At 41.1% G+C, this 55,947-nt stretch carries 65 protein-coding genes and 1 riboswitch; of the genes, 43 read left to right on the forward strand and 22 right to left on the reverse strand.

Annotation, left to right across the window (positions count from 1 at the left end):
• Positions 1 to 309: 309 nt before the first annotated feature.
• Positions 310 to 1,797 (forward strand): Na+/H+ antiporter NhaC family protein, encoded by a 1,488-nt coding sequence (locus tag LC036_RS15535; RefSeq protein ID WP_226584780.1) that lies wholly within the window; start codon positions 310 to 312, stop codon positions 1,795 to 1,797.
• A gap of 92 nt (positions 1,798 to 1,889) precedes the next feature.
• Here the strand turns inward: LC036_RS15535 and LC036_RS15540 are convergent, their stop codons facing one another.
• Positions 1,890 to 2,378, reverse strand: a complete 489-nt coding sequence (locus LC036_RS15540; RefSeq protein ID WP_226584788.1) for a DinB family protein — start codon at positions 2,376 to 2,378, stop codon at positions 1,890 to 1,892.
• Between the two features lie 336 nt (positions 2,379 to 2,714).
• On the opposite strand from LC036_RS15540, the gene LC036_RS15545 reads away from it, so the two are divergent.
• From LC036_RS15545 to LC036_RS15560, 4 genes are all read left to right on the forward strand, one after another.
• Positions 2,715 to 3,413, forward strand: a complete 699-nt coding sequence (locus tag LC036_RS15545; protein ID WP_226584790.1) for an AIM24 family protein — start codon at positions 2,715 to 2,717, stop codon at positions 3,411 to 3,413.
• Between the two features lie 156 nt (positions 3,414 to 3,569).
• Positions 3,570 to 3,689, forward strand: a riboswitch (SAM riboswitch).
• 120 nt (positions 3,690 to 3,809) lie between these two features.
• Entirely contained in the window at positions 3,810 to 4,283 is a 474-nt protein-coding gene (msrA, locus tag LC036_RS15550; protein WP_226584812.1) for a peptide-methionine (S)-S-oxide reductase MsrA, read from the forward strand.
• A 189-nt stretch (positions 4,284 to 4,472) separates the two neighbouring features.
• A complete protein-coding gene (gene eutH / locus LC036_RS15555; protein WP_226584814.1) occupies positions 4,473 to 5,591 on the forward strand; it encodes an ethanolamine utilization protein EutH in 1,119 nt (372 codons plus the stop codon).
• Positions 5,592 to 5,615: 24 nt separating this feature from the next.
• Positions 5,616 to 6,269 (forward strand): peroxiredoxin-like family protein, encoded by a 654-nt coding sequence (locus tag LC036_RS15560; RefSeq protein ID WP_226584816.1) that lies wholly within the window; start codon positions 5,616 to 5,618, stop codon positions 6,267 to 6,269.
• Between the two features lie 85 nt (positions 6,270 to 6,354).
• Here the strand turns inward: LC036_RS15560 and LC036_RS15565 are convergent, their stop codons facing one another.
• Together LC036_RS15565 and LC036_RS15570 are read right to left on the reverse strand one after the other, a co-directional pair.
• Positions 6,355 to 6,603: a DUF4190 domain-containing protein gene (locus LC036_RS15565; protein WP_226584818.1), complete on the reverse strand. Its 249-nt coding sequence runs from the start codon at positions 6,601 to 6,603 to the stop codon at positions 6,355 to 6,357.
• Positions 6,604 to 6,628: 25 nt separating this feature from the next.
• Complete coding sequence (locus LC036_RS15570) at positions 6,629 to 7,111, reverse strand: ribonuclease H-like YkuK family protein (protein ID WP_226585225.1); 483 nt, start codon at positions 7,109 to 7,111, stop codon at positions 6,629 to 6,631.
• A gap of 500 nt (positions 7,112 to 7,611) precedes the next feature.
• On the opposite strand from LC036_RS15570, the gene LC036_RS15575 reads away from it, so the two are divergent.
• Positions 7,612 to 8,214, forward strand: a complete 603-nt coding sequence (locus LC036_RS15575) for a kinase (RefSeq protein ID WP_226584820.1) — start codon at positions 7,612 to 7,614, stop codon at positions 8,212 to 8,214.
• Between the two features lie 101 nt (positions 8,215 to 8,315).
• Here the strand turns inward: LC036_RS15575 and LC036_RS15580 are convergent, their stop codons facing one another.
• Complete coding sequence (locus LC036_RS15580) at positions 8,316 to 8,588, reverse strand: hypothetical protein (RefSeq protein ID WP_226584822.1); 273 nt, start codon at positions 8,586 to 8,588, stop codon at positions 8,316 to 8,318.
• A 179-nt stretch (positions 8,589 to 8,767) separates the two neighbouring features.
• Between LC036_RS15580 and LC036_RS15585 the strand changes: the two genes are divergently transcribed.
• The 6 genes from LC036_RS15585 to LC036_RS15610 all read left to right on the forward strand — a co-directional run bounded on the left by LC036_RS15585 (position 8,768) and on the right by LC036_RS15610 (position 14,494).
• Positions 8,768 to 9,385, forward strand: coding sequence for a DUF421 domain-containing protein (locus LC036_RS15585; protein ID WP_226585227.1), 618 nt, complete (start codon positions 8,768 to 8,770; stop codon positions 9,383 to 9,385).
• 59 nt (positions 9,386 to 9,444) lie between these two features.
• Positions 9,445 to 9,771 (forward strand): thioredoxin family protein, encoded by a 327-nt coding sequence (locus LC036_RS15590; RefSeq protein ID WP_226584823.1) that lies wholly within the window; start codon positions 9,445 to 9,447, stop codon positions 9,769 to 9,771.
• A 455-nt stretch (positions 9,772 to 10,226) separates the two neighbouring features.
• A complete protein-coding gene (gene proC, locus LC036_RS15595) occupies positions 10,227 to 11,069 on the forward strand; it encodes a pyrroline-5-carboxylate reductase (RefSeq protein ID WP_226584827.1) in 843 nt (280 codons plus the stop codon).
• A 38-nt stretch (positions 11,070 to 11,107) separates the two neighbouring features.
• Positions 11,108 to 12,238, forward strand: a complete 1,131-nt coding sequence (gene proB / locus LC036_RS15600) for a glutamate 5-kinase (RefSeq protein WP_226584836.1) — start codon at positions 11,108 to 11,110, stop codon at positions 12,236 to 12,238.
• A 20-nt stretch (positions 12,239 to 12,258) separates the two neighbouring features.
• Positions 12,259 to 13,521, forward strand: a complete 1,263-nt coding sequence (locus tag LC036_RS15605) for a glutamate-5-semialdehyde dehydrogenase (protein ID WP_226584838.1) — start codon at positions 12,259 to 12,261, stop codon at positions 13,519 to 13,521.
• Between the two features lie 196 nt (positions 13,522 to 13,717).
• Positions 13,718 to 14,494, forward strand: coding sequence for a nucleotidyltransferase domain-containing protein (locus tag LC036_RS15610; RefSeq protein ID WP_226584840.1), 777 nt, complete (start codon positions 13,718 to 13,720; stop codon positions 14,492 to 14,494).
• A gap of 18 nt (positions 14,495 to 14,512) precedes the next feature.
• Here the strand turns inward: LC036_RS15610 and LC036_RS15615 are convergent, their stop codons facing one another.
• Positions 14,513 to 15,349 (reverse strand): STAS domain-containing protein, encoded by an 837-nt coding sequence (locus LC036_RS15615; protein ID WP_226584842.1) that lies wholly within the window; start codon positions 15,347 to 15,349, stop codon positions 14,513 to 14,515.
• Between the two features lie 176 nt (positions 15,350 to 15,525).
• Positions 15,526 to 16,029, reverse strand: coding sequence for a CotY/CotZ family spore coat protein (locus LC036_RS15620; protein WP_226584844.1), 504 nt, complete (start codon positions 16,027 to 16,029; stop codon positions 15,526 to 15,528).
• Between the two features lie 763 nt (positions 16,030 to 16,792).
• On the opposite strand from LC036_RS15620, the gene LC036_RS15625 reads away from it, so the two are divergent.
• The 11 genes from LC036_RS15625 (at position 16,793) to LC036_RS15675 (ending at position 25,822) form a co-directional block, all read left to right on the forward strand.
• Entirely contained in the window at positions 16,793 to 17,572 is a 780-nt protein-coding gene (locus LC036_RS15625; protein ID WP_226584846.1) for an SDR family oxidoreductase, read from the forward strand.
• A gap of 60 nt (positions 17,573 to 17,632) precedes the next feature.
• Positions 17,633 to 18,505: a 3-hydroxyacyl-CoA dehydrogenase family protein gene (locus LC036_RS15630; protein ID WP_226584848.1), complete on the forward strand. Its 873-nt coding sequence runs from the start codon at positions 17,633 to 17,635 to the stop codon at positions 18,503 to 18,505.
• Between the two features lie 13 nt (positions 18,506 to 18,518).
• Positions 18,519 to 18,917: an acyl-CoA thioesterase gene (locus tag LC036_RS15635; RefSeq protein ID WP_226584850.1), complete on the forward strand. Its 399-nt coding sequence runs from the start codon at positions 18,519 to 18,521 to the stop codon at positions 18,915 to 18,917.
• A gap of 9 nt (positions 18,918 to 18,926) precedes the next feature.
• Entirely contained in the window at positions 18,927 to 19,988 is a 1,062-nt protein-coding gene (locus LC036_RS15640; RefSeq protein WP_226584852.1) for a phosphotransferase family protein, read from the forward strand.
• Positions 19,985 to 20,728, forward strand: a complete 744-nt coding sequence (locus tag LC036_RS15645; RefSeq protein ID WP_226584854.1) for a 2-phosphosulfolactate phosphatase — start codon at positions 19,985 to 19,987, stop codon at positions 20,726 to 20,728. Before LC036_RS15640 ends, LC036_RS15645 begins: the two co-directional genes overlap by 4 nt.
• Complete coding sequence (locus LC036_RS15650) at positions 20,715 to 22,487, forward strand: acyl-CoA dehydrogenase family protein (protein WP_226584862.1); 1,773 nt, start codon at positions 20,715 to 20,717, stop codon at positions 22,485 to 22,487. Before LC036_RS15645 ends, LC036_RS15650 begins: the two co-directional genes overlap by 14 nt.
• A gap of 15 nt (positions 22,488 to 22,502) precedes the next feature.
• Positions 22,503 to 23,288, forward strand: coding sequence for an enoyl-CoA hydratase/isomerase family protein (locus tag LC036_RS15655; protein WP_226584864.1), 786 nt, complete (start codon positions 22,503 to 22,505; stop codon positions 23,286 to 23,288).
• Positions 23,289 to 23,299: 11 nt separating this feature from the next.
• Complete coding sequence (locus LC036_RS15660) at positions 23,300 to 24,274, forward strand: quinone oxidoreductase family protein (RefSeq protein WP_226584866.1); 975 nt, start codon at positions 23,300 to 23,302, stop codon at positions 24,272 to 24,274.
• 175 nt (positions 24,275 to 24,449) lie between these two features.
• On the forward strand, positions 24,450 to 25,007 hold the full coding sequence (locus tag LC036_RS15665) for a GNAT family N-acetyltransferase (RefSeq protein ID WP_226584868.1): 558 nt from the start codon (positions 24,450 to 24,452) through the stop codon (positions 25,005 to 25,007).
• On the forward strand, positions 25,004 to 25,309 hold the full coding sequence (locus LC036_RS15670; RefSeq protein ID WP_226584870.1) for a hypothetical protein: 306 nt from the start codon (positions 25,004 to 25,006) through the stop codon (positions 25,307 to 25,309). Before LC036_RS15665 ends, LC036_RS15670 begins: the two co-directional genes overlap by 4 nt.
• Positions 25,310 to 25,414: 105 nt before the next feature.
• Positions 25,415 to 25,822, forward strand: coding sequence for a hypothetical protein (locus tag LC036_RS15675; protein WP_226584872.1), 408 nt, complete (start codon positions 25,415 to 25,417; stop codon positions 25,820 to 25,822).
• A gap of 40 nt (positions 25,823 to 25,862) precedes the next feature.
• On the opposite strand, the gene LC036_RS15680 is transcribed toward LC036_RS15675, so the two are convergent.
• From LC036_RS15680 to pxpB, 5 genes are all read right to left on the reverse strand, one after another.
• Positions 25,863 to 26,525, reverse strand: a complete 663-nt coding sequence (locus LC036_RS15680; protein WP_226584874.1) for an O-methyltransferase — start codon at positions 26,523 to 26,525, stop codon at positions 25,863 to 25,865.
• Between the two features lie 255 nt (positions 26,526 to 26,780).
• Positions 26,781 to 27,968: an NRAMP family divalent metal transporter gene (locus LC036_RS15685; protein WP_226584876.1), complete on the reverse strand. Its 1,188-nt coding sequence runs from the start codon at positions 27,966 to 27,968 to the stop codon at positions 26,781 to 26,783.
• Positions 27,969 to 27,981: 13 nt separating this feature from the next.
• Positions 27,982 to 28,764, reverse strand: a complete 783-nt coding sequence (locus LC036_RS15690; RefSeq protein ID WP_226584878.1) for a LamB/YcsF family protein — start codon at positions 28,762 to 28,764, stop codon at positions 27,982 to 27,984.
• 12 nt (positions 28,765 to 28,776) lie between these two features.
• Entirely contained in the window at positions 28,777 to 29,778 is a 1,002-nt protein-coding gene (locus LC036_RS15695) for a biotin-dependent carboxyltransferase family protein (RefSeq protein WP_226584880.1), read from the reverse strand.
• Positions 29,775 to 30,497, reverse strand: coding sequence for a 5-oxoprolinase subunit PxpB (gene pxpB, locus LC036_RS15700; RefSeq protein ID WP_226584882.1), 723 nt, complete (start codon positions 30,495 to 30,497; stop codon positions 29,775 to 29,777). The genes LC036_RS15695 and pxpB overlap by 4 nt, the downstream gene beginning before the upstream one ends.
• Positions 30,498 to 30,700: 203 nt before the next feature.
• Here pxpB and LC036_RS15705 point away from each other — a divergent pair, with 203 nt between their 5' ends.
• From LC036_RS15705 to LC036_RS15715, 3 genes are all read left to right on the forward strand, one after another.
• Positions 30,701 to 31,156 (forward strand): DUF2188 domain-containing protein, encoded by a 456-nt coding sequence (locus tag LC036_RS15705; RefSeq protein ID WP_226584885.1) that lies wholly within the window; start codon positions 30,701 to 30,703, stop codon positions 31,154 to 31,156.
• 74 nt (positions 31,157 to 31,230) lie between these two features.
• Positions 31,231 to 31,443: a DUF2188 domain-containing protein gene (locus tag LC036_RS15710; protein ID WP_226584887.1), complete on the forward strand. Its 213-nt coding sequence runs from the start codon at positions 31,231 to 31,233 to the stop codon at positions 31,441 to 31,443.
• A 101-nt stretch (positions 31,444 to 31,544) separates the two neighbouring features.
• On the forward strand, positions 31,545 to 31,739 hold the full coding sequence (locus tag LC036_RS15715) for a YwbE family protein (protein WP_226584889.1): 195 nt from the start codon (positions 31,545 to 31,547) through the stop codon (positions 31,737 to 31,739).
• 41 nt (positions 31,740 to 31,780) lie between these two features.
• Here LC036_RS15715 and LC036_RS15720 read toward each other — a convergent pair whose 3' ends face one another.
• The 3 genes from LC036_RS15720 to LC036_RS15730 all read right to left on the reverse strand — a co-directional run bounded on the left by LC036_RS15720 (position 31,781) and on the right by LC036_RS15730 (position 33,782).
• Complete coding sequence (locus LC036_RS15720) at positions 31,781 to 32,182, reverse strand: hypothetical protein (protein ID WP_226584891.1); 402 nt, start codon at positions 32,180 to 32,182, stop codon at positions 31,781 to 31,783.
• Between the two features lie 658 nt (positions 32,183 to 32,840).
• The gene (locus tag LC036_RS15725) at positions 32,841 to 33,032 is read right to left on the reverse strand and encodes a hypothetical protein (protein ID WP_226584893.1); all 192 of its coding nucleotides are present in this window, start codon (positions 33,030 to 33,032) and stop codon (positions 32,841 to 32,843) included.
• A 117-nt stretch (positions 33,033 to 33,149) separates the two neighbouring features.
• The gene (locus LC036_RS15730; RefSeq protein WP_226584895.1) at positions 33,150 to 33,782 is read right to left on the reverse strand and encodes a hypothetical protein; all 633 of its coding nucleotides are present in this window, start codon (positions 33,780 to 33,782) and stop codon (positions 33,150 to 33,152) included.
• 470 nt (positions 33,783 to 34,252) lie between these two features.
• On the opposite strand from LC036_RS15730, the gene LC036_RS15735 reads away from it, so the two are divergent.
• Positions 34,253 to 34,831: a M15 family metallopeptidase gene (locus LC036_RS15735; RefSeq protein WP_319004488.1), complete on the forward strand. Its 579-nt coding sequence runs from the start codon at positions 34,253 to 34,255 to the stop codon at positions 34,829 to 34,831.
• Between the two features lie 44 nt (positions 34,832 to 34,875).
• Here the strand turns inward: LC036_RS15735 and LC036_RS15740 are convergent, their stop codons facing one another.
• The 4 genes from LC036_RS15740 to mreBH form a co-directional block, all read right to left on the reverse strand.
• Positions 34,876 to 35,796 (reverse strand): ketopantoate reductase family protein, encoded by a 921-nt coding sequence (locus LC036_RS15740; RefSeq protein WP_226584904.1) that lies wholly within the window; start codon positions 35,794 to 35,796, stop codon positions 34,876 to 34,878.
• A gap of 23 nt (positions 35,797 to 35,819) precedes the next feature.
• Positions 35,820 to 36,185, reverse strand: a complete 366-nt coding sequence (locus tag LC036_RS15745; RefSeq protein WP_226584907.1) for a DUF1428 family protein — start codon at positions 36,183 to 36,185, stop codon at positions 35,820 to 35,822.
• A gap of 19 nt (positions 36,186 to 36,204) precedes the next feature.
• Positions 36,205 to 36,510, reverse strand: a complete 306-nt coding sequence (locus tag LC036_RS15750; protein WP_226584908.1) for a hypothetical protein — start codon at positions 36,508 to 36,510, stop codon at positions 36,205 to 36,207.
• 230 nt (positions 36,511 to 36,740) lie between these two features.
• On the reverse strand, positions 36,741 to 37,748 hold the full coding sequence (gene mreBH, locus LC036_RS15755) for a rod-share determining protein MreBH (protein WP_226584910.1): 1,008 nt from the start codon (positions 37,746 to 37,748) through the stop codon (positions 36,741 to 36,743).
• Between the two features lie 164 nt (positions 37,749 to 37,912).
• Between mreBH and LC036_RS15760 the strand changes: the two genes are divergently transcribed.
• From LC036_RS15760 to LC036_RS15775, 4 genes are all read left to right on the forward strand, one after another.
• Positions 37,913 to 38,656, forward strand: a complete 744-nt coding sequence (locus LC036_RS15760) for a YkgJ family cysteine cluster protein (protein WP_226584912.1) — start codon at positions 37,913 to 37,915, stop codon at positions 38,654 to 38,656.
• The gene (locus LC036_RS15765; protein WP_226584914.1) at positions 38,646 to 39,281 is read left to right on the forward strand and encodes an MOSC domain-containing protein; all 636 of its coding nucleotides are present in this window, start codon (positions 38,646 to 38,648) and stop codon (positions 39,279 to 39,281) included. The genes LC036_RS15760 and LC036_RS15765 overlap by 11 nt, the downstream gene beginning before the upstream one ends.
• Positions 39,282 to 39,402: 121 nt before the next feature.
• Complete coding sequence (locus tag LC036_RS15770) at positions 39,403 to 39,879, forward strand: DUF1992 domain-containing protein (protein ID WP_226584916.1); 477 nt, start codon at positions 39,403 to 39,405, stop codon at positions 39,877 to 39,879.
• A 320-nt stretch (positions 39,880 to 40,199) separates the two neighbouring features.
• Positions 40,200 to 40,865: an SOS response-associated peptidase gene (locus LC036_RS15775; RefSeq protein WP_226584918.1), complete on the forward strand. Its 666-nt coding sequence runs from the start codon at positions 40,200 to 40,202 to the stop codon at positions 40,863 to 40,865.
• 60 nt (positions 40,866 to 40,925) lie between these two features.
• Here the strand turns inward: LC036_RS15775 and LC036_RS15780 are convergent, their stop codons facing one another.
• Positions 40,926 to 42,314, reverse strand: coding sequence for an alanine/glycine:cation symporter family protein (locus LC036_RS15780; protein ID WP_226584919.1), 1,389 nt, complete (start codon positions 42,312 to 42,314; stop codon positions 40,926 to 40,928).
• Between the two features lie 218 nt (positions 42,315 to 42,532).
• On the opposite strand from LC036_RS15780, the gene LC036_RS15785 reads away from it, so the two are divergent.
• From LC036_RS15785 to LC036_RS15795, 3 genes are read left to right on the forward strand one after another with little or no spacing between them, the layout of a single operon-like run.
• Complete coding sequence (locus LC036_RS15785; protein WP_226584921.1) at positions 42,533 to 43,000, forward strand: low molecular weight protein-tyrosine-phosphatase; 468 nt, start codon at positions 42,533 to 42,535, stop codon at positions 42,998 to 43,000.
• Between the two features lie 11 nt (positions 43,001 to 43,011).
• On the forward strand, positions 43,012 to 43,341 hold the full coding sequence (locus LC036_RS15790) for a YtxH domain-containing protein (protein WP_226584923.1): 330 nt from the start codon (positions 43,012 to 43,014) through the stop codon (positions 43,339 to 43,341).
• A gap of 23 nt (positions 43,342 to 43,364) precedes the next feature.
• The gene (locus tag LC036_RS15795; protein ID WP_226584925.1) at positions 43,365 to 44,195 is read left to right on the forward strand and encodes a YihY/virulence factor BrkB family protein; all 831 of its coding nucleotides are present in this window, start codon (positions 43,365 to 43,367) and stop codon (positions 44,193 to 44,195) included.
• Positions 44,196 to 44,420: 225 nt separating this feature from the next.
• Here LC036_RS15795 and LC036_RS15800 read toward each other — a convergent pair whose 3' ends face one another.
• Positions 44,421 to 46,334, reverse strand: a complete 1,914-nt coding sequence (locus LC036_RS15800) for a heavy metal translocating P-type ATPase (RefSeq protein ID WP_226584927.1) — start codon at positions 46,332 to 46,334, stop codon at positions 44,421 to 44,423.
• A gap of 252 nt (positions 46,335 to 46,586) precedes the next feature.
• Here LC036_RS15800 and LC036_RS15805 point away from each other — a divergent pair, with 252 nt between their 5' ends.
• The 6 genes from LC036_RS15805 (at position 46,587) to LC036_RS15830 (ending at position 51,667) form a co-directional block, all read left to right on the forward strand.
• Complete coding sequence (locus LC036_RS15805; RefSeq protein WP_319004489.1) at positions 46,587 to 47,444, forward strand: transporter substrate-binding domain-containing protein; 858 nt, start codon at positions 46,587 to 46,589, stop codon at positions 47,442 to 47,444.
• Between the two features lie 10 nt (positions 47,445 to 47,454).
• Positions 47,455 to 48,147 carry an amino acid ABC transporter permease gene (locus LC036_RS15810; protein ID WP_226584931.1) on the forward strand — a complete coding sequence of 231 codons (693 nt, stop codon included), beginning with the start codon at positions 47,455 to 47,457 and terminating at the stop codon, positions 48,145 to 48,147.
• 333 nt (positions 48,148 to 48,480) lie between these two features.
• Entirely contained in the window at positions 48,481 to 49,260 is a 780-nt protein-coding gene (locus tag LC036_RS15815; RefSeq protein WP_226584933.1) for a metal ABC transporter ATP-binding protein, read from the forward strand.
• The gene (locus LC036_RS15820; protein WP_226584939.1) at positions 49,257 to 50,111 is read left to right on the forward strand and encodes a metal ABC transporter permease; all 855 of its coding nucleotides are present in this window, start codon (positions 49,257 to 49,259) and stop codon (positions 50,109 to 50,111) included. Before LC036_RS15815 ends, LC036_RS15820 begins: the two co-directional genes overlap by 4 nt.
• Complete coding sequence (locus LC036_RS15825; RefSeq protein WP_226584941.1) at positions 50,111 to 50,521, forward strand: Fur family transcriptional regulator; 411 nt, start codon at positions 50,111 to 50,113, stop codon at positions 50,519 to 50,521. The genes LC036_RS15820 and LC036_RS15825 overlap by 1 nt, the downstream gene beginning before the upstream one ends.
• A gap of 123 nt (positions 50,522 to 50,644) precedes the next feature.
• Positions 50,645 to 51,667 carry a metal ABC transporter solute-binding protein, Zn/Mn family gene (locus LC036_RS15830; RefSeq protein WP_226584943.1) on the forward strand — a complete coding sequence of 341 codons (1,023 nt, stop codon included), beginning with the start codon at positions 50,645 to 50,647 and terminating at the stop codon, positions 51,665 to 51,667.
• 42 nt (positions 51,668 to 51,709) lie between these two features.
• Here LC036_RS15830 and LC036_RS15835 read toward each other — a convergent pair whose 3' ends face one another.
• Positions 51,710 to 52,873: an MFS transporter gene (locus LC036_RS15835; RefSeq protein ID WP_226584945.1), complete on the reverse strand. Its 1,164-nt coding sequence runs from the start codon at positions 52,871 to 52,873 to the stop codon at positions 51,710 to 51,712.
• Positions 52,874 to 53,027: 154 nt separating this feature from the next.
• On the opposite strand from LC036_RS15835, the gene LC036_RS15840 reads away from it, so the two are divergent.
• The 3 genes from LC036_RS15840 to LC036_RS15850 all read left to right on the forward strand — a co-directional run bounded on the left by LC036_RS15840 (position 53,028) and on the right by LC036_RS15850 (position 54,979).
• Entirely contained in the window at positions 53,028 to 53,420 is a 393-nt protein-coding gene (locus LC036_RS15840) for an OsmC family protein (protein ID WP_226585231.1), read from the forward strand.
• A gap of 94 nt (positions 53,421 to 53,514) precedes the next feature.
• Positions 53,515 to 54,126, forward strand: a complete 612-nt coding sequence (locus LC036_RS15845) for a YczE/YyaS/YitT family protein (protein ID WP_226584947.1) — start codon at positions 53,515 to 53,517, stop codon at positions 54,124 to 54,126.
• Positions 54,127 to 54,187: 61 nt separating this feature from the next.
• Positions 54,188 to 54,979, forward strand: coding sequence for a YfkD family protein (locus LC036_RS15850; protein WP_226584948.1), 792 nt, complete (start codon positions 54,188 to 54,190; stop codon positions 54,977 to 54,979).
• On the opposite strand, the gene LC036_RS15855 is transcribed toward LC036_RS15850, so the two are convergent.
• On the reverse strand, positions 54,949 to 55,833 hold the full coding sequence (locus LC036_RS15855; RefSeq protein WP_226584950.1) for a mechanosensitive ion channel family protein: 885 nt from the start codon (positions 55,831 to 55,833) through the stop codon (positions 54,949 to 54,951). The two genes, LC036_RS15850 and LC036_RS15855, sit on opposite strands and share 31 nt — an antisense overlap.
• Positions 55,834 to 55,947: the final 114 nt, after the last annotated feature.

A 55,947-nucleotide genomic window follows, 5' to 3' on the forward strand; every position in this document is an offset into this window, starting at 1 on the left:
AGAACGTTCATTATATATTCTCACGCCGGGTTTATTCTACCCAAACTTAGGTGAACGTACTGTTCTTTCCTATACATATAGTACGATAATACTCATGTTCCCTGTTCTGCCTTTCAATTACCGGGAATTTGTTAATCATTCCTCATGCATTGTAATATACAGGGAGGGGTACACTACACTATCTATTTACCTGATTATGGTATTACCACTTATTTGCTTTAAAGTGGTAATAAAAAACCTATTTATATATAAGCGTAACAGGTGATAAACTAGGGTATGACATCAAAGATTGTAAAGGAGGGGAATGACGTGGCAGATAATGAAGGAAAAGATCAAGTCATCGATGATGCCATAGGAGAAAGAGATATAAAGCGTTTAGAATTTCGTGGAGGTGTTTTCGCTGCTACGATTCCTTTAGTGTTTTTCATAATATGGGCCATTGTTTTAAGTGTAACAGGGCTCGTGACTGAACAAGCTCTGGTACTTGGAATGGTCATAGGAATTGGACTCGGACTATTCTTTTGTAAATCGAAGTGGTCAGATTACGCACAAAGCCTTATATCCGGTATGGCTCAGCCAGTTGGGATTGTAGCCATCATTGCCTGGTTTTGGGCAGGGATGTTTGCGAACATGTTATCTGCAGGAGGGCTCGTGGACGGATTAATCTGGTTCGGTTTTCAATCAGGTTTGGAAGGCGGCGCATTTGTAGGAATCACCTTTTTATTGGCTGGGCTATTTTCCACAGCTGTTGGAACAGGATATGGTACGGTCGCTACATTTGGTGTACTGATGTACCCGGCCGGGGTCATCCTGGGAGCCGATCCTGTCATTCTGCTTGCCGCTATTTTAAGTGGAGCTGTATTTGGAGATAATCTAGCTCCTGTATCTGATACAACTATTGTTTCTGCAACGACACAGAATGCAGATGTTCCGGGAGTAGTTCGATCAAGATTTAAATACTCTCTTACCGCTGCTATTCCAGCCCTTGTATTATTTATTATTTTCGGCGGTGGTGGAGAGACAGGCAGCCAGCAGGTTGTAAATCAGCTGCAGAATGAAGTATCCCCGGACGGGCTGTTTATGCTTATACCTTTTGCTCTTGTTTTATATTTAGCTTTAAGTGGACAGCATTTATTAACATCGCTTTCCTGGGGTATATTGGCATCGGCTGTATTTATTCTGCTGACAGGTTTATCTTGGAAAGAAGTGTTATACATTCATACGAATGCTCAAGGAGACGCTGTAATAGAAGGTGCCTTGATTGAGGGAATCAGTGGATACTTTAATATGGCAATCCTCATCCTCTTTATTCTTGCAGCCGCTTATCTCCTGGAGGTTGGAGGCACAATGGATGTAATCAAACAATTCTTCCTGCGTATCATTAATAACGTGGTCCGTCGAGCGGAATTTGCGATTTTTGGAATTGTGGCTTTTCTGAATGTGTTTATTACCATTAATACAGCAGCAGAAATAGCAGCAGCTCCTTTCGTTCGGAAATTAGGAGAAGAAATGAACATTCATGCATACCGTCGAGCAAACTTTTTAGATACCGTTACATCTTCCCTTGGGTATATCTTCCCTTGGAGTGGCGGGGTTTTACTTGCGTGGGCAACTGTGCAGGGAGCAGCCGAGAAGTATGACTTTCTTCCTGTTGTCGGCCCAACAGAAGTTTTCCCATTCGTTTTTCAAGGATGGCTGCTTCTGATCGTTATGTTCATTGCCGCTTGGACAGGCTGGGGACTTCGTTTTACAGGAAAAAATGGTGAAGAAGTAAAGCCGGCAGATTACCGTAAATAAACTGAAAGCGTCATTTCGATATCGAAATGACGCTTCTTTTATGTCCTGCTTCGTTTAATATACAAGGTGTTTTAGGTAATGCAGTATTTTACTCAGACGTTAAGCGCCGCTTTTGTTGCTTTTATTTGATCAAGATGACGAAGTTCGTGCCAGCCAATAAATTCAATCCACTGCATCAGGTTCATTTCACCAAAAGCAGGATGAGGGAAAGTACGGTTTTTTAAAGTTTCTTCATCCTTGTTATGGATGAGGAAAAGAGTAGCCTCACGTGTTTTCTCCAGTCCCTGTTTGGCACCTTCAATACTCTGGAACTCTCCTTTAGGACGAACAACTTCAGGTGCTTCGACTTTATAATCACGGTTGGTTGAACGGTGAATCGGTTTTTCTGTTGTCTGCTGAACATCCCCTTGCTTAATTGCCTGGTTAATTTGATAAACAATGAGCTGCTCCATTAAGTATAGGTGTTCAAGTACCTCCAAAATGGACCACTGATCCTTTTGTGGCTTTCGTGCAGCTTCTTCTTCAGGTACTTCATTAACAAAATCAAGCAGCTGTTTTCTTTTTTCTTCTAAGCCATACATAGAAATCTCCCTTTCCTTGTTAGTTATTTCGAGTCTATCATATCCATTGGACTAAAGGTGTTTCTAAAGACTTCAATTAATCTGAAACGTTTTTCTTTTATCTTCGTATAAAAATAGTAGTAAAGCCGTACACAATAGAGTGTCTCTGTTAAACGATGGTATATCCAATGATTCAGGAATAAGACTGCGGTAGATTTGAGCGCTTTTTATGGTATGTGATGCTCTGGAAGTAATAACGGACTTTTATACAATATAAAGGGCTGACTTTTACCTTTGGGTGGTATAGAAGGGTAGGGAGCATAAGATAAGAGGTACATAAAAAGGAGGACGAAGTGGATGAGTGATTACTCAATAGAAGAATTTATTAAGCAGACGAAGCAGGATGACTCAGAGAATGATTATTTTGAACTGGAGACACCAAGGATTTTAGAGGTGAATCTGCTGGACCAAGTGTGGGCAAAGGCGGGAGCTATGATTTCTTATAATGGTCAAATTAAGTTTGAGCGTGAGGGAATATTTGAACATGGAGTAGGCCGTCTTTTCAAAAAAGCCATGACAGGGGAAGGCAGTTCTCTGATGAAAGCCACCGGCCGCGGCCGCTTGTATCTGGCTGACCAAGGAAAGAAGATTACAATTTTCGACTTGGATAATGAAACGATTACAGTGAATGGGAATGATCTGCTGGCTTTTGAACCAAGTATCGACTGGGATATTAAGATGATGAAAAAAGTTGCGGGAATGGTTTCAGGTGGATTATTTAATGTTACGCTCAGCGGCAGCGGCCGTGTAGCCATCACTTCTCATTATGAACCGTTAACCTTACTTGTCCGTCCGGGAGAGCCTGTTATTACCGATCCCCATGCCACAGTTGCCTGGTCAGGTCATCTGGAACCAAACTTTAAGACGGATATCAGTTTAAAAACGCTGTTTGGTCGTGGAAGTGGTGAGTCTATTCAAATGGAATTCCAAGGAGAAGGATTTGTAATTGTCCAGCCGTTTGAGGAAGTTTATACGACTGGCAGTCAGGGATCCTGATATTTGCAAAAGACAGGCATGAATGTGTTACGATTTGAATAGAATGACAGCAAGAGAACTCAATGTGCTGTTCTTTCAATTTTTTCAACGGTTATCCTTTACTTCGTTATCAAAACGTTGTACCATGGAAACTAACATAAAATAAATAACGGAAACTTCTTATCCAGAGAGGCGGAGGGACTGGCCCTTTGATGCCCGGCAACCATCGAATCAATCTAAGGATTGACAAGAACGGTGCCAATTCCTGTAGGATGAAAACATCCTAAGAGATGAGAGGATCGTGCGGATTTTAGCGACCCCTTTTCTTACTGGATAAGAAAAGGGGTCTTTTCGTGTATAACCATTACCGTCAAGGCTCTCGATAGAAGTTGCGTTAAGGGAAAGGAAAGATGTTATATGGCAACCGCTATTTTCGGTGCAGGATGTTTTTGGGGAGTAGAAGCGTTTTTCGAAAAGTTTGAGGGAGTAACAGAAACGAAGGTTGGTTACATCGGGGGTCACCTTGAAAATCCTTCTTATGAGGATGTGAAAGCAGGCAATACTGGTCACGCAGAATCTGTAAGAGTTGAATATGACCCAACTGTCATTACGTATGCAGAGCTTGTGAATATCTTTTTCGAGGCACATGATCCTACATCACGTAATCGTCAAGGTGGCGATGTGGGTCATCAATACCGTTCTGTTATTTTCTATTCTGATGCAAGCCAGAAATATATTGCAGATGAGAAGATTAAGGAATGGGAAGGAAAAGGCATCTTTAAACGACCAATCGTGACAGATGTAGAAGCTGCCACAACGTTTTTTGAAGCGGAAGAATATCATCAGAAGTATCTACAGAAACATGGATCTGCTGCTTGTTCCATCGGATAAAAAACTCAAGAGGGTTTTTAGGCTGTCGAGAAAGTTTTCGACAGCCTTATTTTTTTGAGTATGCTCTAAATATCCGGCCTGGGGTTCTATACAAAACTGAAAACTCTTACTTAAGGGGTTTTTAGTGGAGGAGGAATATAGTGGGTCAGCACGAATGGAGAATAAAAGCAGGGAATAAGGAGGGGGACTATGGGGATAAATGATGTCTTATTAATGGTGATGTGTCTATTTCTCATTATTGGCGCGTTAGACTACTATGTCTTGAACCATCGCTTATCTTTAGGATGGCGTTTTCATGAAGCCTTTATGATGATGGGACCGCTTGCACTTTCAATGGTAGGGATTATCTCGCTGGCACCGGTCTTGTCTGCCTGGCTTGCTCCCGTGGTTGTTCCCGTTTTCCAGTGGTTCGGGGCAGATCCCTCTATGTTTGCATCCATGATGCTGGCTATTGATATGGGAGCTTACCCTCTAGCTGAATCTCTTGCCGTAGAAAAAGAGGCGGCTGTGTTTTCGTGGGCGCTTTTAGGAACGATGATGGGACCGACTCTCGTATTTACCATTCCAGTTGCTTTGACAATTGTTCAGAAAAAAGATCGTCCATTTTTCGCTAAAGGGATTCTTTCCGGTCTTGTTACCATACCTGTTGGCTGCCTGATTGGTGGATGGACAGCTGGTTATGAATGGATTTGGATGCTTCGTAACCTAATCCCTGCAATTCTTTTGTCTGTGTTCATTGGTTTAGGGCTTTGGCTTTTTACAAACCTGACCATCCGTTTATTTTCTTTTTTTGGAAAAACTATTGAAATCGTAATTATCACGGGTCTTATTCTAATTATTATTGAGACACTCACAGGGTTCGTTATTTTACCTGATCTTGATCCTTTATCCGAAGGAATGATCATCGTCGGTAGAATTACGGTCACCTTAGCGGGTGCTTATCCTCTTGTGGCTTTTATCAATCAAAGAGGGGAAAAGATATTTTCAAGCATCGGCAGAAGATATGGCTTGAATGCAGCCTCGATGACAGGGATCATTGCCTCCCTGGCTCACCATTTACCCATGCTTGCATCTATGAAAGATATGAACGAGAGAGGAAAAACGGTTAATGCTGCCTTTGCTGTAAGTGGAGCATTCGTTTTTGGAAGTCATTTTGCTTTTGTAGCCGGAATAGAGAAGGATATGATTTTTCCTGTAGTTCTAGGCAAACTAACGGCAGGAGGCCTCGCTATTGTTTTAGCCCTTTGGCTGACGAGGCCGAACAAATCAGTTCCCCAAACGGATGATCCGCGATATAATGCTGGGTAAGTGAGAGAGGAAGGAGTTTTTAAGATGAAGACAGACATGCGACAGCAGTTTGATAAGTATATCCAAAAGTTTAAGGAAGCTACTCCTGAAGAAATACAAACAAAAATGAAAAATGCGATTGACGAATTGGAGGCCTCTGATAACGGTGAAGGATTGAAAAAAGGTGAAAAGGCTCCTAATTTTAACCTGCCGGATGCTAAAGGGGATACGGTTGAACTTTACGAACAGTTAAAGCAGGGTCCGGTTATATTGACCTTTTATCGCGGGGGCTGGTGCCCATATTGCAACATGGAGCTTCGCTCGTACCAGCAGATTATCGGAGATATTAAGGAAGAGGGGGCACAATTGATTGCCATCAGCCCGCAGACACCGGATGAATCAATGACGACTCAGGAGAAGAATGACCTTGAGTATCATGTCCTCAGTGATGAGGGGAATGAGGTTGCTAATCAGTTCAACCTTGTTTATCAACTGCCAGACTATTTAGTTGATGTTTATAAGGATAAAGGTTTGCGTGTAGACAATCACAATGGAGATGAGACGTGGACACTTCCTGTATCTGCTACCTATATTATTGACACAGATGGAACGATTGTTTATGAATATACTAAATCGGATTATAAAGATCGTGCAGAGCCGTCCGAGGTTCTTGAAGAGTTAAAAAAAGTGAATGAATAAGAAGGAAAGAGCGCTCTATCGCATAGGGAGGGCGCTCTTTTTTTGTATTCGCTGATACTTAAATAATTGAAGGTACTACCTCACTTTAAAGGAATTGTTGGAATAACCAAAATCCACACACAAGGAGGGACACCCCTGTAGTTTGGAGGGAGATTCCTACAATGCTGCAAACTCTTCCTCCAAGTGCAACATTTAAATCTTTTGAGTCATTCGTTTTATCTTTCAAGACATCGTTGGAATAAGTAAGACCGAAGATTCCCAGGATTAAACCAGCTATAGGAATAAAGATGGACATAATTCCGAGAACCAGTGATGTCACGGCTTTTTGATTCATCCCCAGCCTCCCTGGTCACAAAACATCATTTAGTATAGCGATTAGCATAACTGCTTGCGACTATTGAATCGGGTTTAATTTTTGGCTCCATGCCGAGCGATTCGATACGGGCAACCATTTCATTTACATAGACCCTTGTCCGATTTCTTTCTCCCGAACCAATATCAATATGACCTTCGATGGTAAATGTGGCTCCCTTGTAAATATAGGGGAGGACAACTTCTATCAAGTCGTTTTTCCTTTCTTCTGTAAAAAGGGAAGCTACCTGCTCAGTCAAAGAGGTTTCATAGGATATTCGCTCGTGAAGGGTGGTCATTTGTCTATGAACGACTTCTTTACGATAGCAAGCCCAGGCACCTTTTCCTACTCGCTGAATAACCACTCCCGTAATAAAGAGGGTGTGGGACGGATGGACTTGAGAATCGGTTCCTACCATCAAACGATAATTCCCGACGGGTTCTCTTTTCATAAATGTAAGAATATGAGAAAAAACTTCAGCAAAGCTCATTCTTTTATGAGTGAGATTTTGAAATATATCGGATGGGTTCACATTAGCCAACTCCTTTATTATTGTAAAAAGGGACTGTCCTGTCGTGTGCCTGTGACCATTCTGTTATTAGGATATTCATAGACCTACATGAAAGATAACATCATTTTAAAAAGAGTATGTGTTATTTTCCATTTAAATATGTATAGACAAGCGTATGACGTGATTAAACAAATAGGAATAACACTCAAAATTTATTGAAATAATGAACTGTGTAATCTGCAAAAGGGTCACCATTTCTTTTCGGCGCCGAATCATTTTTATTGGAATCAATCTGCAGCCATCCTTACATCTTTTATTTACAAGAACTTTTGTGAAGAAGAAGGATTTATAGTCAAGAATGAGAATGGATATACAGGAACCGAGTGAAAGCACGCCCAGGCCTGTAAGGAAGACCTGGCTGTTTAGATAGACAAGACCAGCGTATACTAAATATGAGTGAGCACGGAGGGGGAAGGCATTTGAAAGACCGCAAATGGCTGCAAGGCATTCTTAAAGCAAGTAAGGGGCAGAGGCTTGTGGTTGGAATAGATGGTCTCAGTCGGTCGGGGAAAACGTCGTTTGTCGGGCAGCTGATGAAAGACTTCCATCTTGATTCTATAGTTGTGTTTCACATGGATGACCTTATTGTTGAACGATCAAAGCGGTATGGAACGGGGCACGCGGAATGGTATGAGTATTACAGCCTGCAGTGGGATGTACAATGGGTGAGAGATGAGTTCCTCCATTCATTAAAAAGAGATCCAAAAATAACAGTGCCCGTTTATAAACACGAACTGGACATACATAAAAGAAAAACTTATCAGCTTCCTGATAACGGCCTGATTATTGTTGAAGGAGTATTCCTTCAAAGGAAGGAATGGAGAGACCTGTTTGATTTTATTGTCTTTTTAGACTGTCCAAGACAAACAAGATTTTCCCGTGAGAAAGAAAGCGTCCAAAAAATGCACCAAAAGTTTGAACAAAGGTATTGGAAAGCGGAGGAACATTACCTACAGGTTGAACGTCCAAGAAGGCATGCGGATGTTGTTATTGATAATGGAGAAGCGAAAAGGCACTCTTAAATGAGTGCCTTTTCCGTCTTTTATACAAGAAGTGAATCTTATCCCTGAAGAATATCTGGTATCACTCACTAAGACAGTTGTTTAAAAATCCCGATTCTTTATCAAAAAATAAATACCCAGACAAGGACTATCGTTACTCCGAAAGTAACGGCATAGATGGTCGAAAGTAAAGGGATACTATTGATGTTACTTTTTTCACCTTTCAACTTTTCGGCATCATCTTTTGGAGACTGCTGGTTTTCCTCTTTGTTCATGTTCTTTGCAATAACAATCGTACCAATAAGAGCAGCAATAGATAGGAGAATAGCAGCTCCGTAATAAACAGGGTACATAGAATCCGCTCCCGGGTTAGTATTACCTTCATTATAAGTCAAAGAAGAGAAGGAAGCTAAGCTTTGAACTCTCTAATGCGCTCCTTTTTTTGTCATACTAACCCCAAAACAGTCGGGAAGTCCAATTGCGTTGGATGTAATATGTGGAGCGGATGAGACCATTTTGTAACGAAAACAAGAGAATAGCAGCTCTTTGTTTTGGTGACGATACAATAGAGGTGATGAAGATGGACTGGGTTTGGAAAGCAGTCTTAATTATATTTGTTGGAACGATTATTTTGAGAGTTGCCGGTCGAAAATCAATCTCTCAAATGACACTATCCCAAACGGTAATTATGATTGCAATTGGATCATTACTTATTCAACCGGTAGCGGGTAAGAATATCTGGGTAACATTCGGAGTAGGCGCAATCCTTGTCGTAACCCTGATGCTTATGGAATATTTCCAAGTGAAATTTGATTTTATAGAACAGTTTTTAACAGGTAAATCCGTATCAATCATCGAGAATGGCCAACTAGACGAAAAGAACATGAAAAAAATTCGTTTCACAGTGGATCAGTTGGAAATGAAACTGAGACAGGCAAATGTATCATCCTTGGAGGATTTGAAATCAGCGACATTAGAACCGAACGGCCAGGTCGGTTTTGAATGGAAGGATGATAAAAAACCGGCAACGAAAAAAGATATTGCAGATCTAAAACAGCAAATTGAGACGCTGAATCAACTATTAAATCCTAATATAAGTACTCAATCAGCACCGATTGAGGCAAGTGAAAACATCTTCAAAGAAGTAGAAACGAAAAAACATCAGCAGATACATCCTGACCGTCTGCAGTAAAATCTCTATCCGGGCATTTTGATCTATTTCTTGATATACTGTAAAGGGAGGTGAGGCAGATGGAAACGATCCACTCCATTGAAAATTTAAATGCCTTCGTGAATGAAGAGATGCTGTCCATTGTGTATGTTTCGCGGCCAGGTTGTTCCGTTTGTCACGGACTTCTACCCCAAGTCGAAAATCTATTAGACGACTACCCGAAAATAAAAGCAAGACAGGTCAATGCAGATGAAGTACCGGAAGTTGCTGGTCAATTCTCAGTAATGACAGTTCCAGCAGTTCTCCTATACTCAGAAGGAAAAGAACTATTCCGGAAAGCTCGCTTTGTTCCGATTGGTGAATTAAATCAGCAATTAGCAAAATTGAATCATTTCATTAATGAATAAAAAAACATCTGTTGAATCATTCAACAGATGTTTTTTTAATGGTCTTTTATCCATAGACACAAACAGTACCACTCATTTATGAACGTGCACTAAACTTCAAAAAGGTGGCTTCCAGGTAACTCAGGTTTATGATTCCAATTCAGAACGAGAGTACAACCAACTGCTTTAAAGGATAACAGGATTCCTAAAACAAAAATATCTAAAAATTTACTCAATTCAGCTTAATCCGGCATTTCTTAAAAATTTAACCCTCAAATATTTTCCTGAGACGAGATTATTTGCGATGAGACGTGCTGATAGGTAAATATCTCGTCATGAAACCGTTTACACGGACTATTTGGCTTATATAGACCCGACTTGCATAAAAACCCTTGAATAAGATTTGCCCAATGTTATGATGAAAAACGTCTTAAACAAAAGCGAACAAAAAATGCGAACGGGAGAGATTAACCCAAATGATTAAACAGACGATTGCTTTTCTAGGTGCAGGCTCTATGGCTGAAGCGATGATTTCAGGCATGGTGGAATCCGGAAATATTCCAGCTGAGAACATCATCGTGACCAATCGAAGTAATCAAGATCGTTTAAATAAAATTGAAGAAAAATATGGGGTGCGTACAGTATTGAAAGATGAGTTGAACTTCGCTGAAGTGGATCAATTCATTCTAGCTATGAAACCAAAAGATATTGATGCTGTACTCGCAGATCTTAAAGATAAACTTACTGCAAACCAAGTGTTGGTTTCTGTTCTAGCAGGTATCTCCACTTCTTATATGGAAGAACGCCTTAACGATAGGCAGCAGGTCATTCGCGTTATGCCGAATACGTCAAGCATGCTTCGTGAATCCGCTACTGCTGTTACACCAGGGCAGCACACGGACATGGACAATGTACTCGTATCCAAAGAGCTGCTTCAATCTATTGGAGAAGTATTTATTATTGAAGAAGATAAAATGGACGTATTTACAGGAATTGCCGGGAGCGGACCTGCGTATTTCTACTATTTAATGGAGCACATTGAAGAGACAGGACGTGCGGAAGGTATGGACAGTGAAACGCTGCGGGAAATTGGAGCACAAACTTTACTTGGAGCTGCTAAGATGATGCTTGAACGTGAAGAAAGCCCTACAGAGCTTCGGGAAAATGTAACATCTCCAAATGGTACAACAGCAGCTGGACTTGATGCTTTAGATAGAAATGGCGGAGGTCATGCAATATCTGCAGCCATTAAAGGTGCAGCAGGTCGTTCTAAGGAACTGAGCAAAGAACTGGAAGGACTACTTGTAGGCAGTAAATAAATACAGCAATCGATGCGAAAAAGTTAAACAGGAGTGATATGTTGAGTCAGAATAAAAAAAGAGTAGTAATTAAAATAGGGAGCAGCTCCCTGACAAGCATGCACGGAGAAATCAGTCGTCGTAAGTTAGAAAAATTAGTAGATGAAGTTGTTCAGTTAAAAGATGACGGCCACGAAGTTTTACTTGTATCTTCGGGAGCTGTTGCGGCAGGATACCGTAAGCTGGGATGTCTTGAGCGTCCAAGCACTCTTCCTGAAAAGCAAGCCGCAGCATCCATTGGTCAAGGATTGTTAATGGAATCCTATTCTGACCTATTCTTATCTCATGGTTACATGGGATCCCAGATTCTCATTACCCGCAGTGACTTTTCAGATGAAGACCGCTACAACAATGCACGCAATACGATTAATGTCCTGCTTGAACGAGGAATTATTCCAATTGTGAACGAAAATGACACCATTACAATTGATCGTTTGAAATTCGGTGATAACGATACACTTTCTGCAAAAGTAGCCGGTCTTGTCGATGCAGATCAATTGATTATTCTCTCTGATATTGATGGTCTTTATGATGCGGATCCAAGGAAAGATGAGAATGCTAAGCTACTCGATAAAGTCCACGAAATTACTCCAGAAATTGAAGCCGCCGCTGGTGATCCAGGAAGTGCAGTCGGCACGGGCGGAATGAAATCAAAAATTGATGCGTTCAAGATTTCCATGGCATCTGGTATTTCTTCTTTCCTAGGGAAAGCCAATACGCCGAATATTGTGTATGATGCTGTTTATGGCAATGCCGTTGGAACGTACTTTGAAATAACAACAGACTCTGAGAACCTTGATCAGAAGAAACAATGGATCGCTTTTAACTCCGGTCCAGAAGGCGAAGTCATTATTGATCACCGTGCGAAAGAGTCTATTGTCGATATGAAAAACAGCCTGATGCCAATGAATGTCCATCATGTAAAAGGGCGTTTTGAGGAAGGTGCTGTTGTTCGTATTCATGACCTTTATGGCGAAGAAGTTGGTCTTGGAGTTGTGAATTATTCCTCTGAAAAGATGAAGGAAATGATCAGCCTGACAGAACCTGAATTAGAATCGTATGAGAAAGCAGCTATTGAACGTAAAGACTTTGTCTGCCACTTAGAAGTTTCCATGCCCGTAGGTGTTTAAAATACTCAAGGAGGTCTTTGATGACACTAACAACAAGTAATGTAAACGTTGAAGCACAAGCAATTGAAGCGAAAAAAGCATCCAAGAAGCTGATGATTCTATCCAAAGAAGAAAAAAACCAGGCGTTGATGCATTTAGCTGACGTACTTGAACGTGATTATGAAACGATTTTAGCAGCGAACGAAAAAGACTTGGCTAATGGTCGCGAGAAAGGTTTCACAGAAGCTTTTATGGATCGTCTTTCACTTTCTCAGGAACGAATTGCTGACTTTGCTCAAGGTCTGCGTGAAGTAGCAGAATTAGAAGACCCGACAGGACAAGTGTTAAGTGACTGGACATTGGATAATGGTCTGCAAGTGGAAAAAGTGACAGTTCCACTCGGAGTCATTGGTATGATTTATGAAGCAAGACCAAATGTAACGGTTGATGCGACCGGACTTGCTCTGAAATCAGGGAATGCTATAGTACTCAAAGGTGGATCTTCTGCGATTAACTCAAACCAGGCGATTGTTGAAGTGATGCACCGCGGATTAGAAGAGACAAAAATTCCTAAAGAATCTGTGCAGTTCATCGCATCTACAGATCGTGCAGCAACGAATGAACTCTTTACAATGAAAGAGCATATTGATGTGCTCATTCCACGCGGAGGAGGCAAGCTTATTCAGGCTGTAGTTGAAAATGCTACTGTTCCAGTTTTGGAAACAGGCGTAGGAAACTGCCACATTTATGTTGATAAAGAAGCGGATGTGCAAAAAGCCATTAATATTCTTGTCAATGCAAAAACTGATCGTCCAGCGGTTTGTAACGCAGCAGAAACGCTTGTTGTCCACAAAGAATGGTTGAATCAGCATAAGGATGCCCTTATTGCTGCATTGGAGGAAAATCAGATTTCTGTGCATGGAGATGAGTATGTTCTAGAAATCATCCCGGGCTCTGTTCCTGCAAAAGAAGAAGACTGGGCTAATGAATACTTGAGCACAGATATTGCTGTAAAAGCTGTAGATGATATTACAGATGCGATTGCTCATATTGAAACTTATGGGACAAAGCATTCCGAAGCCATTGTTACAGAAGACAAACAAGCTGCTGAGCAATTCTTTGCTCTTGTAGATGCAGCTGCTCTGTATCACAATGCATCCACAAGATTTACAGACGGAAGCGCGCTTGGATTCGGAGCGGAAATCGGAATTTCCACCCAGAAACTGCATGCGCGTGGACCAATGGGGCTTCCAGCTCTGACAACTGTAAAGTTTCTTATGAAAGGTACCGGTCAAATCCGGTAAAAAGGCATAGATAGGAAAAAGGGAAACCCACAGATGACGGGTTTCCCTTTTTTGTTAGAAAGGTTCTTTAACTGTCGGCAGACGGCCGACAATAGCGGGGAACCAACAGACATAGCACTGTTCGAATACATTTATCTTTTACAAAATATTCAAATTGGTATACGATGATCTAATATTTATCTTTAGGAGGGAATGTATGAGACAGAATGAGGCGGTAGAAACAATTACCAACAGTTTGAAGAATGACCGATTTGTTAAAGCTGTTTTTCTAAAGGGATCTATGGGGCGTGGGGAAGAGGATGAACACTCTGATGTAGATTTGTATGTGCTGGTCGAGGAGCAGGATAAACAAGAGTTCCTACAAAACAGACAAAGACACCTGGAAAGTTACCAATCTCTTATCTTTTACGATGACATTTATATTATAGCTCCCCAGATTATTGCGGTGTTTGAGAATTTGCTGCATGTCGACCTTTTCACGGTCACGGAGGAAGCTCTTATACATAAAGATTATATGAAAGTTTTGTATGATCCCGATCATTTGATGGAAAAGCATAAAGAGTTTCAAAACCTGAGTTTGTCTCAGGACGACTTCCTCTATGCCGTGGATGATGTCGCATTCTTTTTTCTGCAATACAAAAAGGCAGCGGATCGAGGGAATGATTTATGGGCAGTAAAAGTTGCGAATGACATTGGAGTGAATCTTGCAAAAGTACTGTTACAGATACATTGCCCGGAAAGAGCACAACTAGGGCTCAAAACAGTAGATCGTTCTCTGCCAGAGGAGGTGGCAGCTTCACTAAAAGAAGCGTATGCCTATCTCACTATATATGAACATAAAAAAGGAATAAGGGTAATGGCTGAACTTGTGCAATTTCATTTGAACTGGCTGGAGGATGAGTGGGGAGACAACGATTACACAATTCCCTTTCTTAAGAGAATGCTTGGAGAAATAAAAACCTGGAACACCTAAAAAAGGTATTCCAGGTTTTTAAAAGGTTTGTCCAGACATGGCTTGTGAGAGAGTTGCTGTTGTACTAACGTGACTAAAATCCACACCCAGGGATACAGCGGTGTGAGCAATTTCAGGTCTTATGCCGACAACAGTGGCCGAAACTCCAATTAATCGCAAACTGTCTATCAATTGGAAGATTTGCTGGGCGACCATGGTATCTACTAAATAGACACCGGACAAATCTATGTAAATAGAGTCGACATCCTGTTCTGTACATTTCTTTAGTGTGTTTTCCAAAATAGAAGTTGCGCGTTCAGTATCAATGTTTCCAACCAGAGGAAGTAAAGCCTGGTCATTCGATAGTTGAATGAGCGGCGAACTTAATTCGTTAATGGTAGATCGCTGTTCTTCAATTTGTTTATTGATTTGACTGCTTTTTTCTTTCCCCACTTTATACATGATTTGATCAAAAGCCTCTATTAACAGACGGGTCCATTTTTCTTCTCTTTCCCGTGATATATCGATGTCTTCTTTATCGATAAACTCTTTTAGGTAATCCAAATATTGACCACGGACACGCATGAACTCCCGCATAATTTCATGGGTGGGGGTTTCTAAATGGTGCGGATCACTGCTGATTTCCATTATCCAATCATTCATATGTGAAATAAAATCTTCATTATCGAGGATGAAGATTTGTGATAGGTGCTCATGAAAAGCATAGTTTTGAGACTTCAAATTAATAATTGTGTCTAGATCCTTTGAGGCATAAACTCCGGAAACGGTGTTTTGGTTTAGAGAGTTGTACCATTCTTCAGTGAGGACGGAAGCTTTTTCTAATAAGAATTTTTGAAATGCCCTGTTCGCTTTCATTTTGCAAGCTCCTCTCTATATATGAGCCTCTTTTAAAAAAGGGAGAGATTCATTAGTTCTCTCTATTATAAAGGGTAAATCAATTCATTACCATCTTAAAAGGAGAGAACAAGAAAAGAAACCAAACTGCAGTACACACTTTGGTTCCTGGTAACACAGACTTTGAACAGCATTTTTTACAAATCAGCTTCTGTAAGCCTTGTGGGAGTGGTTGTACCAAGACAACTAATCCCGCAAAAACAGTCAAGGTCTACAGTGATACAGATTCCCGTAGACTTAAAGCCTGTAGCTCCATCAATAAAGTGACAGACGTTGCCTTTATTTTTGTGAGAATCACACGGTGCTTGTCTTTCTGCTTTTAATAGTTCCAGTTTGACGCAGTGGCTGCTTCCATCGACAAACTTTTTCGCTTTAAACACGGGTGATTCTATGCAGTGGATGGTTCCGTTTACGTGTTTGACGCCGCTGGCTACGAATGGTTTACAATCTTTGCAGTACAAAACAAAAGGAATAGTCGTATCCCCGTTCCCATTTTGTGCAGGTGATAAAAGCTCACGAATGGAACGTTCACAGCTTACATTACAACCATGATTGCGGGCCGCGACTTCATTTTGTGCTTTAACAATTGCCTTTACGACATCTCGTACACATCTGCCGTCTCTTGAATGACATGAACACATTTTAATCTCTCCTTTCCACGTTATTCCTTATATCTTATGGAAATCTCTTAAATATGCTTGTATAAACGTCTAATATATTTCTTTACTTTAAAGTTTTTTAGATAAGTAGATAGAAGTATGGGGCATTGGCCAAGGCAATAGGTTAGAAACAGCGTAGAATATAGGACCCGGAGTTTCAAAATCTTCAATGGGCATGGCTGACCACGCCATAAATATTTTCCTGCGGCTGGATGTCAGCGTACACTGGCATCCATTTTTATTTAAGATGTTTATTCACGTTCATCATCAGGACAGAAACCGCAGAATTGAGTTTTGAGTAACCCTGTTCCTCAGAACATAATCGACTCCAGGATGTAAAAGTACAATTTAATCAAAACAGCATGGATTTGGTCACCTGAATTTGATTAAAAATGAATGTCTGTTCATTATGCAGTTGAATTTTCAGAATAATACATATACAATAATTAACATACCTACCGTTTAGTATGTAACCGTGTAAATGATAGAAATGATATTCTTACTTTTCATATGCTGGGAAACAAAGTGAGTGAAAGGACTGGTCGTAAACATAAAACTACTGATTTTTGTAAGCGTGTACATAGGTGGTTTATCCTCTCAATCTCTAATCTATTAAAAAGACCGTGAACATCCTGATGGAGTGGTGATGCTTTTGTGTGTGCAGATAAGTGCGTACATGTCAGGTGATCATGTTGAGATCATTCGAAAAAGGAAGTTAAAACTATTAAATAAGGGGGGGGAGAATGTGCATGTAAATGATTTATTTGATTTGTCGGGGAAGACCGCTTTAGTTACAGGAGGAGGAAGAGGATTAGGAGAACAAATGGCAGAAGGGTTGGCTGAAGCAGGAGCAAATGTTGTCGTCTGCTCAAGAAAGAAGGAAGCTTGTGAACGAGTGGCTCTCCGCTTAGAAAAGGATCTAGGTGTTCAAACTCTGGCATCAGCCTGTGATGTGACAAAAATCGATGAAGTTGAGGAAGTCGTTCAAGAAAACCTTCGTCGTTTAGGAACCATTGATATTCTTGTGAATAACAGCGGAGCAACCTGGGGGGCACCGACACTCAAGATGCCGCTGGAAGCGTTCCAAAAAGTGATGAATGTTAATGTAACCGGTACTTTTTTAATGTCGCAGAAGGTTGGAGAAGTCATGGTTAATCAACATTCAGGAAAAATAATTAATATCGCTTCTATTGCCGGTTTAGGAGGGGCGGATTCTCGTCTTATGGAAACAATCGGTTACAATGCGAGCAAAGGAGCTGTTATCACATTGACAAAGGATCTAGCTGTCAAATGGGGGAGCAGCAACATTCATGTAAATGCCCTGGCCCCTGGGTTCTTTCCTACAAAGATGTCCAACGGCGTATTAGAACAGGGTGGAGACTTTATATTGGACCGAACGCCCTTAGGCCGCTTCGGTTCAGAAAAAGATTTAAAGGGAGCCGCTGTTTTTCTAGCTTCTAAAGCATCTGACTTTGTTACAGGAGAGGTTCTTGTTGTTGATGGGGGTATGCACGCATCCTGTTAAAGGAAAAAACGTGAAGAGCTTTATATGAGAAGTTGGCGAGAAGAATAAAGGAGGGTTTTTATGGGAGTGAAAAAACTAGCAGTGATAGGCGCGGGTAGTATGGGGCATCAGATAGCCATGTTAGGTTCTTTAGCCGGCTACGAAACGACCATACAGGATATTAGTCCTGATTCGCTTCAAATTGCAAAATCTAAACTTTCTAAAATCATGGATAAATGGGTGGTAAAGGATAAGATTACAAGCGATGTGCGTGACCTTGCTTTTGAACGACTTCATTTCACCACGGACTTAAAAGAAGCAGCCGGGGATGCGGATCTGATTATTGAAGCTGTGGTTGAGAAATTGAGTGTGAAGCGGGAAGTATTTGCGGATCTGGATAAGTTTGCACCCTCTCATACTGTCCTGGCCACTAATTCCTCTACAATTGTCAGCTCCTTAATTGCCGATGTGACATCCAGACCTGAGAAGGTATGCAATATGCACTTCTTCTTCCCGCCTTTAATTATGGATTGTGTTGAAGTAGTAAAAGGGGAGCATACATCTGAGGCAACCGCTTCTTTGGCCATGGAAGTATGCGGGGAAATGAATAGAACAGCGGTGCTGCTAGAAAAAGAGATTTCCGGCTTTATTGCAAACCGCATCCTCTTCGCTATCCAAAAGGAGGCCATGAGTTTGTATGAAGGGGGATATGCGGACTATAAGGATATAGACGTTATTGTTAAGAAGGCACTTAACCATCCTATTGGTCCTTTTGAGTTGATGGATCTATCAGGTATTGATGTCGGTTATTATGTTATGCAGCAGCAATTCGAAGAAACAGGGGATCCAAAGGACCGCCCATCAAAAACGTTAACGGAAAAAATGGAAGCTGGCGAATTAGGTCGTAAAACAGGCAGAGGTTTTTATACGTATGATACGCCGGTGAAAAACTAAGGGGGACTACCTGATGCATGAGATTGAAGTGAATGTTCGTTTTTGTGAGACAGATTTGTTAGGCCATGTGAATAATAGTAATTTCTTCATTTATATGGAAGATGCGCGCATTCGTTTCTTCCAGGATTTAAATCTTGTAGAGAAAGATTGGAATTTTATTATGGCTTCAGCCAAATGTGATTTCATTAAGCAGGTCTATTACAATCAAACCTTAAAAATCAGAAACAACGTCTCAAAAATCGGAAATTCCAGCTTTCATTTAGAGCAGCGAATGTTTGAAGAGCAAACTGGTGAGCTTGTAGCAAAAGGGGAGTCTGTAATTGTTCAATTTGATTTTGAGGAGCAGAAAAGTAAACCGCTCACACCCGAAATGAAGGAAAACTTGCAGTCCTATCAATTGGTTGTTAAATAGGGGGTTGTCATGACTTATACGAAAGATACTCAATCTGTCCGCAAAGGGGAAGAACTTAATGAAAGGGATATCCTTTCATTCTTAAAGGAAAACCTTGACGTCCCAACGGGCGAACTCGTCATCAGGCAGTTTGGTGCAGGGCATTCAAATTTGACTTATGAACTTAACGTCGGAGGTAAGTGGAAGGCTGTGCTGCGTAGACCACCAATGGGACCTGTCGCCCCAAAAGCACACGATATGGAGCGGGAATATAAAGTGTTAAGCGCATTGCATCCATTTTATTCACTGGCTCCCAAACCATTAATCTATGACTCGGGAGACGTCCTTGGGGTTCCTTTTTTTGTAATGGAAAGAAGAGAAGGGATCGTTTATGACCAGCAATTTCCCGAAGGAGTCGAACCTTCAGCTGAGCTGGGGAGAGAGATTTCTGAAACCATGGTTAATCGCCTTGTAGATCTTCATAGTATCGACTATAAGCAGACTTCTCTGGTGAATATGGTTAAACCAGAAGGATTCATGGAACGCCAGGTGCATGGTTGGATAAAACGATATGACAGAGCACGAACGGATGATGTTGTTTCAGGAGAACGACTGAAGAAATGGCTTTCCAGTCACATTCCATCATCTAACCATGCTTCTATTATTCATTATGATTACAAGTTGAATAATGCTATGTTCAGCAGAGAACACCCTTCTAAGATGGTGGGGCTGTTTGATTGGGAGATGACAACGGTAGGAGACCCTCTTGCAGACCTAGGAGCAGCCATGAGCTATTGGATTGAAGCGGACGATCCATCCTTGCTTCAGCATGGTCTTGGAAAAGAACCGCTCACCATAAATGAGGGATTCTATACAAGGGAGCAATTTATTCAGGCTTATGCAGAGAGAAGTGGGCGTGATATACAGGATATCCATGTGTATTTAACTTTTGCATACTTTAAGCTGGCTGGGATTATTCAGCAGATTTATTACCGTTATAAACAAGGACAGACAGAGGATCCACGATTCTCACAAATGAATAAGTTCGTAAATAACTTAATCCAGCATGCAGAAGAGACGGCCGGTCTATGACGAAGGGAAAGATTCAAGTCATATTTAAAAAAGAGGATATTAAGCCGGATCTATTAGAAGGAAAAGTCGCCGTTGTCTTTGATATCCTTTTTGCTACATCTACCATTACTGCAGCGATTGCACATGGGGCTGTATCTGTAATTCCTGTTTTCAGTGCTGAACAGGCCAGGGAGAAGGCCGCTCAATTTACACAGCCATACTTAATGGCAGGAGAAGACCGCGGGAGGACAATTGAAGGGTTCCATCCTCCTCTTCATACACACATAAGCCCTCTTATCCAAGGTAAACACTTAATTTTAACGACGACGAACGGCACAGTAGCACTTACGCAGGCCAATAAATCAGCAAATCTTTATGCCTCTTCCTTATTGAATAATCCTGCGATGGCTAAACACCTGTATCAAAAACATAAGCACGAGACTATAGTGCTTATATGTTCTGGATCAAGTGGTAGTTATACAATGGAAGATTTCTATGGGGCAGGCAGTCTTATTAGTTTCATGCAGGAGCTTGGGGACTGGGAGCTCTCTGATGCTGCTGCCACAGCCTTTCATTTTTACGAAAGCAGCAGGAGTTCGAAGCAGCTGCTTACCAATTGCCGTATCGGTCAGCTGTTGATGAACTACGGCGTTGACCAAAGAGAAATTGAATTTGCCGCTCAGGAAGGGGTGTTTGATACAGTACTGGTTTACGATCCCGAGGAAGGACAAATCAAGGAGGGACATTATGCATCCAGTTGAATATAGAATTCGCGGGGGAGAGTTTCTGACAAAAGATGTGTCTTTCGATTCTATCTTTACTCCAGAAGATCAAACGGATGAACATAAGATGATTGCTGCCACAGCTCGACAATTTATTACCCGGGAAATCCAACCGCATCGCAGTCAGATTGAAGAGGGCGACTTTAATTTTGTGAAAGATAAAATGAAACGGGCAGGAAACCTGGGGTTATTAGGTCACAGCATTCCTGAAAAGTACGGGGGGCTTGGTCTGGACAAAATAAGTAAAGGGATTGTAGGAGAATCACTTGGTCATGCAGGCGGGTACAGTGTGGCACATTCCAATCACACTTGTATAGCTACTCTTCCCATCACTTATTTTGGTACAGAAGATCAAAAGATGAAGTATCTGCCTAAGCTTGCATCAGGAGAGTACATTGGGGCTTACTGCCTGACAGAACCTGAGGCAGGATCGGATGCTTTATCTGCACGTACGACGGCTGTTTTGAATGAATCAGAGACGCATTATGTGCTAAATGGAACAAAAATTTACATTACCAATGCTGCTTTCTCAGATACATTTATTGTCTATGCAAAAGTGGATGGGGAACATTTCACAGCCTTTATTGTGGAGAAGGACTTTCCGGGGCTTTCAATTGGACCAGAAGAAAATAAAATGGGGATTAAAGGAAGCTCTACTTGTTCTGTCGTTATGGAGGACTGTGAAGTTCCTGTAGAAAATTTGCTGGGGGAAGTAGGGAAAGGTCACATCATTGCACTCAATGTTCTAAATCTTGGGCGTTTTAATCTGGGGTTTGCAACGAATGGTGCTGCTAAATACAGCCTTCAATTAGCTGTTGATCATATCTCCCAGCGAAAACAGTTTGGAAAAAGGATAGCTGATTTCCGGGCCAGTAAGGAAAAGATCGCTTCTATGACCGCCCGTATATATGCAGCTGAGTCCCTGCTCTACCGTACAGCAGGACATATCGAGTCAGTACTTGGAGATCACTACGAAACAGCAGACAAATCTGCCGTCGCCATGGCGATGAATGAACACAGGATGGAGGCAGCTATATGTAAAGTTGTCGGTTCTGAAACGTTGGATTATGTGGTGGATGAATCTTTACAACTTCACGGGGGAGCAGGATTTATAAAAGAGTATCCTATCGAACAAGCCTATAGGGATTCAAGGATTAATCGAATCTTTGAAGGAACGAATGAAATCAACCGTCTTTTAATTCCAAGTGCTTTTCTTCAAAAGGCTTCTAAGGGAGAACTGGATGTTGAAGAGCTTATGAACAAGGCCAAATCCTCCTTGAAAGAAGGAAGTTATAAAAAAGGAGAGTCTTTCCTGGATAAATGTGATGAGGCTGTCGCCGTTTATAAGCTTCTGTTTTCAATCACAGCCGGTGCAGCCTATCAAAGGTACGGGAAACAGGTTCAACATGAGCAGGAAACGCTAATGAATCTTGCCAATATTGCAATGGAAGTCTACCGGACCGAGTCCGCCGTCCTGCGAACAAAAAAAGCTTCGGTGTCTGAGGATTCGAACACCGACTTGAAATTGAATTTGACAGCAGCTGTTATCGAACAGTCTACCTATGAAGTACATAAAGCTGCTTCTAATTTGTTCTCTTCTTTATTGTCAGGCAAAGAAAGGAAGAAGGCGCTTAGTAACGTGGCCGTCTTTTTAAATGAGTACCTTTTTGAGGATGCATTAGAACGTAACCGTACAATTGCAGATGTCATAGTTGAATCCGGACAATATACATTTTAAAAGGAGTGGAAGTTTATGAAACTTGGAAATGATCATTTGAGTGTAGATATTAAGGGGCCTGTCATGTCCTGTGTATTAAATAGACCAGACAGCCTGAATGCCTTCTCTAAACAAATGATAGGCGGATTACAGGATGCTCTGAAAGAGGCAGAAAAAAATCAGGACGTAAAAGTCGTTGTTTTATCAGGGGCAGGCCGTGCTTTTTCAGCAGGTGGAGATGTGAAAAGTATGGGTCGGTCAACAACTCAAGACCTTTATGATCACGTTGGAGAGCTGAATCGATTAATCTTGAGCATTAAGGACTTACCAAAGCCTGTTATAGCGGTGGTTCATGGGTATGCTGCTGGTGCCGGGTTTAATTTGGCTTTAGCCTGCGACCAAATACTGGCTGCGGAAGAAAGTAAGTTCGTTCTCAGCTTTGCTCAAGTTGGTCTTGTATCTGACGGTGGCGGCCATTATTTCTTATCAAGACTATTAGGTCCTTACCGGACAAAAGAGCTGCTCTTTACAGGTGAACCAATCCCAGTAGAAACAGCTTCAGATTGGGGATTGGTAAATCGGGTCATTCCAATAGCTGAACTTGAAGAAAAAGCGATGGAGTATGCGCTTCGAATTGCTCGAGGTCCTGGGAGAGCGATTGGTATGATGAAGAAAATCGTAGATCAGTCAGATCAATCAGATTTGGCAGCTATTCTTGAGCAGGAGCGTGTAACCCAGACAATGATGGTCGACACAGAAGATCATAAAGAAGGAGTTCAAGCTTTCAAGGAAAAAAGAAAGCCCGATTTTGTTGGGAAATAAGGAGGTAAACGATGAAAGCTATTCAGTTTAAAGAGTATGGGGATCCATCTGTTCTGGAAAATGTAGATGTGGATGTCCCTGAATTAGATAAGGGTGAAGTCCTTTTAAAAGTAACAGCTATTGGTGTGAATTATGCGGATACAGCAAGGCGTGAGGGCGCATATGTAGTGCCTACCCCTCTTCCATTCATCCCTGGAGCAGAGGTAGTGGGGGTTGTTGAAGAAGTTGGAGAGGGGACTTCGAAGTTCTCAAAAGGCGACCGTGTAGTAACATTGATTGGTTCAGGAGGATACGCGGAATATGTGAAGACGACGGAGCATACGCTAATTTCTCTACCAGAGAATGTAGAAGATGAGACGGCCGTTGCTTTACCTCTTCAAGGCCTCACAGCTTACCACTTATTAACGACGATGGGGAGACTTGAAGAAGGAGAGTCCGTACTTGTTCATGCAGCAGCTGGTGGTGTAGGTTCTCTTGCGGTTCAGCTGGCTAAAAGCTTTGGTGCCGGGAATGTTATAGCAACGGCAAGTACGGAGGAGAAGCTCGCTTTAGCTAGTGATCTGGGAGCCGACCATACCATAAATTATACAAATGAAAACTGGCGTCAAGAAGTCCTTGAAGCAACCGGTGGTAAAGGCGTAGATATTGCCCTGGAAATGGCGGGTGGAGACATTTTTCATGAAACTATAAAATGTATGCGCCCCTTTGGACGCCTTGTTGTGTATGGTGTAGCCAGCGGGGAGCCGGCACAAATGTACCCGTCCGGATTGATGAACCGCAACCTATCCGTTATGGGATTTTTCCTGCCGCAGATTATGAAAAAGCGGGAACTGTTTGAAAAAAGTTTGAACCATTTAATGGAACTCGTACAGTCAGGGGAGTTAAAGCTAACGGTTGGCGGGGTCTATGATTTAAAAGATGCTTCATACGTACATGAGATTATGCAGGGGAGAAAAACGAAGGGGAAACTCGTTTTAAAACCATAATGCCTTGATGATAAGGTGGGACTGAATATATTCGGTCTCACCTTTTTTTATGCTTAATTATAAAGGCCCTCTCTTTTTACAAGCATCTACTTTAACGAAGTTGTTTTATTGGCAGGAATGCGCTCGAATAGTGACGAATATTACTTGTTATCCATAAATAAAAGGAGGAGCAATCATGTTTACCCATATAGTAGATGATGAATTATCACTCAAATTAATAGGTTATGAAGACGCAGAAGAACTTTTCGCCTTATCTGACAGATCCAGAGATCACTTAAGAGCATGGTTGCCGTGGATAGACTTCACACATACTCCTGAGGATACCAAGAACTATGTTCAAGGATGTCTCAAGAGGTATGCAGAGAATGACGGCCTGACTGTCTGTATCCTATATAAAGGAAACATTGCTGGTGTCATTGATTTTCATGAGATTGATCACAAAAATAAAAAAACGAGCATTGGGTATTGGATGGGAGCAGAATTTAAAGGGCGGGGAATGCTTACACGTGCATCTCAAATCTTATTTGACTATGCATTTAAGGAAATGGGTATCAACCGTATTGAGATAAGAGCAGCTGAAAAAAACCTGAAGAGCCGTGCCGTTCCTGAGAGGCTTGGGTTTGTACAGGAGGGAATCATTCGGCATGCAGCTCTGCTATACGATGAGTACACCGACCATGTGGTTTATGGGATGCTGAAAGAAGATTGGGAAAAGCGAAAGGAAACTTCATGATAAGCCATTCCGTCGATTGTATAAACGTCAAAAGCCCTGAAAAAAATGAAAGTGAAGATGCCTATATCGTTAACAAATCAGCTTTAGTATATGGCGTACTTGATGGTGCCACTCCGCTTGTTCCATTTGAAGATGAGAACGGTCACAACGGTGCTTACCTTTCCGCTCATCTGTTTAAAGATCATATGGAAAGGCTTATGCCAATAGATTCCCTTATAGATGCTGTTGAAGAAGCCAATTTTCAAATCTATGAAAAGATGAAGGAATACAGGGTTGATGTAACCAAAGCAGAAGAGCGGTAGTCAACATGTGCAGCCATCGTAAAAATAGAGGAAGGTCATTTTCATTATGTTCAGCTTGGTGATACAATGGTCGTGGCACTTTATAAGAATGGAGATTGCAAGATTTTGACTGATGATAAGGTGAAGGGAATCAGTTCACGAGCGAAATTGAAGCGGGAACGAGAACGTGAAAAAGGTTTTGATGTGCCGGATGAAGAGGTTTTCGAGGACCGCTTAGCAAACCTTAGATACAACCGCACAATGGCAAATATCCCGGGCGGATACACGGTGGCCAATGGTATGCCGGATGTCATGGAGGGGGTGGACAGCGGTACAACCTCATTAGAAGGGATTGCCCAAATTTGGTTAATTACTGATGGTCTTTTTCACCCGGATTTATCTATAGAAGACACTTGTAGACGATTGAATGAATTCGGCATGAAAAGTTATATTGAAGATTTAACTTATGATCTTCAGGCACGAGAGATGCCGATTGATGATTGTACAGTCATTTGTGTGGATTTCATAGAATAAAGGCTTCTCCCTGAGGGGAGAAGCCTTTTTTAGTGAATGTCTATTTAACAATAGATAATACAATTCCATCATATCCTTTGCTGCCGACGGTTTGTAAGGCGGTACTTTCCAGTCGGGGATGTTGGTGTAAAAGATCGAACATATCCCGAATTCCCTGGATGTCTGGGTCATTCCCCTCAACGTCCAGTACCCTCCCTTCTCTTACTACGTTATCTACGACAATGGTTGTACCGGATGTGGATAATTTCAATATTTCTTCCAGGTACCGAGCATTGTTATTTTTATCGGCATCAATAAAGATAAAGTCAAAGGGTGACTCTTCTCTTAGGGTAGGAAGTGTCTTAAGGGCGGGGCCTGTCCTTAGAGATATTTTGTCTATCACACCAGCTTCGCTCATATTTTTGGATGCGACCTCAGCGTGTTTGGGATTGAACTCCAGAGTAGTGAGGTGTCCGCCTTCTGGAAGAGCCTTAGCCATCCATATGCTGCTGTATCCTCCCAATGTGCCGATTTCCAATACATTTTTTGCAGCTTTTATTTTCACTAAAAGATGTAGTAATTTTCCTTGTGCAGCTGATACATCAATGCCTGGCAATCCAGCCTCTTCATTGGATTTTAAAATTTTCTGCATAGCTGAATCTTCAGGGATCAAACGGTCGACGAAGTATTGATCAACTTCTCTCCAGGTATTTTTTTCGCTCATTGCCGTTCCTCCTTCTATCATCTTCTATAAATAAGTGTACGTTTCCTGTATGGGAAAAACTAGTAAAGTGTTTGGGGAAGTATGTATAGGGATGTATTTATTTTGTAGTATAGTAAACCCGGTTTTCTTTTTAATAATTCTCTATATGTATAGATCAGCTCCTGATTCTATAAAAAATCGAGCATAAGACCTTAGTGGTTTTATGCTCGATTTGAATGGCTTACATCTATCATTCATTTAATAAATGAATGTTGATTAGAAGAGCTGGGGGATACCTTGGATAAGGGACATGCCTCCCATATAGGACATGGCTGCAACAATCAGTATTCCGAAAATTGTTAACCATAGAGGATGTTTATAATCGCCTACAATCTTCTTGTTGTAAGCGGCAAGGAGCATGACACCCAAGGCAATCGGCAGGATCAATCCGTTTAAAGATCCAACAAGGATAAGGACTTTTACTGGCTTTCCGACAGATACAAAGACGGTTGTCGATATAACGATAAAAGCGACGATAAACCATTTGTGGTATTTTTCGATTGTTTTATTAAATGTTCGTATGAAAGAGACGGAGGTGTAGGCAGCCCCAACCACTGAAGTAACAGCAGCTGACCACATAATAACCCCGAATATTTTATATCCTACATTACCAGCCGCGGCTTGAAAAACAGATGCCGGCGGATTCTCTGGATTTAATGTAAAGCCTGAGGCTACTACGCCAAGTGAAGCTAAGAATAGGAAGATCCGCATAATGGATGCTATTCCTATCGCCGATACGGAACTTTTAGTCACTTGGCCCAGTGATTCCTGACCTTTAATTCCTGCATCGAGAAGACGATGTCCTCCGGCAAAGGTGATGTACCCGCCTACGGTGCCCCCGACAAGTGTAATAATGGCAAGGAAGTCGATCGTATCCGGTACGAATGTTTTCGTAACAGCCTCACCTACAGGCGGCTCTGCAGAAAACATAACAAAAATAGTAAGAGCAATCATAACGAACCCTGCTATTTGAGCGAAACGATCCATCACTTTTCCTGCTTCACGAACCAGGAAAACGGCAACGGCTACGATCCCACTGAACAGGGCCCCCATTTCAGGAGAAATACCGAAAAGAACATTTGTACCTAAACCGGCGCCTGCAATATTACCAATATTAAAGGCCAGACCACCGGCAACAATTAAAATGGAAAGGAAGAAGCCTAAACCCGGTAAAAGGCTGTTCGCGATATCCTGGGCCGGTTTTTCTGAAACAGCAATAATACGCCAAATATTTAATTGAGCGCCAATATCAATAATGATTGATATTAAAATGACAAATCCGAAACTAGCGGCTAATTGTTGTGTGAAATGTGTAGTTTGTGTAAGAAATCCCGGACCAATGGCAGATGTCGCCATGAGAAAAGCGGCCCCCAGTAAAAGACTTCTATTCGATTGTTGCTTCATCGTGTTGCTCCTCTCAGATGTTTTTGTGTCCTATAAACTCTCCAATACTGCGTAATTCAATATTCGAAGATTTGAGAGCATGAGTAATATACTTAGCAAAGTCGACGGCTCTCTCTCCATCTCCATGGATACAGATCGTTTGAGCATTAATATCAATATCTACGTTCTGGACGGCTGTTACTTTTTTCTCTTTAACCATCCGAATGACCTGATGGACGGCCTGTTCATGATCCGTAATTAACGCATTGGGTTCTCTCCTGGATGTGAGTGAACCATCCTCTTGATATGTACGGTCAGAAAATACTTCACTAGCCGTCTTTAGCCCATGTTGTTGACCAGCCTCAATTAGCTGGCTTCCAGCCAAACCGAAAAGGACCAGAGAAGGATCGAGATCATAGACTGCTTTGGCAATTGCATTAGCTAAAGGACGCTGTTTGGCAGCCATATTAAATAAAGCTCCGTGCGGTTTAACATGCTGTAAAGTCCCGCCTTCTGCTTCCACGAAACCTTTTAAGGCACCGATTTGGTAGATCACCATATCGTAAGCTTCTTCGGAAGAAATCTCCATAGGGCGGCGGCCAAAACCCGAAAGATCAGGGAGCCCGGGGTGGGCGCCGATGCGTACACCATTCTCTATGGCCAGACGAACGGTTTTTTTCATAATCGATGGATCACCCGCGTGAAATCCACAGGCGATATTAGCGGAAGTTACATATTTCATAATCTCTTCATCGCGTCCAATTTTATAAGACCCAAAGCTTTCTCCCATATCACAATTCAAGTCTACAATATACATCGTGAGCCCTCCTCATCGAAATTTACTTGCAATACCTAGTTGAAGTTGTTTGATCTCATTTTCCCGCTGCAAGTATAACCGCTGAGCTTCATTATGAGAGATTTGAGTGAAAGAAAGACTTTCGCCCGGCCGCAGTTGAGCCAGTCTAGGCAAATCTACAGAAGCCACCTGAGCAATTTTTGGATATCCGCCGGTTGTTTGACGGTCTGCTAATAAAACGATTGGATTTCCTTCTGATGGAACTTGAATCGTTCCAAATGTAACGGCTTCAGACAGAAGACTCTGTTCTTCTTTAAATGATAATGGACAACCCGTCAGGCGGTAGCCCATTCGATCTGACTTAGAGTCGATCTGAAAAGAATGTTGGAAGAAGTTTTTCTGGCTTTTTTCATCAAACCAGTCAAACTCCCGCCCTGCCATTACACGTATGGAGGATTTCTTGTCTTCGTAATTACTGAACTCTGGAGGGACAAACCAACCAGCTTCTTGGAAAGTTATATTCTTATCCTTGGGCTTGATCTTTTCCAGAAGGAGTTTAGAATCCTTTGTTTTGGAGCGTACAGATAAACAATCACCTTTTTGCAGAGCACGCCCTTTAAATCCTCCAATTCCAGCTCGCATGTAAGTGGATGCACTATTCATAACTTCTGGTACATCAAAACCTCCAGCCACAGCTAAATAAGAGCGGAATCCTTCTTTTGGTTTCCCAAAACGCAGCTCGCTGCCTTTTCTTATGTATACAGGTTTCCAAGTGCTCACACGTTCCCCGTCAATCATGGGGGAGAGATTCCCTCCGCAGATGGCCAGGCAGGTATCTTCCTGAAATTCTAGTACAGGTCCCATTAATGTAATTTCCATCGTAGGTGAATTTGGATGATTCCCTACAAGAAGGTTTGCGATACGGTGTGATTCGCTGTCCATGGCTCCACTCGCAATGACCCCGTGTTTTTGATATCCATAGCGTCCTAAGTCTTGAATAGAAGTTAAAAGTCCGGATTTTAAAACGTGAATCATTTGTCAGCCTCCTTCAAGCGACCATACTCTTCTTCTGTAATGCGGGTAAAACGAATATGATCCCCGGATTGAAGTAGGGAGGGGGTTTCTTTCGATGGATCAAATAATGTCAGAGGTGTGCGCCCTATTAACTGCCATCCTCCCGGCGTTTCAATAGGATAAACACCTGTTTGTCCACCTGCTATTCCTACAGAACCAGCAGGTATGGAAAGTCTGGGTTCTGATCTTCTTGGTGTGGAAATTTTTTCGTCCATGCCACCAATGTAAGGAAATCCAGGGGCGAATCCAATCATATAGACTAAATAGTCACCACTCATATGAGTCTCAATGACCTCTTCTTCAGTCAAACCGTTTTGTTCAGCTACATTCGTAAGATCAGGACCATAAGTATGACCGTAGCAAACAGGAATATCGATCGTTCGAGGCTGGTGATTCACCGATTCTGTTGTTTTAGATAATAAGGTTTGGATTTTCTCACATACCCAATCATACGGAAGTTGATCTCTATTGAGGGGGGATTGGTGTTTTGTGATATAAATGGGATCATACAGCACTGTTACAGATGTGAATGCTGGAATGTACTCAATGATCCAATCGGGCTGTTGTTCATCTAATAGTGCAGAAATTGTTCTAACTTGCTGGTTTGTTTCTTCGCTGATAGTGGTACCGAGTTCAATAAGAACGGATTGATCTCCCAGCGGATGAAAGTTCAATTCCAATAAAAACCCTCCCTTTCTATATATGAGCGCTGCTTCAAATGAGAGGGGAACGCTGTGTAGTCTGCAGAGCGTAAATCCCCTTCATATATCGTAGCCTATTTGGTGTTTTCTTTCAATTTACCAATAAATATGAAGAAAGTGTAAGGGTTTACCGTTTCGTCTCTTCTGGGAATGGAATACAAGAATATAGAGGAGGAATCAGGATGCCTTGGGATACTAATGATTATCCAAGTTCATTGAAGAATTTAGAAACAGCTGTTAGAAAAAAAGCCATTGATATTGCCAATGCGATGCTTGATGAGGGATACGGGGAAGGCAGGGCTATTCCAATCGCTATAGAGCAGGCGAGAGAATGGTATGAGAATGCAGATCAGAGAGAGATCCAAGAAGTGAGGAAGATGAGTGACCGGTCCCTGAAGAAAAGAGATGATGAGGGGAAAGAGAAAGACAGTCGTCCGGAGTTAATGGATAAAGGTGAGCATGTCATTACTCACGAGGATGGCTGGGCAGTAAAAGCAGAAGATGCAAAACAAGCTTCAAATGTATTTGATAATAAAGAGGAAGCGATTGATCGAGCGAAAGAAATTGCTCAAAATAAAGGCACTCAAGTTATTGTTCATAAGAAGGATGGGACAATTCAAAAGAGAATTTCTTTGTAAAGAAAATTCGAGGTTTACAAATTTTTCATCCCGGTTATACATTATATATAACAAAAATCAAGGAGGCATTTATTATGGCTGAAGCTAGAAATCAATCAGAACATGTCGTTTCTCATGAAGATGGCTGGGCAGTAAAAGCAGAAGGTGCTGAACAACCGACGAAAATTTATGATAACAAGCAGGACGCCATCGACCGTGCAAAGGAAATTGCCCAAAATAAAGGAACTTCAGCGGTTATCCATACGAAAGAAGGCACTATACAGAATCACTATGATTATTCAAAATAATCTTTTTAAAAGCACTCTTTACAGGAGTGCTTTTCTTATGTCCTGAATTTTAATGATGTGTGCTAAAATACTGTAGAATGCTCATATTGGAGGGACACATAATGAATGGTCAAGTGCGAAGCGACATAAAAGTCGGAGCAGAAGTGGACATCGTATTAAAAAAGGATCAAAGAACTGGACAGTTAACGAGGGGAAAGGTGAAGGACATTTTAACAAAGTCTCCGAATCATCCTCACGGCATTAAAGTTCGTCTTGAAGATGGACAGGTTGGAAGAGTAAAGCAGATACATTCTTAATAGAACAAAAGCCCGCCCTCTATAGAGGGCGGGCTTTTGTTCTATTCAACACTTTCTATCTGTTTAGCATAGTGACGGTAAGGCATCTCAATTGTAAAAAAGGCCCCGTCCTCATCTTCCGTAGCTGCTAAGACGGTATAGTAGGGTCCAAAGATCTCTTCCATAGCGTAATCACCGTTATCAAATGGTTCACGATCAATGGAAAACCCGGATTTCAAAACCGTGTGTCTGTTTTCTTCTGTGAATTGACTGATTTCTGTCAGCTTTACCATTGGGCGGACGAGCGTTGTCCCTCCGGGGTCTTCTATATAGTCATAGTCAATCTGGATATTAACAAGATCTCTTGCATCGCCAAGCATTTCTATGACAAAGTTTTTAAACTCAGAAAGATCCATAAGGAATCGAACATCCTCTGGTTCAATACGGTCTAAGTATCGTGGCATTATACGTCCTCCTTCATAGCTTCTACGGTTTATATTACCATGTACGGCTATATGTAAACCTTTAAGAATTGGAAAAAGCGAGTTGGACAGCTGTCCAACTCGCTTTTATTAGTCTTTCGGAAAATATATCAAGTTACACACCCTTGCTGGAAAACAAGGATATACTTATGGAACTTTTATCCATGTTGTTGCCGCGGTTCATTAATTCTACATGGTAGTTTTTAAGCAACTTAAACGACGCAATCCCTACCTCTATCGCGTCCTTACAGCTCCGAAGCTGATCCAGTGTGATTAAGTTGTATCAAAACGTAGCAGAATGCCAGTCTCATACAAATCACTCATTTCTTTTCCGATTTACCTTCCTTTTAAGAAGGCACCATTAAAATATTATAGTCTATAGATTGATGTATGTCAACTACACGCGTTCTGAAGAAAGACTACCATTGGAAAGTCCTATGAACAGTAGAAAGTCCGCGTATACTCATTCCGAGTATTTTCCTTGATGTTAAATTTCTTGTAAACCTTCTTTTTATGTTTTCCGAATTATGCTTAATCGTAATCATTGAAGCATTTTTGAATGTACATAAGCCATAGCCATTAATGTATATACCCCTGACAGAGAAGGGGATAAACATGTCGGGGTTTATTCTCTTGTTACTTAAGACTTTAGGTCTTCGTCGTAATCATCTTCTGTAATTGAATCTCCTTTCGATTTACGTCCTTGTTCTTCTTCCCGTTCTTCTTTCCTTACTTCTTCATCGGGAACACCGTCTATTAACTTTTCTTTATTTAACTTCTCTTGAAAACTTTGATCATTTTCTACTTTTTGTTTATCTTTTTTCTTAGTCATCTGGTCACCTCCATAGAAGCTGTTTCTTGGTTTTAATTCCTTTTTATTCCATGGGTTAAACGTAACAATAGACAATTGAGCACATAAAAAACATCCGCTGGTTTGTTAAGCGGATGTTCACTTATCTGTAAATTTACTTTTAAGCGATTTAATGAGAGAGGATTTGTTGAGTTGGTCGAATGCTGTACGAAGAATTAAACCATGAATAATTACTCCGAGTATTGTGAATATAACGATGATCATGTGTCCTGCGATCGTTTGCGGTTCAAAGCCGGATTTTCCGAAGAACGTGAGGGAGAGAGCCGCACTCTTTAAGGCATCCTGGTAGGTAGTTAATTCATTTTCTAATAGATTTAAAGGAATAATTAACATAAAAACAAGTGCAAGTATAACTCCGACTACCTTCATCAACCGCTGTTTTTTGAGGAAACGAATGAATGGCAGAGTATAGTACTTCGTAATAGATTTTAGCCGGAGTAAGTGAAGGATCCGGGCGAATCTTGCCATTTGAAAGACAGCATCCAGAGGAATTGCTGCAATAACTATAAAAGGGTGTTTCTTAATAAATTCCCATTTGTCTTCACTTTTCCAAAGACGGTACAGGAAGTCGATAAAAAAGATCGACCAAGTTGTCCAGACAATGACACTATTATAACCGGTTTGCTGCCATATTGTTGCGATTGATAAAGCGGCAAGACCAATCATAATCAATTCATATGCGACCTTTTCGGGTCTTCTTAATAATTTCATATTCACCCTCCCTTAAGGCCTTAGAATAAATGTAAGTATATCGTCTACAGTTATCAATCGTATAGTGTTTGTGGTAGACGGCTTCTGCTGTCAGTCGGTAGTAGATTGTCCTGATTTAATAATAACAAATTTTTGAGATATTCTATGGTACAACAAATATCGAGTTTGGTGTTTATTTAATGAAGTATCCTATTTTGAAAATGATTGTACCTTTTACGTTTAGGCCTTGAATAAGGTTTAAGTTAGAGATAGTGTCAGGTGGAAATTACTCACTTGCTTTTGCTACGTACTGTACCGATAACTTCATAGGATAACAAGTGAAGGGTGTTGAAGCGTAGAAGGAATCTACGATAAACGTTTGCTATGCAAGAAAACTATGAAATAAATATATAGGCATGAGGAGAATCAATTTCCCTTTAAAACTCCATATGGTATTCTCATAATAACTACAATTTGAAAGGGAAATAGCCGTGAGAATTCTATCTAACTTCCTGGCTTTAATCATCTGTATCCTGGTTATCGGTGCTTTGTTTTTCTTTTTGTTTCCGGTGATAGAAAATGAACTACCCTTAAAATATCATAAGGAAGAAACGGCTCCAATGCCGACAAATCTTCATCCAACTGTTGAAGAAAAGAAAGAAAAACTGGTCTCAGCTGTAAAGGATAAGGGGATACGCATGGTCATTACGGAAGGCCATCGAACGGAAGAGCGGCAGGAAGAACTGTACCAGCAAGGGCGGTCTAAGGAAGGTAGAGTGGTCACGCACGCCAGGCCGGGCGAATCCTACCACAATTATGGTTTAGCCATTGATTTCGCTCTCCAAACACCAGGTGGGAATTTAATCTGGGACATGGAATATGATGGGAATGATAATGGGAAAGCGGATTGGATGGAGGTCGTTGATACGGCAAAGGGAATGGGATTTCATTGGGGAGGGGATTGGAAGAATTTCCAAGACTACCCTCATCTGCAAATGGATTTTGGATTGACTATACGTGAATTAAAATATGGGAAACGTCCAAAAGTTACCGATTATGCTGATGATTAGGTAAAAGAAATAAAAGGTGCTCCGAATTTTCGGAGCACCTTTGTTTACTGTTGGAAGGTTTCATAGGGTTTAATCATCGCGTGGACAGTCTCAGTATAGGGCATTGACACTTCCACAGAACTGCCCAACCGTAAAGCGCCTCCGTGAAGGTGTTCCACTTCAAGAGGAAGTCCTTTTCTCCGGTCCTGGTGCATGGATGAGGTCATTTCATGATCAAGACTACGAAGCTGGTTGAATGCTTTATGGACATGATCTTCTGTTATATTGATTTGATGGGCATTTGCTAATTCCTTCATTTCTTCTAAAATACGCTCAGCAATACGGAATGTTTGAGGGAAACTCCGTACAACTCCGATTGGCTGATTAACAGCTGTAGTAATTCCAGAGAAAGAGGTAATGAACATGTATTTCTTCCACATATCTTCTAAAATATTTGGGCTGAGTGTTCCAGTCAAATTCGCCTGATTGCAAGCAAGGGCCAATTCTTCACAAATGGATTGCTGAGAAGGATGGAGAGGTCCGAAGACAAGATCGTGAAATTGACTCGTATGGACAACGTGGCCTATATCATCCAGGGTCGCGATAATATAGGAAAGACCACCAAGGACAGCCTCTTCTCCTAATTCTTTCTGCAGAATACTGATATGTTCCATACCATTAAGGACAGGGTAAACTTTCGCCCCTTTTTGTACGAGAGTTTTCAGCCATTCTAACGTACCTTGCAAATGGTAGCCTTTCACTGCTAAAAAAACTAAGTCCGGCTTTTCGATCTCGTCAGGACTTTGAGCAATAACAGGGTCCTCTAACACGTAGTCGCCCATTTCGCTATGTAGTGAGAGTCCGTGTTTTTGCAGCTGTTCGGCTCTTCCTTCTCGAACCAGGTTGATGACTTCATGACCAGCTTCCTGCCATCGTGCACCAAAGTAGGCTCCCAATGCTCCTGCTCCCAATACGACAATTTTCATGTAATAAGCACCTCCGGGAAAAATTAGATAAATTCAGGTTTATCTGTAGTGAAGCTCGAACTGATGACTTTGTTCATTTCTACAATATCTCTTATATTGCCGTCTAAATATTGGATGATGTCATCACATCCTACAGAAGCCATCACTTCGTAGTATTGTTTTTCATTTTCGAAGACGGACTGCCCAAGTAACAGTTCTTCTCCTTCTTCCACTTCAATTAAATTTAAAAAACCCATGGATCCCTGTCTTCCAGTCAGCTCTTTTGAGAAATAAATGGTATGTTCCAACGCACCATGGGATTTAAGGATTTCTCCCGTTTTCCTGGTCATCTTTAGAAATTTATCTAATTTGTCGGCTTTCACTCTAAAAACACATATGATCGTATACACCGTCTCCCCCCTCGTTTTTTTAAGCTTTTTTATCCATACTTGTGGTTCGTCCAGCATCTATAAGCAGAACGATAGCGGTGATGGTATGCATGATCCATCCCACCAGAGGGATCCATCCAACGACACTTGTGATTAAGCCCAGGATGCTCCCGATATACGAGCGATTTTCTTTAACAGATACTACAAGGGTGATGAGGTGGAAAATAAACATAAACATTAATGCATTCCAGCCACTGCTGAAGATGAAAATTCCTCCAGCGATTGGGATAGCTAGAAAAGCTTCACAGCCACCTGTTACCCATTTTAATAGGGTGGATATCTTCATTTTTTTTACTCCTTATTCCTAATGTCTTTTGTTTCTTTTCACCAGTTCGCTGAAAATCAAACATACTTTCTATCTATATGCGTAAATTCGACAAGGGGCCTGCAATATCCTTTACCTTTTCATTTGAATCTATAAAGATATAGAAAATCCCTGGTAACATAAGTTGACCAGGGATTTTAGATGGCAATTATAACAAATGTAGTTCTTGTAGAAAGCCTGCTTGTTTCGTATTACTTACTTGCTTTTTGTAGTTTTTGAATCATTTTGAGCGAGCGGCCGGTTCCGATAGCTACAGATTCAAGCGGGCTTGGTGCCATGTGTACGGGTACAGAAATTTCGTTTGCGAGCCATTCCTGCATTCCGTTAAGCATGGAGCCGCCTCCAGTAAGGATTACTCCGTGATCCACAATATCCCCACTTAATTCTGGAGGGCAGTCTTCAAGAGTGGAGCGGATGGTTTCAAGCAGTTGTTCTAATGATTCTTTTAAAGCACTCTGTATTTCTGTGGATTTTAATTCAATCGTTTTTGGCAGGCCCGTAACCATATCACGGCCGCGCACTTCCATTGTTTCTTCTGTGTGCTCAATAAGTGCATAGCCAATTTCCATTTTTATCTGTTCGGCCGTACGTTCACCAATTAAAACATTGTAAGCTTTTCGCACATGCTGGATGATTTCCTCGTCCATCACATCTCCGCCTGTTCGGATTGATTTACATGAAACAACTCCGCCGAATGAGATAATAGCCACTTCACTTGTTCCGCCTCCGATGTCGACAACTACGTTTGCAATTGGTTCATCAACCGGAAGGTCTGCTCCAATTGCTGCTGCTATCGGCTCTTCAATCAAGTGAACATTTTTAGCACCATAGCTTTTCACAGCATTATGAATAGCACGGCGTTCAACTGAAGTAGAGCCGGATGGAGTACAAATGACTACAGTTGGTTTACGCATTGAGATTCCGGACTTCTTAGAGACTTTCTTCAACAATTCCTTAAGCATTTGGGCAGTCATGTCATAATCAGCAATAACTCCATCACGTAAAGGACGGACAGGAATAATATTCCTTGGGGTCTTTCCTACCATTTCCTTAGCTTCTTTTCCTACCGCAACAACATTTTTTGTTTCTGTGTTATAAGCAACCACAGACGGTTCATTTAATAAGATTCCTTTAGTCTTAGAATAGATTAATATATTCGCAGTACCAAGATCGATACCGATTTCCGCATTTGATAGCATTTAGACGTACCTCCAAAGATGACAAATTCTCTTATATACCTTCTAATATATTAGGACTTTTCTGGGGGTTCAACAACAGGAAATTCGTGGGTGGGATGTGGTGGTAAAAATACCTGTATTTTATGTATAATAAGACCAATGATAGATGGAGGAGTTTTTCCCTTATGAGCTTTTTGAAGCATGAAGAAATTCTTAGTCGATGCGAGAAAATTAATCAATCCTACGAAGTGGATCCACGCTTTTTTGATAATATAGTTGATGATTTGCTGGATAGTGAGCAGGACACTGAGACAGTAATTTTACAGGGATTCCAGAAATTGCTGACAGAAGTGGATCATGAAATAGAGCGTATGGAGACGTTCACTTCCATGAAGCCGAACTGCTTTATGGGCTGTTCCTTCTGCTGCTATTTTCCAATCGTTATTACAAAAATGGAAGCAAAAATGCTGTTTCGCTCCATAGATCACTTCTCAGAGGATAGAAAAAAGGCAATCTATGAACAATGGGATGCCTATTATGAAAAATATAAAGACAAATTATCCCATGCATTGGCTATGGACTATGAAGACCCAGAGACGAAACTGGCCTATAAAAAGCTGGATCTGCCTTGTCCTATGTTGAATCCCGAAACACAGCTTTGTATGGCATATGAAGTTCGACCAATCCCCTGCCGTACCTATTTGAATTATAGTGATCCACAAGTCTGTGCCGAAAATGATATGCCTAAAGAGCCGTTCAGCTATGAGTTCCTGTATACATTCTACTTCACGAACATAAATGAACTTATTCAAGCCCTGTATGAAAACGGGGAGGATGTATTTATTGATTATCCCATGGATGCATGGAAATATGACTATCTTCCAGCCTGGATTAAACAATGGCGAGAGGGGTTGTTGGATGAAGTATAAACTGTTGTCACTGAATGCTGGCCGTCCGGAAACTTATGAAACAGATAAAGGAGATTTGAAAAGTGCCTACAGAAAAAAGCCGTTAAATGCTTCCACATACCTATCTTATTTAAACTTTGACGGGGATGAGCAGGCCGATAAAAAGAATCATGGTGGACGTGATAAAGCCGTGTGTCTTTATCCAGCCCAGCATTATCGCTACTGGGAGGAATATTATAATGTTCCTTTTTCTTTTCCAGCATTTGGAGAGAATTTGACTGTAGAGGGTATAGAAGAATCAGAGGTTCGCGTGGGGGACATCTACCAATTGGGAGATGCACTTCTTCAAATATCCGAACCCAGAAAGCCATGTTATATCATAGCTCGGACACATGGAATTGACGACTTCCCTGCCCAGGTTATTCAAAAAGGATACACAGGGTTTTATTTAAGAGTATTAAAAGAAGGAAATGTGAAACCGGGGGACTATCTGAATCTAGTTGAAGCTCATCCAGATGGCGTGACTATAGAGGATGTCAATGATCTTCGGTATCATGATCGTGGGAATAAAAGAAAATTGGAGCGTGTTCTTGCGTTGGATGCGCTGGCTGAGGGACTTAAACAATCGTTACGTAAGCGTTTGTAGAGATGAGGAACTTACGAGTCCTTTATCAATAAGAACGGTAGAGGTGCTGCGGGTCATGCTGACATTAATTTAGGAAGGCTCAAAGAGAACGTGGAAGAACCGATATAAGCGAATTCAAGATGTGTTTATTCAGCCTGAAGCTGAAGCAGGCAGATTTATTTTTTGTCTCCTGCTTAAAGCTGTGCATTTGTGCCAGGACAAGAATATGAATGAAGGAGCGATTGGTATGGATTATGGTCACTTGATTGAGGAAAAGATCAAAAAATCCATGGAGCGTGGGGATTTTGATAACCTTCCAGGTAAAGGAAAACCGCTGCCGAAGGATGAATTCGCTCATCTCCCACCTGATCTGAGAAACAGCTACCGTATCTTGAAAAATGCAAACATGCTCCCTGAGGAAATGATACTAAAGAAAAGGATTGTTGAGTTAGAGGAGCTGCTCGCAGGGATTAAAGATCCAGAGCTTTCAGCTGATTTTAAAAAAGAATTAAGTGAGAAGAAAATCCGTTATGATGTAATGATGGAAAAAAGAAAGGGAAGCCAGTCAGGGGCTTACCGGCAATATCAAAGAAAAATAGACCGTCGGTTCGGTTTTTAATCTACGTTCCTCCCAATGAGTGTAAGCAACGGTCAGGATTCTTTTGGCTGCAAGTATATTTTTGTAAAAAGGTCTGTCCAGTAGGACAGACCTTTTTATGTCTGTCTCTGTAAAAACCTGTTGTTGATTCTTTAACTGCTCCATTTCAGCTTCCTTCTATGGAGCAGTCGAAGCTGAAGCATTATCTCGAGCAGACCTTCAACAATCCTGCTCTTTTCACTAACAAACGTGATATAAAATACAACACTAAGCTTTAACAGAACCTTATGTTTAGGAAGTCATAGAAGGGAAAGATAATATAAACAGAGGAGGGGATGATTGTGTGTGGAAGATACACTCTGCTTGCCGATGAGACTGAAATATTAAAAGAGTTTGGGATATCCCGCTCTATTGATGGATATGAACCCCGGTATAATATAGCTCCAGGTCAGCAAGTTCTTGCCGTCATTCATGACGGTAAGGAGAAGAGAGCCGGATATATGAGATGGGGACTCGTCCCATCATGGTCCAAAGACCCTAAAATTGGGTACAAAATGATTAATGCAAGAAGTGAAACAGCAGATGAGAAACCGAGTTATAAACGGCTGATGTCACAAAAACGCTGCCTCATTGCAGCCGACAGTTTTTATGAGTGGAAAAAGAGTACATCAGGAAAGCGTGCTGTCCGTATTCAAGCAGAGGGGCGCTCATTATTTGCTTTTGCAGGTCTTTGGGATCAATGGAATGGGGAAGAGGGTTCTCTATACACTTGTACTATTCTGACTCAACCCGCCAATGATTTTATGAAACCAATTCATCATCGAATGCCTGTCATTCTGCCAAAAGAAGAGCAGGATCAATGGATAGAGCCGGTGAAAAAGAATCCTTCTGAAGTGAGAAACTATCTTGAGGATATGAAGATGGACAATTTAGAGGCCTATGAGGTCAGTGACTACGTTAATTCAGCAAAGAATGAAGGACCGGAATGTATCAAGGCTCTTACTTAAGGTGTCATTCGTCTGGAAAATAAAAGCCCACGGAATAATCCGTGGGCTTTTGCTCCCTTATTAACTAGCCTGTCGTTGTTCTTTTTCCTGTTGACGCTCTTTTTTGGCTACTTTCAGGAACTTGTTCGTTTCAGCAGCTACAACCCCTGAAAGGAGAAGAAGTCCGATTAAGTTCGGAAAGGCCATTAGACCGTTCATGACGTCTGCAAAAACCCAGACGGTATCCAGAGTTGATACAGACCCAATTAAAATGAAGGCCACAAAAACAATCTTATATACACCGATAAATCGTTGTTTTGTTAGGTATCCAAAACATTTCTCTCCATAGTACGACCAGCCAACAATTGTAGAAAAGGCGAAGAAAATTAAACCGATTGTAACAACATAGGCCCCCATATCACCAAGGAAAATCTGGAATGAAGTAGAAGTCAAGTCTGCTCCATCCAACCCTCCCTGATACTGGTCAGCCATTACTATGGTTAAACCGGTCATTGTACAAACGATAATGGTATCAATAAATACTTGTGTCATGGATACAAGCGCCTGTCTGCCGGCATAATCCGTTCTTGCAGCAGCGGCAGCGATAGGAGCAGAGCCGAGGCCTGCTTCATTTGAGAATACTCCACGGGCGACACCATAACGTATAACAGTTCCTAATAGTCCACCACCTAAAGCACTGGCGGTAAACGCATCATTAAGAATCGTACCAAAGGCAGGGATGACCATGTCATAATTAAGGATTAGGATAATTAGAGCACCAATGACGTAAAAAAGGGCCATAATAGGAACAAAAAAAGCTGTTACTTTTCCGATGCTCTTAATTCCGCCTAATAAAACCAAGCCGGCTAAGACAGTCAGAATTATTCCTGTTACCCACGTAGGGACACTGAACGTTCCCTGCATGACATCAGATACGGAGTTTGATTGGACCATGTTTCCAATACCAAAGGCTGCAACAGCGCCAAATAAAGCAAACAGTACACCTAGAGGCTGACCCAGCCATTTCGTCTTAAGGCCGCGTGACAGATAATACATGGGACCGCCCGACATTTCGCCATTTTTTCCTTCAACCCGATATTTTACGGCAAGAACGGCTTCGGCATACTTGGTGGCCATGCCGAATACCGCAGTCACCCACATCCAGAACACAGCGCCGGGTCCACCTAAAACAACTGCTGTAGCAACACCGGCAATATTCCCTGTACCGATCGTTGCAGCGAGCGCCGTTGTGAGTGCTTGATAATGGGAGATATCCCCTTTCTCATTTTTCTTCTTCTTGCCTGGTTTAAAAGCCAGTTTCAGGGCGTAAGGCAGTGTCTTAAACTGCAGAAAACCAAGTCTCAAGGTTAAATATACCCCTGTCCCAACTAGTAAAGTCAGCAGCACAGGTCCCCATACAAGTCCACTTAAGTTACTTAAGAAACTATGTAGCGCACTTTGATCGTCCATCAAATTCCTCCTTATAAATATGTTATAAATTGGTTCATATATAAAATATTCCGAAAATTTAAAACAAAAGTCAACCCATTTTTACGATCTCTTTGAAAATACGGTTGAATTCGACAAGAAAAGGGAAGATATTATGAGAACACTTCGGAAGATAGAAGGATTTTTTAGGATTTCATAGAAATACAACATATTAGCAATAATAAAATGGAGGAGTCGACATGATTCGTGTACTGTTCGTATGTCTTGGGAATATATGCAGGTCTCCCATGGCTGAGGCTATATTCAGGGATTTAATTAAAAAGCAAAAGCTGGATGGGCAGATTACCGTTGATTCAGCCGGTATCGGCCACTGGCATATAGGTTCTGATCCTCATGAGGGTACAAGGAAGGTGCTGGATGATCATAATGTTTCTTATGAGGGGATGGAAGCAAGGCAGGTTAAGGAGTCAGATTGGGATGACTTTGACTATTTGATTGCGATGGATGATAAAAACGTACAGGACTTAAATGGAATTAGGGAAAACAAGGATGTCACTTTAAGCAGACTTATGGATTATGTTCCAAATGCAAAGGAAAAGGAAGTGCCTGATCCTTACTTTACAGGTAACTTTGATTACGTATATGAGTTGGTTCATGAAGGATGTACGCGTTTATTAGAAGAAATTAAACAAGACCATAAACTATGAGGAGGATGAATATGGGACAGCAGAAATTATGGAAAGGTTTAGTAATTGGAGCCGTTATCGGAGGTGTGGCTGCACTGCTTGATAAAGATACGCGCAGTTACGTAGGAGAAAAATCACGTCTCGCAGGGTCGAAATGCCAAGGCTATGTTAAACACCCGTCAGAAGCAATCCACACATTAAGAGTCAATTATGAATCTTTTTCAAACCAAGTGAATAAAGGTGTCGAAGATTTACTCGAATTATTACAAAAGGCTGAGAGTATGCTAAATAGAGTAGGAGAAATCAATCAAGAAGTGAAGCAGCAGCTTGAAGCTGTAGATGATTCTAAAGAAGCTTCTTGATACTCAAGAGGTGAGGGAATATCGTGAAAGTCATCAAGAATTTTGGCAAGGAGCTGTTCACACGATTTGGAGAAGATGATGTCGGGGGAATGGCTGCTCAACTTGCCTACTTTTTTTTACTATCTTTGTTTCCGTTTATGATATTCCTGCTGACACTGCTTGGATATTTACATATTGATGAGGGACGTGTTCTTGCTTTTGTGAGTACCTATGCTCCGCCCGAGACATTTGATATGATCACTGAAAACGTCTCATCTTTATTAAGCAGTGAAAATGGAAGCCTGCTTTCCATCGGTCTTGTAGGGACTCTATGGGCAGCTTCTAATGGCGTTAATGCCATTATGCACGCATTCAATCGCGCTCATAATGTAGAAGAAAACCGGCCGTTTCTTGTTTCAAGACTGATCGCTATTGTATTAACAGTAGCCATGGTCCTTGTTATCGGTGTAGCCTTTCTGCTTCCAGTAGCAGGACATACCATTGGCGTTCATTTGTTTTCCTATTTTGGTTTATCGGAAAGCTTTCTTTCTATCTGGGAAGGAATTCGCTGGGTCATTTCCTCTGTTATTTTTTTCATGGTTCTGTCTTTCCTTTATGTCACAGCTCCCAATAAGCGATTGAAGTACAAGGATACTGTCGCAGGAGCGGTTTTTGCCACTGTCAGCTGGCAGCTGGTATCACTTCTGTTCTCTTTTTATGTCAGTAATATAGGGAATTTCTCGGCTATGTACGGAAGCCTGGGCGGGGTAATCATACTTATGATTTGGTTTTATTTATCGGGAGTTGTGATCATTCTCGGAGGAGAAATAAATGCTATGATTCATCACCGACGAAAAAAAGATACCTGGGGGTGAAAGAATAGGAGGAAGCCGCCAAGGTAGGTGTGGAAAACCAAGCACTTTAATCGCAGATAATCATTTGGAATAAAAACAAATAAAGAGAGGGGGGCCGTTCTCTTCGGCCCCCTCTCTTTATTAATTAACTTATGATGTGAATCATGGAGTATTTTATGCAGACAAACGGGCGGTGCCGCTAAGATACCTGGTTTTACATGACAGGATTTGGAGAGAAAAATCTTGTTATTTTAATAGGCGCAGACCGTTCAAAATAACAAGAATCGTGCTTCCTTCATGACCAATAACTCCTAAAGGAAGATCGAGCCATTGAAGAAAGTTACTGATAATTAACAGCATGATGACACTAATTGAAAAAATTACATTTTGTTTGATAATTCGATTCATACGTTTAGATAAGTGCATGGCATCACCAATCTTTGGTAAATCGTTTTTCATTAGCACAACATCTGCTGTTTCCAGTGCCACATCCGTTCCTTCCCCCATCGCCACACCAACATCAGCTTCTGCCAGTGCAGGTGCGTCATTAATCCCGTCTCCGACCATCCCGACATGAGAGAAATGTTTTTTGAGGTGCTTCATTTCTTTAAGTTTCTGATCTGGAAGACAATTGGAAATGTACTGGTCTAATCCTGCTTCTTCAGCGATAGCCTGCGCTGTTGTTTCATTATCACCGGTCAGCATAATTGTGTAGATCCCTTTATCTTTAAGCGACTGAATCGCCTGTTTGGCTTCTTCACGAACGGTATCTTTTAAAGCGAATAGACCAACTACTTCATTTTCTTTTTTTACAAAAATAACGGTCTTACCTTCTGATGCCAGCTGCTTAAACAGCTCATCCTTAAACGAATAGCTTTCCTTTTCCCCTATAAACTCAGATTTCCCAATTTTCCAAACCTCACCTTTATAGGTACCAATGACACCATTTCCACTTTCGTTTTTCACAGAATCCACAGGGGACGCGTGGATGCCCTTATGATCTGCATATCGAACGACCGCCTGAGCTAAGGGATGGTTTGACTGCTGCTCTATGGACGAGACGACAGACAAAACAAGCGTTTCTTCCTCTTTATTGGCCGTGACAAAATCAGTAACCTTCGGAAGACCTTTGGTCAATGTTCCTGTTTTATCGAATGCAAACGCTTTGATATGAGAGAGATGCTCAACATGAACGCCGCCTTTGAATAGTATCCCTTGTTTCGCACCATTAGTAATAGCGGATAAAGTGGCTGGCATAATAGAAGCGACAAGCGCACATGGAGAAGCAACAACTAAGAGAATCATGGCTCGATAGATAGTCTCCATCCAGCTCCATCCAAACACGAAGTGAGGAAGAAAGAGCATTATGGCAACGACGATGAGGACAGTTTTTACATAAGTGCTCTCAAATCGTTCGATAAAAAGCTGGGAAGGTGATTTCTCACTTTGTGCATTCTGTACCATTTTTATGATTTTCTGGAATAATGTATCGGTTGATTTCTTTGTAACTGAGATTACTAAACTTCCATCGATATTCATGGTGCCGGCAAATACTTCTGTGTGTTGATCTTTAGTGATGGGAATGGACTCGCCTGTGATCGTGCTCTCATCAATAGAAGAGGTTCCTTTAATAATGACTCCATCTGCTGGTATACGTTCTCCAGCTTTTATTAGAACATGATCCCCTATATTTAAGTGTTCGACTGAAATCCATTCATAATCATTTTCAACGACTAGAAGAGCTTTTTCTGGCTGAAGATTCATTAACGAAGAGATTTCTTTATGGCTTTTATTCATCGTATAAGTTTCTAAAGCTCCGCTCAATGAAAAAATGAATATAAGGATAGCTCCTTCTGTCCAATATCCTATGGAAGCCGATCCAATAGCAGCAAGAATCATGAGCAGTTCCACATTAAGGGACTTTTCTTTAATTGTTTCCTCTAATCCTTCTTTGGCTTTAGCAAATCCACCAATCACAAATGCAGTCACATATAGTGAAATGTAAATAGGGGGAGACCATTGGCTTTCTCCAACCCAAGCAAAGACTATAAGAATTCCGCTGATTATAGCTGCTGTCAGTTCTGCATGTTCCTTGAATGCTGAAAGTTTACTTGGTAATTTAAACCACTTAAAGAAAAGGAGCACCCGTGTAGTATTCATTCCTATTCTCATCTCCTCGATTTAATTGATAATAATTTTCACTTAAGAGGCTTGGTAGCTTCTTTTATTTATAATTATTATAATTTAATATATGTTATTATCATACCATAAAGATGTGAAAAAGCCAGAACAAAGTCAATGGAATATTAAATTTACGCAGGATAGTTGATATAACAGGTGTCAAGTTGCTATATTAAACAGGTATGAAAAAATGAAAGGTGGAAACAACACATGCGTAAAGTTCTTATACTTATGTTTATGCTCTTGCTTTCTCTTCTGCTTGCAGCTTGTGGAACAAGTGAAAGTAATGAGGAGAGCAGTTCTAATAATGAAAGTACAGAAGCTTCTGACAACACATGGAGCGAAATTGAAGAGGAAGGGGAAATTGTTGTAGGAACCTCTGGTACACTGGCTCCAACATCGTATTACCCTGAAGGTTCTGACGAGCTTACAGGTTATGACGTTGAAGTAATGAGAGAAGTTGCTGAAAGGCTTGACCTTGATATTAAATTTGAGGAGTATGGGACAGATGCTTTGCTTCCTGCCTTGAACAGCGGTCGAATTGATGCTGTTGTGAATGATATTGAAATTACCAAAGACCGTAAGGAACAGTTCGCTTTTAGTGAGCCTTACAAATACTCATATGCAACAATGATTGTCCGTGAATCTGACCTATCAGGAATTGAGACGTTAGAAGACGTAGAAGGTAAAGTTCACGCCGGTGGTGCAGCAACTGTACACACGCAGATTGCAGAATTTCTTGGAGCTGCCGAAACAAAAACGTTTAATGCAACCAATGATGTTTATTTAAAAGCAGTTGAAGGTGGAAAAGTCGATTTCATCATTAATGATTACTATTTACAGTCTTCTGCCTTAAAAGCGAACTCAAATATTGACGTTAAGCTTCATCCTGATTTGAAGTTCCACCAGACAAATACCGCCGTTGTATTACCAAAAGATGCCGGAACAATGCAGGATAAAATAAACGAAGTCCTTCAGCAGATGCGCGAAGAAGGCGTGTTGACGGAGTTGTCCGAGAAGTTCTTTGAAGGAAGAGACGCTTCTAAGGAACCGGAAAACGTAAAAGAAATTGAAGGACTGGATCTATAAGGAGCTTGTTATGTTTGGTATTGAAGTGAACGATATTGAAATAGAAAAGCTCTTCAACACCGAAAACGCCTGGAACAACCTTCCCTTTCTATTGGAAGGAGTTCCTTATACTCTTCTCGTAGCTGTTATAAGTATGGGGATTGGACTTGTGCTCGGTTTTTTCCTTTCCTTAGCGAGAGGATCAGACCGCATCTGGCTTCGGTGGCCTGCCCGCTTCTATATTTCATTTATGCGCGGGACGCCGATCCTCGTTTATTTATTTGTTCTCTACTTCGGCTTACCTGTGGTAGGGATTCAGATTTCTGCGATCTCAGCAGCTCTTATAGGTTTTGGTACAAACAGTGCAGCCTATATTGCAGAAATTAACAGGGCTTCTTTGAATAGTGTCCCTGGTGGGCAATGGGAATCATCGCGTGCACTTGGGTTGACTTATTGGCAGACGGTTAGAAGAATCATCATGCCTCAGGCGACAAGAATCGCTATTCCGCCATTAGGAAATGTGTTTCTGGATCTGCTGAAAGCGACTTCTTTAGCCGCCATGATTTCGGTGCCGGAAATATTGAATAAAGCTCAAATTGCTGCCGGCCGTACGATTGACTCTATGACCATGTATATTCTAGCCGCTCTTATATACTGGCCGTTGACGATGATCTTTTCGGCTTTACAGGACTATTTAGAGAAACGATACAATCGTTATTTATAATATTCGAAAGCCAGAGAGGGATTCCCTCTCTGGCTTTTTGATTTTTTAATGAATTATCGCTTGCTTTCGTTAGTGATTAAGATACGAGATTAAAAAACTGAGATGGCGTGAACACTGGAGGAAGAAACATGCACCCGTCAAAGCTCATTTTCCAGTACCGCTTCAAGAAAAAGGCTTGATTCTCAATAAACCCTCGTTTATGATAGAGTTTGCATTTAAATCGTAATGGTTATGAATTATGCTTTTTAAGTAAGGAGTGCAGTTCTTTTACTTAGGGGAAGAGTTCGATTATACTTTAATTCGTAATCATTCTTATTTTGAGAGGGATTGACCATGAAAGATAATACGATTGTTACATTTGAAAATGTATCCTTTAAATATGAAAAAGAATGGGTCGTTAGAAATGTGGATCTTACTATTAAAGAAGGGCAGTTTCTAGGTCTTGTGGGACCAAACGGCTCAGGGAAATCCACCCTGATTAAACTGATGCTCGGTTTAGTGAAACCTGATCATGGGTCTGTCTATTTATTCGGTAAGCCTATAAAGCAGTATAAGGACTGGCAGGAAATTGGGTTCGTATCTCAAAAAGCCAATAGCTTTAACTCAGGATTCCCCGCTACTGTCATGGAAGTTGTAAAGACAGGGCTTGTTTCACGAGTCGGAGCATTCAAGTTTTTTACAAAAAAACATAAAGAAAAGGCAAGGCAGGCTCTAAAGTTCGTAGAGATGGAAGACTATGCTCACTCCAATATTGGAGAGCTTTCCGGTGGGCAGCAGCAGCGGGTATTTATTGCACGGGCATTAGTGAGTGACCCCGCCCTGCTGATTCTGGATGAACCAACGGTAGGTGTGGATGCCAGACACGTGACAGAGTTTTATGATTTACTTGCTCGTCTTAACAAGGAGCAGGGAATCACTCTGTTGATGGTTACTCATGATATAGGTACCATTACGGACCATGCGACTCATGTCGTATGTATGAATAAAACGGTTCATTTCCATGGGGCTTCAGAGGAATACAAGGAGTTCAATGAAGAGGACCTCAATAAATTGTATGGGCATTCTGTTCAACAGCTGACACATAACCATGACCATGAGGTGAGCCCTAAATGATCGAGAGTTTCTTGCAATATGAGTTTTTACAAAATGCAGCAATTACAGGTATTTTAATCGGTATTGTTGCTCCTTTATTAGGCGTGTTCATTGTTGTGAGACGCTTGTCATTAATCGCTGATGCCTTATCCCATATTACTTTAACAGGGATCGCTGCAAGTCTTTTAATCGAAAAGAGGGTAAGCTCTGTTAATGAATGGAATCCAATCTATATGGGGATGGTTTTTTCAGTTGTCGGAGCAATCTTAATTGAACGTCTTCGTAAAGTTTATAAGCATTATGAAGAACTAGCTATACCAATCATCCTTTCTGGCGGAATAGGAGTGGGTGTCATATTAATTTCTCTTGCTGATGGCTTTAACACGGATCTATTCAGCTACTTATTTGGAAGTGTTACAGCGGTAAGCAGAGATAGTATGTGGACGGTATTGATGATTACTACGATTGTTATTTTTATTGTCATCCTCTTTTATAAAGAACTATTCGTTTTATCTTTTGACGAAGAGCATGCGTCCGTTTCAGGTGTCAATGGACGCTGGGTTCATTTGTTGTTTATCGTAATGGTAGCGCTGGTTATTGCTTCATCTATGCAGGTAGTAGGGATTCTTCTTGTTTCGGCTCTCATGACACTGCCGGTAGCATCAGCTATTCGGATAGCTAAGAGTTTTAAACAAACGATAGGTCTTTCCGTCGCTTTTGGTGAAACTTCCGTCCTTATCGGCTTATTTTCGTCCTATCATCTTAGTGTTCCTCCTGGAGGCACAATCGTAATTACAGCTGTTCTAATCTTGATTATGTCGATACTTTATAAAAAAGTACGTGCTCAACAATGGATAAAGGGTGAAGCATAATGAATGTTGAAAAAGCTTTACAAAAACTAAAAGAAAAAGGGTATAAACGGACGAAGCAGAGAGAACGAATCTTAGATATCTTTGTGAAGCAGGATCAGTATATTGCAGCCAAGGAAATATTGAGAGAAATTCAAACCGATTTTCCGGGAGTCAGTTATGATACGATTTATCGTAATTTATATATGCTTACCGATGTAGATATTCTCGAAGCGACAGAGCTTGGAGGAGAAAAACACTTTCGTCTCGGATGCGAAACTCATGGGCACCATCACCACTTTATTTGTACAGAATGTGGGAAAACCAAATCGATCGAGTTCTGTCCCATGGAGAACCTGAACGAGAGTTTAAGCGGGTACGATGTTGAGAACCATAAGTTTGAAATCTACGGTAAATGTCCGCAATGCAACTAAGAGAGTAAGCCTGCGTTTTTCATAACGCAGGCTATTCTTATGGTTGGTTTAAAATGTAATCGTTACTGTTTACAAAGTGTAATCATTACGATATAATCTTTGGAGATAATAAGGAGGTCTACGATGAAAAAAACAGCCATTATACTCTTATTCCTTTCTATCACTTTAGTACTGGCGTCATGCGGAGGTGAAGAACAATCCGGGGGCGCTGAAGGTAAAAAGAAGGATGGAAATGTTGACGTGTATACAACCGTTTATCCGCTGCAGTTTTTTGCGGAGGAAATCGGAGGTGATACAGTAAATGTACAATCGATCCTTCCTCCTGGGTCAGATGCTCATACGTACGAACCAACGACTAAAGAAATGGTGAAGATGGCAGGAGCAGATTTGTTTATCTATAATGGAGCAGGTTTAGAAGGATATGCAGAGAAAATTTCGGACTCCATAGAGCCGGAAGGAGTAACGATTCTCGAAGCTGCATCAAACATTAATCTGGATGAACCTATTCACGATCACTTGCAGGCAGATAGCCATGCAAAGGAAGAGGATGGAACGGATAAAGATAATAAACACAATCACGAAGAAGACCAGACACCTGACCATGACGGTCATAATCATGGTGACACAAATCCCCACGTTTGGCTGGATCCTATCCGTTCAGCTCAAATGGCAGAAAACATTAAAGACAAACTTGTCTTACTGAACCCTGAAAAGGAAGAGATGTACCAGCAAAATTATAACCAGTTAGAGAACAAACTGATGGAACTGGATCAAACCTTTCATGAACGTATAGAATCAAAAGCTAAAAGAAAGCTGATTGTCTCTCATGCTGCCTACGGTTATTGGGAAGAGGCGTATGGAATTGAACAAATAGCCGTAGCAGGTCTGAGCCCAACGAATGAACCTTCTCAGAAGGATTTAGAGGAGATTATTCATGTAGCGGAAGAGAACGATCTGAACTATGTTGTTTTTGAGCAGAATGTGACTACTAAGGTATCGAAAGTTATTCAAAAAGAAATTGGTGCAGAATCTCTGCAGTTCCATAACTTATCGGTATTATCACAAAAGGATATAAACAATGGAGAAGATTATTTTTCTCTCATGAATGAAAACCTGGATGCATTATCAACAGCTTTATCAAACTAAAAAAACCGCGGCTGATGCGCCGCGGTTTTTTTAGTCTTATGCCTAGGAGGGGAGTAGTTCTGGATCCTTTTTCCAAAGGGTAGCCGATAGAACAATAACAAGCAGGGTGACGATAATATAGAAAAAGGAGAGGTCCGGCCATACATCTAAAAAGAAGCCGGATAAAAAAGGTCCCAATATACTTCCAATGCTGAAAGACATGCCGCATAGAATGTTGCCGGCAGGTAAGAGTTCCTTGGGCAGCAGGTCGGTCATAAACGAAATGCCCAGGGAAAACAGGGAACCGACAAACAAACCTCCAACAGCGAAGGTTATAAACAGGGCGGTAAGAGAGTCTTCCAGTATAGCGGCAAGGATAAATGCGCCAATCCCTCCTGATACAACGGTTATAATTACTTTTTTTCTGCCAATCCGATCACTTAAAGCACCCAGTGGAATTTGGGAAAATAAGCTGGCAGCAGCAAAGCAAGGAATAATTAGAGAAAGAATGTTCACATCATGACCGATCCTCATCCCATACACTGGAAAGATCCCATGTAAAGTGGCTTCCAGAAATCCATAGGCAAGAGGAGGTAAAAAAGCCACCCAAGCTAATCGTACAGCTATTAAGAACCTTTTCATTGAACTCGCCCCGTGGGCTGTGGTATGTTCTTTTTCGGGCAATTCGTTCCTGACTCTTAGTAAAAATAACCAGACAAGCAGACTAAGTATGGAAGAGAGCAAAAAGGGAACATAAATGCCATAACGAAGGAGATTGGTCATAAGTGGACCTATTGTAAAACCTACACTGAAGAATAACCCATAATAAGCAATGTTCTTCCCTCGATTATGCTTGGCAGAAGTTGCTGTAATCCAAGTCTGCGTGCCGAAATGGAGAATCTGATCTCCAATTCCGATGGTCACTCTTAAGATGAACCAGAACCAAAGCGCCTGCCAGAAAGGGAATAAAGCTAATGATAGGAAAACTAAAGCTCCTCCGGTCATAATGACGGGTTTATAGCCGAGTTTTTGCAGCGGCTTTTCCATAAATGGAGAAGAGAGCAGTATTCCTATATAAAGGCCGGTAGCATGGAGTCCATTAATGGATGATGATATACCATTTTGTTCAAGGATAACGGCGAGTAAAGGGAGAAGCATCCCTTGCGAGAAACCTGAAATAGTAACAAGGCCGATTAAAATCCAAAATCTTGATCTTGCTGCTCTCATAGAACGACCTCCTGTTTTTTTCGACTTTCTCATCGTATAAGAAAAGTACGAAGGAGGACAAGTCTTTCTAAAGATATTCAGGTTATTTCCTTTGTGAAAAGGGTTATTATATAAGTAAAGGGAAGAAGATCTCTGTGAAGGAGTGGATAGTATGATGGACTTCTATTTAAAAGAGAATGGAGTACGTACATCTTTTGAGTATGGACAATTAAATATTTCAGGGGATGAAAACTTCGGTTTCCGCCCTTACCAGTTAATGGTTGCATCTATCGCAGGCTGTAGTGTGGGAGTATTCAGGAAAATCCTGGACAAGCAGCGTATAGAAATTGAAGATCTTAAAGTAACAGCTGAAATTAAAAGAAATGCGGAGGAAGCCAACCGCATAGAGGACATTCACCTCCATTATGTAGTAAAAGGATACCATTTAAATGAAGACAGGCTGCATAAAAACCTCGAGATTTCCCGTAAGAACTGTTCAATGGTTCAATCTGTAAAAAACAGTATAAATGTGGAAGAAACTCTTGAGTGTATTCACCTCAGCCAGTAAAATAAAAAGAGCATCACCAACTTTTAGGTGATTGCTCTTTTTTTGTGTTTAAAATGATGTGGTTCTAAAATATAGATGGGAAAGAGGGGTACCGATGAAACCATTTGTAGTCAAATCTTTCTTTTATGCTGTAGGTTTAATGGTTATAGCTCTTGGCATTACGTTAACGATTGCTTCAGAATTGGGATCAGGTGCATGGGACGCATTAAACGTAGGACTGACAGAAAGTATTGGTCTGACTATCGGTACATGGGTAATGATTATTGGTGCTGTTCTTATTCTGGCTAACGCCTGGATAGCGAAGGATAAACCGGACCTTCTTGCTGTAATTACAATCTTATTGCTCGGCCGATTTATTGACTTCTGGACCCTGCAGGTCTTTGACAATGTCGCACTCTCAGCTTGGTGGATGCAATTTATTGTGTTGTTAGCAGGGATTTTCATTCTTGCTTTAGGGGTTTCTCTTTATATACAGCCCAAATTCTCACTCAATCCAGTCGATGGTTTAATGATTGCGTTGCAAAAACGCTTTGGTTACAGCATTACGAAAGCTAAAACCCTGACGGAAATATTTGCTCTTGTCCTTGCGCTTTCCCTGGACGGTCCGGTAGGTATTGGTACAATTATGATTATCTTTTTGATCGGTCCTTCCATTCAGTTCTTTGATGGAAAGGCAAACACTGTTATGAATAAAATGATCTCTTAAAATGGATGTATAGACGGGGCCGTTTTTCACAAAATATAAAAAAGTGAAAGGTGGTCCTTTTGTGAGAAAACAACAGCTGGCACTGATTATATTTATCGGGATTTTTCTACTTGGCGCTGGTTCTATTTCGGCGGAAAATAAGAAAACGGACCAAGAAAGTGCCATCCCGAATCATGTGTTAAATATATCGAAAGACAATACGTATCCAAATTCTACAGATGATCAAGAACTTCTTGAGGCAGAGGAAATTACAAAAGAGTTAATGGAGAATACAGAAGTTCGTATTACGAATCCACAGCTAATTGAGATGTTGAATGAGACGTCTCTAAAACCTTCTCCACTGGCGATAGGCTATAGAGGGGAAATATTTCTAGGACGTTGGCCGCTGTCGTATGAATCCAAAGAAACTAATATTAATTGGGAATATCAGGAGATCAATACGAATGAGCGCAGCAATCACGGAGGAGAAAAGCCTGAACAGATCAGCTATGTCCAAAAAGAAGAGAAAAGTATTAAGGGTGGTCTGACATCAAGAATCAGCCATAGTGATCAAATGATGAAACTGATTTTACTTGAAGCCCAAAAGAATACGAAGCTCCCTTTATCATTTAACACTGTAATCGGGAGGGGAACGAAGCAGAAAAATACGTACGGTATTCCTACAAACAAAGTGGGTATCCTTCATGCGTACGCCCCTGCTGTGAACGAAAAAGGCGAAGTATCTTTTGGTGATGTCTATATTCAATTGAAAGGGTCTAAAAAGACTTTATCGATTAAAAATGTGACAAGACAGGGGATCGGAGCATGGATTCCCATTCAGGATCATGTAAGCTTTTCATTTGAATTAAAATAAGGAGTGTCTCCTTTTGAGTATGGGGCATCGACTTCTACGCGCTGTTCTGCCATTGAGATGTTATTGTCGTACATCTCTTCGGCCAGAATCATGCGCGTTTTTTTGGCTGCTGTCCAATAGACAAGATCTTCTACAAGTCCGGTAATCGTGTACTGGTATCCACGATGTTCATCGTTCAGTGATGTCATCCCGTACAATTGGAACGACTCGACTGGCTTTCCGGTTAAGTCTTTTTTTAAATAACTCTCGAGTTCATGGTTTAGACGTTGGCACGCTTTCTCCAGTACTATGTTCATATTGCGGGGACTTTCATGGAAACTGGTAGTGATTTTCTCTATAACACGCATATGCTCAAAGTTATAATTTTCAATTGTATTGATTTGACCATTGCTGATTGTCAGCAGCTTTCCGCTCCATTCGCGTAGTTTAAGAAACCTTAAACCTATGTCTTCCACGGTTCCATGAAAGGTATTATTTAACGTAATAAAGTCGCCTTTATGCAATTGTTTCTCGTATAAAAGAAACAGTCCGGCAAAGAAATCTCTAATTAAACTCTGGGCACCAAATCCAACAATAATCCCTATTACTCCGGCACCTGCAATCAGATTACCGATAGAAATGAATTGATCCAGGATAATAAGGATGAATGTGATAACGGCTGCATAACTAATAATCGAATTGAACATGGATTCTAATGTCTTTTCTTTTCTTTCTTCAATAAAGTCAGTTTTTCTGAAAAAAGCGTGAATGACTTTTCTTGATATGACAACTGCTATAAAAAGGAATGTTCCAATAACTACAAGTTTAATGGGAACATGATTATCTAAGTATTGGGTAAAATCATTTAGTGTCATATTCTATAACCTCCTGTATGATGTAAGCAACATTATAACACGATGGGAGAAACCTTCTTGATTAGACAGGAATATTTGAATGTACTATGATGGTTTAGGAAAATCGTAAATAAG

The organism is Halobacillus litoralis, from assembly GCF_020524025.1.
Classification (GTDB): domain Bacteria; phylum Bacillota; class Bacilli; order Bacillales; family Halobacillaceae; genus Halobacillus; species Halobacillus litoralis_D.

What these genes read in the sequence shown, in the direction of transcription:
- LC036_RS15835 (WP_226584945.1), bottom strand. Translation starts at nt 52,873, where the DNA reads ATGAGAGCAGCAAGATCAAGATTTTGGATTTTAATCGGCCTTGTTACT.
- LC036_RS15830 (WP_226584943.1), top strand. Translation starts at nt 50,645, where the DNA reads ATGAAAAAAACAGCCATTATACTCTTATTCCTTTCTATCACTTTAGTA.
- LC036_RS15715 (WP_226584889.1), top strand. Translation starts at nt 31,545, where the DNA reads ATGAATGGTCAAGTGCGAAGCGACATAAAAGTCGGAGCAGAAGTGGAC.
- LC036_RS15820 (WP_226584939.1), top strand. Translation starts at nt 49,257, where the DNA reads ATGATCGAGAGTTTCTTGCAATATGAGTTTTTACAAAATGCAGCAATT.
- LC036_RS15610 (WP_226584840.1), top strand. Translation starts at nt 13,718, where the DNA reads ATGAGACAGAATGAGGCGGTAGAAACAATTACCAACAGTTTGAAGAAT.
- mreBH (WP_226584910.1), bottom strand. Translation starts at nt 37,748, where the DNA reads ATGCTATCAAATGCGGAAATCGGTATCGATCTTGGTACTGCGAATATA.
- LC036_RS15570 (WP_226585225.1), bottom strand. Translation starts at nt 7,111, where the DNA reads ATGAGCTTTGCTGAAGTTTTTTCTCATATTCTTACATTTATGAAAAGA.
- LC036_RS15635 (WP_226584850.1), top strand. Translation starts at nt 18,519, where the DNA reads ATGCATGAGATTGAAGTGAATGTTCGTTTTTGTGAGACAGATTTGTTA.
- LC036_RS15765 (WP_226584914.1), top strand. Translation starts at nt 38,646, where the DNA reads ATGAAGTATAAACTGTTGTCACTGAATGCTGGCCGTCCGGAAACTTAT.
- LC036_RS15840 (WP_226585231.1), top strand. Translation starts at nt 53,028, where the DNA reads ATGGACTTCTATTTAAAAGAGAATGGAGTACGTACATCTTTTGAGTAT.
- LC036_RS15665 (WP_226584868.1), top strand. Translation starts at nt 24,450, where the DNA reads ATGTTTACCCATATAGTAGATGATGAATTATCACTCAAATTAATAGGT.
- LC036_RS15620 (WP_226584844.1), bottom strand. Translation starts at nt 16,029, where the DNA reads ATGTGTTCATGTCATTCAAGAGACGGCAGATGTGTACGAGATGTCGTA.
- LC036_RS15725 (WP_226584893.1), bottom strand. Translation starts at nt 33,032, where the DNA reads ATGACTAAGAAAAAAGATAAACAAAAAGTAGAAAATGATCAAAGTTTT.
- LC036_RS15800 (WP_226584927.1), bottom strand. Translation starts at nt 46,334, where the DNA reads ATGAATACTACACGGGTGCTCCTTTTCTTTAAGTGGTTTAAATTACCA.
- LC036_RS15605 (WP_226584838.1), top strand. Translation starts at nt 12,259, where the DNA reads ATGACACTAACAACAAGTAATGTAAACGTTGAAGCACAAGCAATTGAA.
- LC036_RS15785 (WP_226584921.1), top strand. Translation starts at nt 42,533, where the DNA reads ATGATTCGTGTACTGTTCGTATGTCTTGGGAATATATGCAGGTCTCCC.
- LC036_RS15545 (WP_226584790.1), top strand. Translation starts at nt 2,715, where the DNA reads ATGAGTGATTACTCAATAGAAGAATTTATTAAGCAGACGAAGCAGGAT.
- proB (WP_226584836.1), top strand. Translation starts at nt 11,108, where the DNA reads ATGTTGAGTCAGAATAAAAAAAGAGTAGTAATTAAAATAGGGAGCAGC.
- LC036_RS15790 (WP_226584923.1), top strand. Translation starts at nt 43,012, where the DNA reads ATGGGACAGCAGAAATTATGGAAAGGTTTAGTAATTGGAGCCGTTATC.
- LC036_RS15585 (WP_226585227.1), top strand. Translation starts at nt 8,768, where the DNA reads ATGAAGATGGACTGGGTTTGGAAAGCAGTCTTAATTATATTTGTTGGA.
- LC036_RS15560 (WP_226584816.1), top strand. Translation starts at nt 5,616, where the DNA reads ATGAAGACAGACATGCGACAGCAGTTTGATAAGTATATCCAAAAGTTT.
- LC036_RS15660 (WP_226584866.1), top strand. Translation starts at nt 23,300, where the DNA reads ATGAAAGCTATTCAGTTTAAAGAGTATGGGGATCCATCTGTTCTGGAA.
- LC036_RS15815 (WP_226584933.1), top strand. Translation starts at nt 48,481, where the DNA reads ATGAAAGATAATACGATTGTTACATTTGAAAATGTATCCTTTAAATAT.
- LC036_RS15590 (WP_226584823.1), top strand. Translation starts at nt 9,445, where the DNA reads ATGGAAACGATCCACTCCATTGAAAATTTAAATGCCTTCGTGAATGAA.
- LC036_RS15760 (WP_226584912.1), top strand. Translation starts at nt 37,913, where the DNA reads ATGAGCTTTTTGAAGCATGAAGAAATTCTTAGTCGATGCGAGAAAATT.
- LC036_RS15690 (WP_226584878.1), bottom strand. Translation starts at nt 28,764, where the DNA reads ATGTATATTGTAGACTTGAATTGTGATATGGGAGAAAGCTTTGGGTCT.
- eutH (WP_226584814.1), top strand. Translation starts at nt 4,473, where the DNA reads ATGGGGATAAATGATGTCTTATTAATGGTGATGTGTCTATTTCTCATT.
- LC036_RS15645 (WP_226584854.1), top strand. Translation starts at nt 19,985, where the DNA reads ATGACGAAGGGAAAGATTCAAGTCATATTTAAAAAAGAGGATATTAAG.
- LC036_RS15845 (WP_226584947.1), top strand. Translation starts at nt 53,515, where the DNA reads ATGAAACCATTTGTAGTCAAATCTTTCTTTTATGCTGTAGGTTTAATG.
- LC036_RS15640 (WP_226584852.1), top strand. Translation starts at nt 18,927, where the DNA reads ATGACTTATACGAAAGATACTCAATCTGTCCGCAAAGGGGAAGAACTT.
- LC036_RS15655 (WP_226584864.1), top strand. Translation starts at nt 22,503, where the DNA reads ATGAAACTTGGAAATGATCATTTGAGTGTAGATATTAAGGGGCCTGTC.
- LC036_RS15695 (WP_226584880.1), bottom strand. Translation starts at nt 29,778, where the DNA reads ATGATTCACGTTTTAAAATCCGGACTTTTAACTTCTATTCAAGACTTA.
- LC036_RS15540 (WP_226584788.1), bottom strand. Translation starts at nt 2,378, where the DNA reads ATGTATGGCTTAGAAGAAAAAAGAAAACAGCTGCTTGATTTTGTTAAT.
- LC036_RS15720 (WP_226584891.1), bottom strand. Translation starts at nt 32,182, where the DNA reads ATGCCACGATACTTAGACCGTATTGAACCAGAGGATGTTCGATTCCTT.
- LC036_RS15805 (WP_319004489.1), top strand. Translation starts at nt 46,587, where the DNA reads ATGTTTATGCTCTTGCTTTCTCTTCTGCTTGCAGCTTGTGGAACAAGT.
- LC036_RS15730 (WP_226584895.1), bottom strand. Translation starts at nt 33,782, where the DNA reads ATGAAATTATTAAGAAGACCCGAAAAGGTCGCATATGAATTGATTATG.
- LC036_RS15740 (WP_226584904.1), bottom strand. Translation starts at nt 35,796, where the DNA reads ATGAAAATTGTCGTATTGGGAGCAGGAGCATTGGGAGCCTACTTTGGT.
- LC036_RS15855 (WP_226584950.1), bottom strand. Translation starts at nt 55,833, where the DNA reads ATGACACTAAATGATTTTACCCAATACTTAGATAATCATGTTCCCATT.
- LC036_RS15565 (WP_226584818.1), bottom strand. Translation starts at nt 6,603, where the DNA reads ATGAATCAAAAAGCCGTGACATCACTGGTTCTCGGAATTATGTCCATC.
- LC036_RS15670 (WP_226584870.1), top strand. Translation starts at nt 25,004, where the DNA reads ATGATAAGCCATTCCGTCGATTGTATAAACGTCAAAAGCCCTGAAAAA.
- proC (WP_226584827.1), top strand. Translation starts at nt 10,227, where the DNA reads ATGATTAAACAGACGATTGCTTTTCTAGGTGCAGGCTCTATGGCTGAA.
- LC036_RS15680 (WP_226584874.1), bottom strand. Translation starts at nt 26,525, where the DNA reads ATGAGCGAAAAAAATACCTGGAGAGAAGTTGATCAATACTTCGTCGAC.
- LC036_RS15685 (WP_226584876.1), bottom strand. Translation starts at nt 27,968, where the DNA reads ATGAAGCAACAATCGAATAGAAGTCTTTTACTGGGGGCCGCTTTTCTC.
- msrA (WP_226584812.1), top strand. Translation starts at nt 3,810, where the DNA reads ATGGCAACCGCTATTTTCGGTGCAGGATGTTTTTGGGGAGTAGAAGCG.
- LC036_RS15630 (WP_226584848.1), top strand. Translation starts at nt 17,633, where the DNA reads ATGGGAGTGAAAAAACTAGCAGTGATAGGCGCGGGTAGTATGGGGCAT.
- LC036_RS15780 (WP_226584919.1), bottom strand. Translation starts at nt 42,314, where the DNA reads ATGGACGATCAAAGTGCGCTACATAGTTTCTTAAGTAACTTAAGTGGA.
- LC036_RS15710 (WP_226584887.1), top strand. Translation starts at nt 31,231, where the DNA reads ATGGCTGAAGCTAGAAATCAATCAGAACATGTCGTTTCTCATGAAGAT.
- LC036_RS15650 (WP_226584862.1), top strand. Translation starts at nt 20,715, where the DNA reads ATGCATCCAGTTGAATATAGAATTCGCGGGGGAGAGTTTCTGACAAAA.
- LC036_RS15705 (WP_226584885.1), top strand. Translation starts at nt 30,701, where the DNA reads ATGCCTTGGGATACTAATGATTATCCAAGTTCATTGAAGAATTTAGAA.
- LC036_RS15825 (WP_226584941.1), top strand. Translation starts at nt 50,111, where the DNA reads ATGAATGTTGAAAAAGCTTTACAAAAACTAAAAGAAAAAGGGTATAAA.
- LC036_RS15750 (WP_226584908.1), bottom strand. Translation starts at nt 36,510, where the DNA reads ATGAAGATATCCACCCTATTAAAATGGGTAACAGGTGGCTGTGAAGCT.
- LC036_RS15615 (WP_226584842.1), bottom strand. Translation starts at nt 15,349, where the DNA reads ATGAAAGCGAACAGGGCATTTCAAAAATTCTTATTAGAAAAAGCTTCC.
- LC036_RS15810 (WP_226584931.1), top strand. Translation starts at nt 47,455, where the DNA reads ATGTTTGGTATTGAAGTGAACGATATTGAAATAGAAAAGCTCTTCAAC.